The sequence below is a fragment of the Mycobacterium sp. IS-1742 genome (assembly GCF_001500125.1).
GTDB lineage: Bacteria > Actinomycetota > Actinomycetes > Mycobacteriales > Mycobacteriaceae > Mycobacterium.
Map to the genome: position 1 here is coordinate 1 of NZ_LQIV01000045.1, position 57510 is coordinate 57510.

The window sequence follows — 57510 nt, forward strand, 5'->3', positions numbered from 1 at the left end:
CTCCCCCGCCCCCGCCGCCTCCGCCGGTGTACGTCCCGCCCGCGCCGAACGTGGACGTGTGCGCCAGCGTCGGCAGGCGGATCTCCGTCAGCGGCTGTATCTGACGGCGTGATTCACTGACGCGGTGGATCGCGCATCGTTCGACAGGCTCTTCGACCTGACCGGCCGCACCGTCGTCGTGACGGGTGGCACCCGCGGCATCGGCCTGGCCCTCGCCGAGGGCTTCGTGCTCGCCGGCGCGCGGGTGGTGGTCGCGAGCCGCAAGCCCGACGCGTGCGAGCGGGCCGCCGAGCATCTACGCGGACTCGGCGGACAGGCCATCGGCGTGCCCACCCACCTCGGCGACATCGACTCGCTGCAGGCACTGGTCACGCGCACCGTCGAGGAGTTCGGCGGCATCGACGTCCTGGTCAACAACGCGGCCAACGCGTTGGCCCAACCTCTGGGGGAGATGACGCCCGAGGCGTGGACGAAGTCCTACGACGTCAACCTGCGCGGGCCGGTATTCCTGGTGCAGCACGCCCTGCCGCACCTGAAGGAGAGCCGGCACGCCGCGGTACTGAACATGGTGTCGGTCGGCGCGTTCAACTTCGCGCCGAACGTGTCGATGTACGCCGCGGGCAAGGCGGCGCTGCTGTCCTTCACGCGGTCGATGGCCGCGGCGTACGCGCCGTACGGCATCCGCGTGAACGCGCTGGCGCCCGGCCCCGTCGACACCGACATGATGCGCAACAACCCGCAGGAGGCGATCGACGCGATGGCCGGCGCCACGCTGCAGAAGCGGCTCGCGTCACCCGATGAGATGGTGGGCGCCGCCCTGCTGCTGGTGTCCGACGCCGGCAGTTACCTCACCGGTCAGGCGATCATCGTGGACGGCGGCGGAACGCCTCGCTAGCCTTGCGCATCTCACCGCTCGTCGACGCCAGGATCTGGCTGCGGTTCTCGAGGTGGATGGCCTGTTCGAGACTGCCCGCCTCGAGGTTGGCCCACAGCACCTGCTTGGTCGATTCCAGCCCGAATTTGCCGTATCCGCAGAGCGTTTCGGCTATCGCCAACGCGTCGTCGACGACGTTCGGCGAGACCCGCGACACCAGGCCGAGCCGGAGGGCCTCGTCGGCGTCGACCTGGCGGGCGGTCAGGATGAGGTCGAAGGCGTGTCCCGCGCCGACGATCCGCGGCAGGGTGTAGCTCACGCCGATGTCGCAGCCGCCGAGCCCGAGTTTGATGAACTGCGTGCAGAAGCGGGCCGTTTCGGACGCGAGCCGGATGTCGGCGGCCGCCGCGATGGCGAACCCGCCGCCGTACGCCGGGCCGTTCACCGCGGCGATCACCGGCTGGCGCAACCGGTGCAGCCGCGTCGTCAGCTCGGCGATGCGTTCCTGCCAGCGCATCCCCGAACGCGGGAACTCCGTACCCTCACCGGTCGCTTCCGGGTTCGGGTCGGTGAGGTCCAGGCCGGAGCAGAACCCGCGACCTGCACCGGTCAGCACCACCACGCGACAGTCGCCGTCGGCGGCGATGTCGCGAAGCGTCGCGTGAAAGGTCTCCACCAGTTCGTAGTTGAGCGCGTTGAGTTTCTCGGGCCGGTTCAGCGTGATGACGGCGATGTCGGGCCGCGGGTGGGTCAGCTCCAGGACGGTCATCCCGACACGCTAGCCCGCTGGAGGTGGGTCGTGACCCGACTCGACCAGGATGGTCAGGTCAACCTTCGGGTGACAGCGGATCGGCCGCGGTCGGTACCGCCGACAACATCGCCGCGGTGATGGACCGCTACGGGTCGGTGATGTCGTGGCGGGTGCAGAACGCCGTGTTCGACGGTGACCAGGTCAATGCCGAACTGGCGGTGAGCATTCCGCTGTTCGGAACGCGCACGCACCCGATCTACTGGGTGAACCGCCGTCGGCGTGCGTGATCGCGCCCCTCGCGCGTCGGAATCAAACCGGCGGACCTCCTGTTGCACAGTCAGTCCACGCGACACCGTGCGGACGGAGTTGTAGAGGCCGAGGCGAGAACGATGAAGAAGTATGGATTGGTCGCCACCGTTGCGGGGGCGTTGACCGCGGCAGTGGTGGGGTTGGCCGCACCCGCGCAGGCCGACGAACCGGGCGGCGGGCAGGGCCGCGACCGCGACCGGCACTCGGTTTACGACCGAGACCACCGAAACTACCCCTGGCTCAACCAGCTTGTGCCGAGAGTTGTTGTACCGCACGTCGATACGACGGTGCGTCACTGATCCGGCGGTTGTCCTCATCCGAACGGATGAGGACAACCCGGCCTGCGGCGGCCGATACTTCCGCCCATGACGACGTTCGCACTGGTTCACGGTGGATGGCACGGCAGGTGGTGCTGGGATCTGCTCACCCCGTTGCTGGAACGGGGCGGACACCGCGTCGTCACGATGGATCTGCCGTGTGACGATCCCCGCGCGGACCTCGAAGACTATGCCGACGTGGTCTGCGCCGCGCTGGCCGAATGCGGCGGTGACATCACCCTCGTCGGACATTCGTTGGGCGGCAACACGATCCCCATCGTCGCGGTGCGGCGTCCGGTGTCGCATCTGGTCTACCTCTGCGCAGTCCTGCCGCTGCCCGGCAGCAGCCTGATGGATCAGGTCGCCGACGACCCCGGAATGCTGAACCCCGGTTATCTGCCCGCATTGAGTGAGCCCGACGACCAGAACCGGCAGGTCTGGGTCGACCCGGCGCTCACGCGCAGACATCTCTACGCCGACTGTGATGACGCCGTCGCCGCCGCAGCCATGGCTCGGCTCCGCCCGCAGGCGCTGCACCCGATGCTGCAGCCGTATCCGCTGCGCGAACTCCCGGCCGTCGACTCCACCTATGTGGTGTGCACCGACGACCTGATGGTGCCGAGCGAGTGGTCCCGACGGGTTGCGCCCGGCCGGGTGGGCGCTGACCTCATCGAACTGCCCGGCAGCCACTCACCCTTCCTGTCGCGACCGCGCGCGCTCGCCGAGGTGCTGCTCGGTGTCGCCGGCGTCGGCGAGACGACGGTTGGTGACGCGATTTCGCCGCAAACCGCGCAACAACCGTAGTCTCGGCGCGCACCGGGGTCAGCCGGCGCTGCGCCAGCCGGCGACGCCGACGACGATCATGCGCAGCTGTTTGACCGCCACGCGTTTGATCTCGGCGAGGGCGACCGCATCGCCGGTGTCCACGGTGCTGTCCACGGCCTCGGCGATCGAGATCATCGCGTTGACGATGAGGCTGGCCAAGATGTTGAGGTCCTCGGCGCTCCAGGTGTGCAGCCCGGGGAAGCGGGCCAGGTCGATCGCGAGCTCGGAGGTCACCAGTCGGATCTCGGTGCGGATCGCGTAGCGCAGCACGGCCACCCCGCTGGAGCGCTCCCGCCCGATGAACCGCCAGTGCTCACGGCGCTGGTTGACGCCCTCGACGAGCATGTCGACCGACGATTCGATGACCCGTTTGGGGTCGAGTTTGCCCGCGCGGGCGCTGCGCAGCAGATCGCGCAGCGCGCGGAACGACTCGTCGATGAGGACCAGTCCCAGCGCCTCCATCGATTCGAAATGACGGTAGAACGCGGCGGGTGCGATACCCGCCTCCCGGGTGACCTCACGCAGGCTCAGCGCCGCGAAGCTGCGCTCGTCGAGCAGCGTCAGCGCGGCGGCGACGATGGCCCTGCGGGTGGCTTCCTTCTTCTCTTCACGCGACGACGAGGACCTGTCCCGGGAACGCGGACCGGAGCGGCTTGTGCGTGAACTGGGCGTACGACTGTTCACGACGTGAAACCTACCACAAGCTGCTCCGATTCCCTTGACCGAACGGGCTGTACTGGCGCACGGTATACACATGTTCACTCAAACGCCCACACGGAGTCTTCGGGAGCGGGTGCTGCGCTCACCGCTGCTCGACCTGCTGACCGGCCCGCACGGCGTGGACCGGTACACCGAGCTGGTGGCCCCGACGTGGACCACCGGCGAGGCCCGCGCCAAGGTCGTCGCGGTCCGTCGACAGACCCCCCGCAGCGTCACGCTGACGCTGGAACCGAATCAGGTGTTCACCGGCTTCCGGGCCGGCCAGCACCTCAACCTCACCGTCGAGATCGACGGGCGCCGCCGTACCCGCTGCTACTCGCCGGCCAACGCCGAGCATTCCGGCCCGATCGAGTTGACGGTCGGGCGCCACGACGGCGGTCTGGTGTCGACCTACCTGTGCGACCACGCCCGTCCCGGCATGGTCGTCGGCCTCGACTCGGTCGGCGGTGACTTCACCCTGCCCGCGGCCAGGCCCCGGCGCATCCTGTTCGTCGCCGGGGGCAGCGGCATCACCCCGGTGCTGTCCATGATCCGGACGCTGCGCGCCGAGGGGCACACCGGCGACCTCGCGCTCATCCATTACGCCCGCTCCGCCGCCGAGGCCTGCTACCGCACCGAGCTCGCGGCGACGCCGGGTGTGCGGGTGCTCTACGGCTACACCCGCGACACCGCCGGTACCGATCTGGTCGGCCGCTTCTGCGCCGATCATCTGGCCGCCGCACTGCCCGACGCGGACGCCGTCTTCGTCTGCGGGCCGCCGGAACTCGCCACCGCGGTTCGCGAGGTCCGCCCGGACGCACAGGCCGAGAGCTTCGTCCCGCCGACCCTCGCCGGCGCCTCCTCGGGCGGTCAGGTCAGTTTCGCCGACAGCGGCGTCTCGGTGACCGACGACGGCCGCCCCCTGCTCGAGCAGGCCGAGGCCGCCGGCCTCACCCCCGAAAGCGGATGCCGAATGGGCATCTGCCACAGCTGCACCCGCCGCAAGACCAGCGGCGTGGTCAAGAACCTGATCACCGGCGCGGTGTCGGGTGTCGACGCCGAGGATGTGCAGATCTGCGTGTCCGCACCCGTCGGCGACGTCGAGATCGCGCTCTAGGAAAGGTGTTTGAACAATGACCGTCACCACCATGCAGACCGCCCGCGGGTCCGTCGAGAAGACCGTCGCCGGGAGAACCGTGCGCCTGACCGCCGAGCAGGTCGACGCGTTCGGTCGTGAACTCGACGCGCTGCGCGACCGGGTGATCGCCGATCTCGGTGAGCGCGACGCCACCTACATCAGGCGGATCATCAAGGCGCAGCGAGGACTCGAAGTCGGTGGGCGCGCCCTGCTCTTCGGCGGGATCCTGCCGCCGTTCTGGTTGGCCGGCACAGCGATGCTGGCCCTGTCGAAGATCATCGACAACATGGAGATCGGCCACAACGTCATGCACGGCCAGTACGACTGGATGGGCGACCCGGCGATCTCCAGCCGTGGCTTCGAATGGGACAACGCCTGCCCGGGGGACCAGTGGCGGCACTCCCACAACTACATGCACCACACCTACACCAACATCGTCGGCATGGACCGCGACATCGGCTACGGCATCCTGCGGATGAGCGAGAACCAGCGCTGGCAGCCGTATTTCCTCGGCAACCCGGTCTACGCGTTCCTGCTCATGGTGCTGTTCCAGTACGGCGTCGCGCTGCACGAACTGGAGACCGAGCGGATCCGCGCCGGTGAGATCAGCATCGCCGACAAGCGCGAAATCCTGCAGGGCATCTGGCGCAAGACCAAACGCCAGACGCTCAAGGACTACGTGGCCTTCCCGCTGCTGGCCGGGCCGTTCGCGCCGTGGGTGTTCGCCGGCAACCTGACCGCCAACCTGGTGCGCAACGTGTGGTCGTACATGATCATCTTCTGCGGGCACTTCCCCGAGGACGTCCAGGAGTTCTCGATCGAGGAGACCAAGGCCGAGTCACGCGGCCAGTGGTACTTCCGGCAGATCCTCGGGTCGGCGAACCTGACGGGTGGGCGGTTGTTCCACATCCTCAGCGGCAACCTGTCGTTCCAGATCGAACACCACCTGTTCCCCGACATCCCCGCCCACCGCCACGCGGAGATCGCGCCCCAGGTGCGGGACATCTGCCGCCGCTACGGATTGCCGTACAACAGCGGTCCGCTGCCGCGCCAGTTCGCCACTGTGGTGCGCAAGATCGTGCGGCTGGCACGGCCGTGAACGCCGCGGTCACCAGCCCCTGCGGTGCGGCTGCGAGCCGACGAGCTCACCCTTGCCTGCGACGTCGCGGCTCCGGTAGACGATGTACGGCCGGAACAGGTAGCCGATCGGCGCGCTGAACACGTGCACGAGCCGGGTGAACGGCCACAGGCAGAACAGCACCAGCGCGATGATCACGTGGATGTGGAACCACAGCGGCGCCATCGCCATCAGATCGCCGCGCGGCTGCAGGATCCAGATGGACCGGAACCAGGGCGACACCGTCTGGCGGTAGTCGTGTTCGGCACCAACGGGAGTCGCGCCGATGAGCGTGCAGGCCAGCCCCGCGATGATGGCCATCACCAGCACCAGGTACATCACCTTGTCGTTGACGGTCGTCGCCAAAAACACCGGGCCGGTGGTGCGGCGCCGGAACACCAGCAACGCGATACCGGTCAGCGTGGTGACACCGGCGATCGCCCCCAGCACGAGGGCCTGAACGTGATAGGCGTGGTCGCTCAGACCGACCGCTCTGGTCCAGGATTCGGGGATCACCAGGCCGATGACGTGGCCCACGATGACGACCAGGATGCCGAAGTGGAACATCGGACTGCCGATGCGCAGCAGACGCGATTCGTAGAGTTGCGACGACCGGGTGGTCCAGCCGAATTTGTCGTAGCGGTAGCGCCACCAGATGCCCACGGCGACGATCGCGAGGGTCACGTACGGCGCCACATCCCAGAAGATCTCCCAGCCCGACATGTCAGGTGCCCCCTTCGGTGCGGCGCGGCGGTACGGTCAGCGTGAACGGCTGCAGGCCGACGGCTTCGGCGGGTGGTCCGTCGGCCATGAGCTTTCCGGCGCGGCGCACGTCGGCGTCGGTGGCGGCCGGCAGCGTCGCCAGGACGGCCGCGACGGTGTCCGCGTACGGCGAATCGGCTTCGCGCAGCGCCCGGTGCAGCACCTCGACCGGCACCCGGTGCTCACCGAGCAGCCTGGCACCGGCCTGCGGGTCGACGGTCGCGGCGAACTCCAGCACCACCGGCAGGTAGTCGGGTGCCTCGTGGGCGGGCGGTGTCATCCCCGCGGCGCGGTACACCTGCGCGAAGGCCAGCATCGCGCTGCCGCGGTTGCGGGTGTCGCCGGCCGTCCAGTAGGTCAGGTACATCGTGGCGCGACGGCGCAGGTCGAAGGTGGCGACGTAATCCTGCGCGGCCCGCAACGGGTCGGTCGAGCGAAGCGCGCCCACGGTGTTCGAAAGACGCTGCGCGGCAGGGCCGTCGAGATGTGCCAGCATCTGCTCGGCGGTCTCGAGCCGGTCGCGGTCGGGATAGCTCAGCAACAGCGACGCGCACTGCCAGACCAGCCGCTCCTCGAGCCCGTTCCGGGAGCGCCGGAAGATTCCGGCGGCCTTCATCGGGAATGCCCGTTGTCCGGGAAGATCCCCGGCGGAGTGCCGCGGCCGTCCCAGTTGAGCAGGTTCACCCGTGACGGCCGGTCCGCGTTGGCGGCCATACCGTCGCTGGTCTGCCGGTGCTGCAGCGCGTGGAACGTCTCGACGGCCACCGCCACCGGGCCACCGCTGGCCTCGCCGAACGGACCCGACTCGTACATGCCGGGCCCGCCCTCGAACGACAGCGAACACCCGGGCTCCTCGGCGCCCGGGATCCCACCGGCCGCGTAGGCCGTCGGAATCACGTAGCGTTCCTCGTATTTCGCGAGGGCGAGCAATCGGTACATGTCGTAGATCTGTTCCTCGGTCAGACCGACCGACTCCGGGATGTGTGGCTGGGTCTCGCGTCCGAGGTTGATGTCGCGCATGTAGGAGCGCATCGCCGCGAGACGGCGCAGCACGTCCTCGACGACGGCGGTGTCCCCGGCGGTGAACAGGCCGGCGAGGTACTCGATCGGGATGCGCAACGCCTCCAGCGCGCCGAACAGATTCCCCAGTTCCTCACCGTCGTGACCGTCGCGGGCGACCGCGTCGACGATCGGCGACAGCGGCGGGATGTACCAGACCATCGGCATGGTGCGGTATTCCGGGTGCAACGGCAGCGCCACCCGGTAGGTGTGGATGAGCGCGTAGATCGGGGACCGCTGCGCGGCGTCGATCCATTCGTCGGAGATCCCCTCGGCGCGCGCCCCGGCGACGACCTCCGGATCGTGCGGGTCGAGCAGCACCCCCTTCTGCGCCTCGTAGAGGTCGGTGTCGTTCTCCACCGAGGCCGCCGCCAGCACCCGGTCGACGTCGTAGAGCACCAGTCCCAGATAGCGCAACCGGCCGACGCAGGTCTCCGAACACACTGTGGGCAAACCGACTTCGATGCGCGGGTAGCACAACGTGCACTTCTCGGCCTTGCCGGTCTTGTGGTTGAAGTACATCTTCTTGTAGGGGCAGCCGGACACGCACATCCGCCATCCGCGGCACCGGTCCTGGTCGACGAGGACGATGCCGTCCTCGCTGCGTTTGTAGAGGGCGCCCGACGGGCACGACGCCATGCACGACGGGTTGAGGCAGTGTTCGCAGATGCGCGGCAGGAAGAACATGAAGGTCTGCTCGAATTCGAGCCGGACCTGTTCGCTGACCTTCGCGAGGACCGGATCGCCGGGCACGATCTCGGGGGAGCCGCCGAGGTCGTCGTCCCAGTTCGCCGACCACGAGATCTTCATCGGTTCACCGCTGATCAGGCTGCGCGGCGGCGCCACCGGCATCTGCTCGCCCAGCGGCGCGGACGTCAGGTTCTCGTAGTCGTAGGTCCAGGGTTCGTAGTAGTCCTCGATGCTGGGCATCTTCGGGTTGGCGAAGATCCGAAGCAGCTTGCTCAGCCGGCCGCCGTCACGCAGCCGCAGCCGGCCTCTGCGATCGCGGACCCAGCCGCCGCGCCACCGCTCCTGGTCCTCGTAGGTCCGCGGATAACCCTGTCCCGGTCGGGTTTCCACGTTGTTGAACCACACGTACTCGGTTCCGGGCCGGTTGGTCCAGGCCTGTTTGCAGGTGACCGAGCAGGTATGACACCCGATGCACTTGTCGAGGTTCATCACCATCGCCATCTGGGCCATGACCTTCATCAGTAGGTCACCTCCTGGGAACGGCGCCGCACCACGGTCACCTCGTCGCGTTGATTGCCGGTGGGCCCGAGATAGTTGAACGCGAACGCGTTCTGCGCGTAGCCGCCGGCCAGGTGGCTCGGTTTGATGAGCAACCGGGTCAGGGAGTTGTGGATGCCGCCGCGCCGTCCCGTCGTCTCGGTCAACGGCACGTCGATGGTGCGCTCCTGCGCGTGATAGACGAACACGACACCCTCGGGCATCCGGTGGCTGACGATCGCCCGGCACACCAGCACGCCGTTGCGGTTGACGGCCTCGACCCAGTCGTTGTCGCCGACATCGATCTTCGCCGCGTCGACGGGGCTCATCCACATCGTCGGGCCGCCCCGCGACAGCGACAGCATCAGCAGGTTGTCCTGGTACTCCGAGTGGATCGACCACTTCGAGTGTGGGGTCAGATACCGCACGGTCAATCCGAGGCCGTCCCGGCGGTCGCCGACTGCCGGTTCGCCGAAGAGGCGGGCCATGTCCAGCGGGGGACGGTAGACGGGCAGTTGCTCGCCGAGTTCCTCGAGCCAGTCGTGGTCGAGGTAGAAGTGCATCCGCCCGGTCAGCGTGTGAAACGGTTTGAGCTGTTCGACGTTGACCGTGAACGGGGCGTACCGCCTGCCGCCGGTCTCGCTGCCCGACCACTCCGGGCTGGTGATCACCGGTACCGGACGGGCCTGCGCGTCGGCGTAGGTGATGCGGCGCTCCTCGCTGCCCTCGGCCAGGTGCGCGAGGTGCCGGCCGGTCCGTCGCTCCAGTTCGCGGAAACCCTCGACGGCGAGCCGGCCGTTGGTGGTGCCCGAGAGCGCCAGGATGGTGTCGGCCATGCGCTCGGCGGTGGTGATGGCCGGCCGCCCCGCTGCCGCACCGCTCTTCAGCACGCCGAATTTCGCGGCCAGTTCCCGCGTCTCCTGTTCGGGCCGGGTGGTGATGCCTTTCGTGGTGAGTCCCAAGCGCTCCACCAGTGGGCCGAGGCTGGCCCACTTGTCGGCGATCGCGGTGTAGTCGCGCTCGACCACCGCCAGCGGTCCCATGGTCTTGCCGGGGACCGGTTTCTGCCCGGTGACGCGCCAGTCGTTCTCGGTGCCCGCGGGATAGGCCAGAGCCCCCGGGGTGTCGTGCTGCAGGGCGCCGAGCACCACGTCGGTGCGGGTCCCCAGATGCGTCCTGGCCAGCGCGCTGAAGGCCCGGGCGATCGCGCCGAACGCGTCGTAGTCCGAGCGCGTCTCCCACGGGGGATCGATGGCGGCGGTGAACGCATGGACGTAGGGGTGCATGTCGGTGGTGTTGAGGTCCGCCTTCTCGTACCAGGTCGCGGCGGGGAGGACGACATCCGACAACAGCGTGGTCGAGGTCATCCGGAAGTCGATCGACATCAGCAGGTCGAGCTTGCCTTCGGGGATGTCGGCGCTCCACTCGACGTCGTTGGGCCGCAACGCCTCCGGGGTGGGCGTGGCCTGCAGGTTCGACGCGGTGCCCAGCAGGTGCCGCAGGAAGTACTCGTTGCCCTTGCTCGAGGACCCCAGCAGGTTGGCCCGCCACACGTTGAGCACCCGCGGCCAGTTCTTCGGGTCGTCGGGATCGGTGACGGCCAGTTTCAGAGCACCGGAGGACAATTGCTCCGCCACGTAGTCAGGTATTCCGGACTTCTCGCGCCCGGCCGCCAGCGCCTCGTCGGCGACGTCGAGGCTGGACCGGTCGAACTGCGGATAGAACGGCATCCAGCCCATCGCCGCCGACGCCGCCAGCACGTCCATGGTGTGCTTGCCGGCGAACCGGCCACGGCCGGTCGGGCTGGCCAGCGCGTCGGCGCGGTATCCGTCGTAGCGCCACTGGTCGGCGTGCACGTACCAGTACGAGGTGCCCGGCATCTGCCGCGGCGGGCGCGACCAGTCGGTGCCCATCGCCATCGTCGCCCACCCGGTGACCGGCCGGCACTTCTCCTGCCCCACGTAGTGCGCCCAGCCGCCGCCGTTGCGTCCCATCGATCCGGTGAGCAGCAGCAGCGACAGCACCGCGCGGTAGGTGGCGTCGCCGTGGAACCACTGACAGATCCCGGCGCCCATGATGATCATCGAGCGGCCGCCGGATTCCTCGGCGTTGCGGGCGAATTCACGCGCTATGCGGATCACCTGGCCGGCCGACACCCCGGTGATCGCCTCCTGCCAGGCCGGGGTGTACGGATGCTCGGGGTCGTCGTATCCGGCCGGCCAGTCGCCCGGCAGCCCGGGCCGCGCCACGCCGTACTGGGCCAGCATCAGGTCGAAGACGGTGCACACCAGGTGATCGCCCACCCTGCGCACCGGCACCCCGCGCCGCAGCGTTGCGCCGTGCCCGTCGACGGTGTCGAACCGTGGCAGGGTGACCGCGGCCGTGTCGCCGCCCTCCGCGGACACCGTCAGCGCCGGCGACAGCTCACCGAGGTCGAGGTTCCACTTGCCGACACCGTCGTCGCCGTACCGGAAACCGAGTGAACCCTGCGGGACGGCCACGTCGTCGGTGCGCCCGTCGAGCAGCACCGGTTTGAACGCCGCGTTCTCCACGCGGTGGCCCAGGTCCGCCGCGGTGAGCATCTTGCCCGGGACCAGCGCGCCGTCGCGGTCCTCGAGCTTCACCAGGAACGGCAGGTCGGTGTACTGACGCACATAGTCGACGAAGAACGGAACCCGCTGCCGGACGAAGAACTCGGAGAGGACGACATGGCCCATCGCCATCGCCAGCGCGCCGTCGGTGCCTGCCGCACAGGGCATCCATTCGTCGGCGAACTTGGTGTTGTCCGCGTAATCGGGGCTCACCGTGACGACCTTGGTGCCGCGGTACCGCACCTCGGCCATCCAGTGGGCGTCGGGGGTGCGGGTGACCGGGACGTTGGATCCCCACATCACCAGATACGACGCATCCCACCAGTCACCGGATTCGGGGACATCGGTCTGGTCGCCGAACACCTGCGGCGAGGCCACCGGCAGGTCGGCGTACCAGTCGTAGAACGAGGTCATCGCGCCGCCGATCAACTCGACGAACCGCGACCCGGCCGCGTGGCTCACCATCGACATCGCCGGGATCGGTGAGAATCCGGCGACCCGGTCCGGGCCGTACGTCTTCACCGTGTGCACATGTGCGGCGGCGATCATCTCCGTCGCCTCGGCCCAGCTCACCCGGACCAAACCGCCCATGCCCCTTGCCTGTCGGTAGCGGCGGCGGCGTTCGGGGTCGGATTGGACGTCGGCCCAGGCGAGGACCGGATCGCCGAGGCGCTCCCTGGCCTCGCGGTACATCTGCACCAGCACACCGCGCGCATAGGGGTACCGAACCCGTGTCGGCGAATAGGTGTACCAGGAGAAGGCCGCGCCCCGAGGACATCCCCGCGGCTCGTATTCGGGACGGTCGGGGCCGACGGTCGGATAGTCGGTCTGCTGGGTCTCCCAGGTGATGATCCCGTCCTTGACGTAGATCTTCCACGAGCACGACCCGGTGCAGTTGACGCCGTGGGTGGAGCGGACGACCTTGTCGTGGCTCCACCGGTCGCGGTAGAAGACGTCGCCTTCTCGGCCGCCGCGGCGGGTGACGGTCCGCAGGTCGTCGGAGATCTCGCCGGGGGTGAAGAACCGGCCGCTGCGTTCGAGCAGTTCCTCGACCACACCGCCGGTGCGAGGTGCTTGGCTCACGTCGGCGTCCCCTTCGGTTGTGGTTCGCGGGCGTGCAGTCGCAGCGCGGTGTAGGTGAACGCGATCAGCGCGGTGGCCACGAGAAGCAGCAGCCCGACCGTGTAGTCGTTGTCGACCGCGTCGTAGGTTCCGCCCATCACCAGCGGTGGGAAGTAACCGCCGAGTCCGCCTGCGGCGGCGACGATCCCGGTGATGGAGCCCACCGACTGTGCGGGTGAGCGGCGCGCCACCCACGCGAACACCCCGCCGGTGCCGACGCCGAGGAACAGCGCGAGGCTGATGAACGTGGCCGCCGACCACAGGTCCGGCGGCGGCTGGAACACCGCGACGAACGCCAGCACCGCGGTGCCGGCGAACGACGCCAGCACGACGTACTTGGGTGGGATGCGGTCGGCCAGCGCACCGCCCACCGGCCTGGCCAGCACGGCGGCCAGGGCGAATCCGGCGGTGCGCGCGCCGGCGTCGACGGCGGAGAAGTCGTAGATGGTCTTGATGTAGGTGGGCAGGTAGTTGCTGAACGCGACGAACCCGCCGAAGACGACGGCGTAGAGGAACGACATCTCCCAGGTCACGCGAAGTCTGGCGGCCGCCTTGAGTTTCGGCAGGACCGCGTCGGTGTTGGGTGCGAAATGTGGTGAGTCGTGCATCGCGAGCAGGCAGATCACCGCGGTGACCGCGAGCGCGATCGCGACGATCAGGTGGGTGGTGAACAAGCCGAACCAGTTGACGAAACGCGGGGTGAAGAACGCCGACAGCGCGGTGCCGACCATGCCCATGCCGAACACCCCGGTGGCGAAGCCGCGGCGCGACGCCTCGTACCAGTGGTTGGCGAACGGGATCCCGACGGCGAATATGGTGCCGGCGATACCGAGGAAGAACCCGAACACCAGCAGCAGCGGGTACGAGCCGGCCGATCCGGCGAACCCGACGGCGAGCACCGGGACGATCGAGGCCAGCGAGATGGCGATGAACATCACCCGTCCGCCGAACCGGTCGGTGAGCGAGCCGACCACGATGCGGCCCAGCGATCCGACCAGGATGGGCGTGGCCACCAGCATCGACGCCTGGGTGCTGCTCAACGACAGGTCGCCTGCGTAGGTGGTCGACAGCGGGCCGATCATGTTCCACGCCCAGAAGTTGATCGCGGAAACCCATGTGGCGAGGGCGAGGTTCACCCCTCGGCGTGCGCCTGTGTCCGGCGTGACGGCCGTGTTCACACCACCCAGGGAACCACCCGACGATGGCGCTGACATGGAATTGCGGAAAACTTCTGCATTAAAACAATCAGTGCGCGAACGGTCAGCGCTGGCAGTGCGGGCACCAGTACGACACCCGGTCGCCGCCGCCGTCCCGCCGGATCGGGGTGCCGCAGCGACGGCACGGTTTACCGGCCCGGCCGTACACCCACACGTCACGGCCGGGCCGGGTGTCGCCGGTGGTGGTACGGTTCCAGCGGGACCTGTTCAGCCACAACATATCCCGAGCGCGCTGCACCATCCGCAACGGGTCCTTGAGTGCGCTCACCGGCGCGGTGGGCAGATGTCCGGCGACGAAGCACAGCTCGTTGGCGTACACGTTGCCCACACCGGCCATCACCCGCTGGTCCAGCAGCGCCTCGGACAGGCGGCGGTCCGGGTCTGCGCTCAGGTTCTGCGCCGCGATGCGGGGCTCCCAGTCGTCTCCGAGAAGGTCGGGCCCGAGGTGGGCGACGGCGTCCATGTCGTGTTCCCGTTCGAGGATCTCCAGCACGCCGAGATCGATGCCGGCGGCCTGCACCGCCTGCTCACCCTCGCCGGCCTCGAGGATGATGCGGATGCGGTGACCCGCCCGGCTCGGACGCGACGCCGGGACGACCTTCCAACTGCCCTCCATCTTCAGGTGCGAGTGGATGCTGGCCGGGCCGACCCGGATGAACAGGTGTTTGCCGCGGCTGAGCACCTCGTTGACGACGTGGCCGGTGAGATCGACGGTGGCGTACCGCGGGACGCGGACGTCGCAACGGGTCAGCGTCTTGCCCTCGAGGCCTTCGCGCAGCGCGGTGGCGGTGCGGTAGACGGTGTCGCCTTCAGGCATAGCCCATTGAACCAATCGGGACGAAAGACCCCGGGATGAGGGCTTTCGGACCTATCCGCGGTGGCGGAGGCACGTCAGGCTCATGCACATGCGTATCGACGAAATCACCGACGGCACCCACTCGGTCGTCCTCGTCGCCGGGTACTCCGAACCCGAGCAGGCCCATGAAGACTTCACCGAACTCAACCGCCGGATCAAGAGCAAGGGCGTCGAGATCCGGGCGGCGGTGCTGCTGACCGAAGGTGCCGACGGGGAAGCGGTGGTGACCCACGCGGTGAATCACCACGGACGCGTCGCGGCCGGATGGGGAGCGGGTCTCGGGGCCCTCATCGGGTTGTTCGCCCCACCCATCCTGGCCTCGGTCGTGGTGGGCGCCGCGGCGGCGGCGATCGTCGCCTCGTTCGCCGACCACGAGGTCGACACGGGCCTCCGTCACGAGATCGGGCATGCGCTCGCGCACGGCACCGCGGTCATCCTGGTGCTCTCCTCGCCCGACGCGCTGTTCCACGTCGAGCAGGCGGTGCACCACGCCGGGCGACTCAGCGTGGTACCGATGGACGAGGTCACCATCAACACCCTCGATCAGGCCGCGGCGGAGGTCAGCGCCGCTGTCGCCGCCACTCCGCCCGACTGACCGCATCCGCAGAAGCCCGTCAACGCAACCGCAGACCGCGCGGGGTGCGCGTGAACCCCGCGCCGGTCAACGCGTCGTGCGCGGCCGCCCGCACCCCGCCCTGCGCGGGTTCCAACACCGCCACCCCGTTGACCTTCTCGACCAGAAGCGACTGCACGCGGCCGCGGCCCACCAGATCGGCCAGCGCGCCCGCGGCCGCCCGCTGGGCGTCGGAGTCGTCGGTGAAGCTGAGCAGCGACCGGCCGCCCCGTTCCAGGAACCAGGCCAATTCTCCGTCGACCAGCGCCACGAGCGCACCCGCCTTGCGGCCCGGACGGTGCGAACCCTCCGCCTCACCGTCGGCGGTGCGGACCGGCCACGGCAGTGCGGCGCCGTAGGGGTTGGCCGGGTCGGCGGCCGCCAGCACCACCGCGTGGTATTCGCGGCGTTCCTGGTCGACCTCGTCCAGATAGGTCCGCAACCGGTCCACCGTGGAGGCCACGGCGAACTGGGCGCCGCCCAGCGACTCGACGAAGTATCCGCGCTGGCATCGGCCGGCGTCCTCGAAGGCGGTCAGCACCTTGTAGAGCATCGCGAACCCGCCCGGTACACCCTCCGCGACGGCCGCGCCCTTGGTCAGCACCCCGTGCCGGTTCAGGAGCAGCTCGGCCGAGAAGTGCGCGCGGACAGTCGAATCCGGTTCCGCGCCGGGCAGCGCCGACCAGCGTCCGGCCACCGTCGGGTCACTCGACCTGGTCTGCGCGTGCGCGATGCTGTAGCTGCTCAACCGCGGCGGGCGGGCCCGTTGCCGGTGCGCGGGGGCGCCGCGCCTGCCGGTGGACCGCCGGCTCCCGGAGAGCATGGCGCGCACGGGGGCGAAGGTGTCCCCGGTGACCCAGCCGCCCCAGATCAGTTCCCACAGTGCCGTTTTGAAGGATTCGGAGTCGCCGCCGGCGAGCTGGCGGAAGAAATAGGCGCCGCCGGCACCGAGGGTCTCCATGATCGCCCGGTGGGTGTCGGTGAAGTCGAGTTCCACCGGTGCGGTCAACGTCAACGGCGCCGAATCGGCGTGGTGGAACGCGATCCAGCCGTCCCCGCCGCCGATCGGCCCCGCACCCGACCACATGATCTCGCCGCTGGCCAGCAGTTCGTCGAGCATGGCGGGCTGGTAGTCACGCACCCGCTGGGACAGCACCAACGGCTCCACTGCCGACGCCGGTACCGGCACACCGGCGAGTTGGTCGATCGCCGAGGCCAGCCCGTCGACTCCTGCGCTGTGCGGCGACCCGACATGCTGCCAGGCCGGGAGGAACCGGGCGTACGCGGTGGTGCTGACCGGCTCCACCTGCGCCCGCAGCGCGGCCAGCGACCGGCGGCGCAGGATCTTCAGGACGTCGCCGTCACACCACTGCTCGTTGCCCGCGCGATCCCCGGCGGGCACGTCGGTGAACTCGCCGCGCACCAATCGCCCGTCGACGGTGAGCCGGCCCAGCACGTCGGCGGTGACGCGCAGGCCGAGACCGAAGCGCGCGGCCGCCTCGGCGGTGGTGAACGGGCCATGGGTGCGCGCGAAGCGGCCCCGCAGCTCGCCGAGCGGATCGGCCACCGGGTCGAGGAACGACAGCGGGACACCGACGGGCACCGCGATCCCCACGCCGTCGCGCAGCAGGCCCACGTCCTCGATCGCCACCCACCAGGTCTGCCCGGCGAACGACACGGTCAGCACGCGCTTCGCCGACAGCAGACCCTCGAGCCAACCGCCGACGTCGTCGGTGGTGGAGCGTTCGCCGATCTCCTCGGCGGTCAACGGCCCCAGCAGGCGCAGCAGGTCGGCGACGCCCTCGGCGTCCTTCGCGCGCCGGTCCTCGGCGAGGTGCTGCAACTGGCGCGCGGTGGCGGCGATGACGTCGGCGTCGAGAAGCTCCCGAAGTTCGACGCGGCCCAGCAGCTCCGCGAGCAGCGTGCTGTCCAACGACAGTGCGGCGGCGCGGCGTTCGGCCAACGGACTGTCGCCTTCGTACATGAACGCACCGACGTAGCCGAACAGCAGTGAGGCCGCGAACGGCGACGGCGTGGTGGTCTCCACCTCGACGACGCGCAGACGGCGTTGGGCGATCCGGTGCATCAGCTCGACCAGGGCGGGGACGTCGTAGACGTCCTGCAGGCACTCGCGCACGGCTTCGAGCACGATCGGGAAGTCCGGATACTTGCGGGCCACATCGAGCAGCTGCGCGGCGCGCTGGCGTTGATGCCACAGCGGGGAGCGCTTACCGGGATGACGACGCGGCAGCAGCAGCGCGCGCGCCGCGCACTCGCGGAACCGGGACGCGAACAGCGCCGACCCGCCGACCTCCGCGGTGACGATGGGTTCGATCTCCTCGGCGTCGAAGACGAACAGGTCCGCGAACGACGCCGTGCCGCCGGACTCGAAGTCGGTGTCCGGCAACCGGACGATGATGCCGTCGTCGGATGCGGTCGGTTTCTCGTCGATGCCGTAGCGCTCCCGCAGCCGGCGCCCGACCGCGAGTGCGAGCGGGCCGTGCACGCGCAGACCGTAGGGGGAGTGCAGGATGATCCGCCAGTCACCGAGTTCGTCGCGGAAGCGCTCGACGATGAACGTGGTGTCGGTGGGCACCGTGCCGGTGGCCTGACGCTGATCGTCGAGCAGTCGGTAGAGGTTGTCGGTCGCGTAGTCGTTGAACCCCATTGTGCGACAACGCTCGGCGAACGCATCGGCGCCCAGCGAGGCGAGTTCTCCGGTGAACGCGCCGACGGCGGCGCCGAGTTCGGCAGGCCGCCCCACCCCGTCGCCGCGCCAGAACGGCAGCCGCGCGGGCTGGCCGGGCGCCGGGATCACCAGCACGCGGTCGTGGGTGATCTCGGTGATCCGCCAGCTCGTGGCGCCCAGCGAGATCACGTCGCTGGGCCGTGACTCGTAGACCATCTCCTCGTCGAGTTCGCCGACCCGAGAGGGCTTGTCGGAATCGGTGGCCAGGTAGACGGTGAACATGCCGCGGTCGGGGATGGCGCCGCCGGACGTGACGGCCAGCCGCTGCGCCCCGGGCCGGGCGGTCAGCGTGCCGGCATCGCGGTCGTACACCAGGCGCGGCCGCAGTTCGGCGAACTCGGTGGACGGATACTTGCCCGACAGCAGGTCGAGCGTCGCCTCGAACGCGCTGCGCGGCAGCGTCGCGAACGGGGCGCTGCGGCGCACCGCATCGAACCAGCGGTCGGCGTCGAGTGGTTCGAGCGCCGCGGCGGCCACCGTGTGCTGGGCGAGCACGTCGAGTGGGTTGGCGGGCACCCGCATGGTCTCGATCTGGCCGGCGAGCATGCGCTGCACCGTGACCGCGCAGCCGATCAGATCGGTGCGGTGCTTGGGGAACAGCACACCCTGGGAGATCTCCCCGACCTGGTGGCCGGCCCGGCCCACCCGCTGCAGACCGCTGGCCACCGAGGGCGGCGTCTCCACCTGGACGACGAGGTCCACCGCGCCCATGTCGATACCGAGTTCGAGGCTGGACGTCGCGACGACGGCCTTGAGCCGGCCGCTCTTGAGGTCGTCCTCGACGATCGCCCGCTGCTCCTTGCTGACCGACCCGTGGTGTGCCTTCGCGAGCAGCGGTTCGGCGCCGAAGGACTGCCCGCTGCCCATCAACTGCGCGGGGGCGCCGCCGCCCACTCCGTCGTTGCGGCCGTCCAGCGCGGTGCCGGTGCGTTCGGCGTGGATCTCGTTGAGCCGCGACGTCAGGCGCTCGGCGAGCCGCCGCGAGTTCGCGAACACGATCGAGGAGCGGTGCGCCTCGACCAGGTCGACGATCTGCTCCTCGACGTCGGGCCAGATGGTGTTGTTCTCCAGGTCCGCCATGTCGGGCACCGGCACCTGCACCGACAGGTCGAACGTCTTGGCGGCCGGCGGCGCGACGATGGTCGTCGGCGCATGCCCGGACAGGAAGCGGGCCACCTCCTCGGGCGGGCGGACCGTCGCCGAGAGACCGATGCGCTGCGCCGGCCGCTCCATGAGCTGGTCGAGCCGCTCCAACGACAGCGCCAGGTGCGCGCCCCGCTTCGTGGCCGCCAGCGCGTGCACCTCGTCGACGATCACCGTCTCGACCTCGGCGAGGGTGTCGCGGGCGGCCGAGGTCAGCATCAGGAACAGCGACTCGGGCGTGGTGATGAGGATGTCCGGGGGACGGGTGACGAGTTCGCGGCGCTGGGCGGGCGTGGTGTCCCCGGAGCGGACGCCGACGCTGATCGACGGCGGTGGGTGGCCGTGGCGTTCGGCGATCCGCGCGATCCCCGTCAACGGTGTGCGCAGGTTGCGTTCGACGTCGACGGCGAGCGCCTTGAGCGGGGATACGTAGAGCACCCGGGTGCCCGCACCGACGGGCCGCGGCTCCTTCGATGTGGGAGAGGACGCGAGCCGGTCGATCGCCGACAGGAAGGCCGCGAGAGTCTTACCCGAACCGGTGGGCGCGATGACCAGGGTGTTGCCCCCGTCGGCGATGGCCGACCAGGCCTGCGCCTGCGCCGGGGTGGGTTCGACGAACGTGCCCGCGAACCACTCCCGGGTCAGGGCACTGAACCGGGAGAGGCCGTCGGTGGCCGTCGGGGGGTGCGTCACCCCTCCATGGTGACAACTGCCACCGACACGTCCCCCGAGACCGGGGCAGGCTAGTGCCGCAGCAGCGACCGCTGGTAGCGCCGCATCCCGGCGATCCACCGGTCGTGGTCGGCCACCTTGCCTGCCAGCATGTCGCGGACCTCCGGGTGGGGCAGGACGAGGAAGCGGCCGTCTCGGACCGCGGCGACGGTCTGCTCGGCCACCTCGTTCGCGCTGATCACGGTGCCGGCCTGCACCACGGAATCCGCGCCCAACCGCACCGTGGCATCGGCCGAATCGCGGATCGACGACAGCAGCGCGGTGTCGACACCCATCGGGCACACGCACGTCACCCCGATGCCGTCGTCGCCGTAGGTGACCGCGAGCCATTCGGCGAACCCCACCGCGGCGTGTTTGCTCACGGCGTAACCCGCGGCGCCGATCTGGGTGAGCAGCCCGGCCGCCGACGCGACACTGACGAAGTGGCCGCGGCCACGGGTCTGCCACTGCGGCACCAGCAGGGTGGCGGCGCGGACGTGGGCGCGCAGGTTCACCTCGAGGATGCGGTCCCAGTCCGCTTCGGCGCCCAGTCCCGGTGCGCCCATGACGCCGGCGTTGGCGACGAAGACGTCCACCGGTCGCACGGCGACCATGGCCTCGATGTCGACCGCCGAACTCGCGTCGGCGCGCAGGGCCGTGACGCTCGTCCCGGTGTCGCCGAGGCGCCGCGCGGTCTCGGCCAGGCCGGCCTCGTCGAGGTCGCCGAGCACCAGGTGGGCGCCCGCCGCGGCGAACGACTCCGCGAGTGCGCGCCCGATGCCGGAACCGGCGCCGGTGATCGCCACGACGCTGTTGTCGATGTCCATGGTCCGATCCTGCCGAACCCGCGTGGAGCAACGGTCCGCCGGGTACTCCGGTGGGCTATCGAGGAAAGGTGGAACGTCATGAACATCGTCGTAGGTGCGGCCCGTCTGGTCACCGGGACCGCCAACGCGACGACCGCGGCGGCGGGCGCGGTCGGCGGCGCGGCCGTCAGCGGGATCGTCGGCGGAGTGCAGGGTGCGGCCACCGGTGTACGCCACGGTCTGAGCAGCGGGAGCCACTCCACGCCTGCGGCACTGCTGACCCTCGGCGCAGTCGGCGCCGCCGGGCTGGTGGAGTGGCCGGTGCTGGCCGCGGTCGGGGGGACCGCGCTGCTGGCGCGCCAACTCGGGCGCGGTGCCGGGACGGACACCGCACCCGAGTCGCCGGCGGCTCACCCCCGCAAGGCCGCGCCGGCGCGTGAGACGGCACGTAAGAAAACCGTCACGACGCGAAGCTGAGAGGGCGCCGTCGCACGCGGGTACGGGTAACCGCGATGGCGACGATCCTGGCCTACACCTCACCGCCTGCGGGGCACCTTTTCCCGATGCTCGCGCTGCTGCGCGAGCTGGCCGGGCGCGGACACCTGGTGCACGTGCGCACCTACGCGGCCGGGGTCGCGGCCGCCCGCGCCGCGGGGATGACCGCCGATCGGGTCGACCCCCGGATCGAGGACATCGTCAGCGAGGACTGGCGGGCCGAGAGCGGACGTGCGGTGCTGCGCATGACGATCGAGACGTTCGGCGGACGCGGCGCGCACGAACTCGACGACCTCGACGAGGCGATCGCGCTCGTCGGACCGGACCTCGTGCTGCTCGACATCAACTGCTGGGGCGCGATGGCCGCCGCCGAAGCGGGTGACGTGCCGTGGGCCGTGTTCTCCCCGTACACCCCTTTCCTGAGGTCTGCGGGTATGTCCCCGGTCGGGGCGGGCAAGGCGCCGTGGCCCGGCCCCGTGGGCCGTCTGCGCGACCTCGGGGTGCGCGCAGTGGTCCAGCAGGTCTTCGACGCACCGATGATGGTGCACATCAACACTTTTCGGGCGCTCCGTGGATTACCCCGCCTGCGCGACGTGGACGCCGTTCTGCGTCGAGCGCCGCTGCTGCTGGTGGCCGGCGGGGAACCGTTCGAGTATCCGCACCCGGGCTGGGGTGAGGCGGTGCAGATGATCGGACCGTGTGAACACGACCCGGACGCCGGCGCGGCGCCTGCGTGGCTCGACGACGTCGACGGGCCGCTCATCCTGGTCACCACGTCGTCGGTGAAACAGGCCGACTCCGCGCTCGTCACCACCGCACTGACCGCGTTCGCCGGGGCCGATGTCCACGTCGTGGCGACCTGCCCGGCCGGCGTTCCCGCGGCGATCACGGTGCCGCCCAACGCCACCGTGACCGGGTTTCTCCCGCACGGTCCGATCCTCGATCGGGCGGTCTGTGCGATCACCCACGGCGGTATGGGCGTCACCCAGAAGGCGCTGGCCCGCGGTGTGCCCGTGTGCGCGGTGCCCTACGGCCGCGACCAGTTCGAGGTGGCCCGCCGGGTGCAGGCCGCCCGGTGCGGCACGCGACTGCCTGGGCGGCGACTGACGCCACGGCGACTGCGCGCCGAGGTCGAGCGCGCGCGGACGATGACGCCGGGCGCACGGCGGGTGGCGGAGGGATTCGCCGCCACCGGCGGGGTGGCGCGCGGAGCGGATCTGTTGGAAGACCACCTGATCCGGCGGTCGGTCACCCGAAGTGCACGCCTTGGGCCAGGGGCAACTCGGCGGAGTAGTTGACGGTGTTGGTGGCCCTGCGCATGTACGCCTTCCACGCATCCGAACCGGATTCGCGGCCACCGCCGGTCTGTTTCTCGCCGCCGAAGGCCCCGCCGATCTCGGCGCCCGAGGTGCCGATGTTGACGTTGGCGATCCCGCAGTCCGAGCCGTCGGCGGCCATGAACCGTTCGGCCTCCCGCACGTCGAGGGTGAAGATCGCCGACGAAAGACCCTGCGGCACCGCGTTGTTGAGTGCAATGGCCTCGTCGAACTCGTCGTAGGTCAGCACGTACAGGATCGGAGCGAAGGTCTCGGCGTGCACCACCGCCGTCTGCGCGGGCATCCGGACGACCGCCGGTGTGACGTAGAACGACGTGTCCCCGCTCTCGCCCTCGAACATGCGGCGCTCACCGCCGGTCACCTCACCGCCGTCGGCGCGGGCGGTCTCGAGCGCGGCCACCATGTCGCGGTACGCGGTCTCGTGGATGAGCGGGCCGACCAGTGTGCCGTCGGCGGCCGGATCACCCACCGGCAGTTGACGATATGCAGCAGCGATCCGCTCGACCAGGTCGTCGGCCACCGAACGGTGCACGATCAGCCTGCGCAGGGTGGTGCAGCGCTGGCCCGCCGTGCCCGCGGCCGAGAACACGATCGCCCGCACCGCCAGATCGAGATCGGCCGACGGTGTCACGATCGCGGCGTTGTTGCCGCCGAGTTCGAGCAGTGCCCTGCCGAACCGCTGCGCCACCCGCGGACCGACCTGCTGACCCATCCGCACCGAACCGGTCGCCGACAGCAGCGCCACCCGCGGATCGTCGACCAGCGTCTCGCCGACGTCGCGGCCCCCCAGCACGAGGTGGCCGACCGCCTGCGGCGCGCCGACGTCGGCGGCCGCCCGCTGCAGCAACGCCTGACAGGCGATGGCCGTGAGCGGGGTGAGCTCGGAGGGTTTCCACACCACGGTGTCACCGCACACCAGCGCGATCGCGGTGTTCCACGACCACACCGCGACCGGGAAGTTGAACGCGGTGATCACTCCCACAACCCCCAGCGGATGCCACGTCTCCATCAACCGGTGGCCGGGCCGCTCCGAGGCGATGGTCCGGCCGTACAGCTGGCGCGACAGGCCGACAGCGAACTGGCAGATGTCGATCATCTCCTGCACCTCGCCGAGCGCCTCGGAGGTGATCTTGCCCGCCTCCACCGTCACCAGGTCCGCCAGTGCCGCCTTGTGCTCGACGAGCAGTTCGCCGAGGCGGGCGACCAGCGCGCCGCGCACCGGCGCCGGGGTGGTGCGCCACCGGGTGAAGGCGTCCGCGGCCGCCGCGATCGCGGCCTCGGTCCGGGCCGGCGAGGACTCCTCGAGGGTGAACAGCACCTCGCCGGTGATCGGGGTGCTGGCGGGCAGGCCGCCGTCACCGGGGGCGCCCAGGTGTGCGGTCGCCCCGATCGCCGCGAAGGCGGCCCGCACCCGGTCCCTCAGCTCGTCGGCGGTCGGCAGCACCTGCGCCGCGGGTGAAGAGGCGGGGGAGGCCGAAGAGGTCGCCGAAGAGGTCGTTGCCGAAGAGGTCGTTGCCGAAGAGGTTGTGGTCATCGGTGTTCCTTCGCAGTTGGTCGGAGTGTCGAAAGCGTTTCCGGTGTCGGGTGCTCGGCTACAGTGCCGCCATGGGTGAACCCGACGAGCACCCGCATATACCTGCGTCGCTCGATGAGATCGACCGCATCCTGGCGCGTGAACTCGTCACCGACGGGCGGGCCACACTGGCGCACCTGGCGGCCAGCGCCGGGCTGTCGGTGTCGGCGGTGCAGTCACGGGTGCGCCGCTTGGAGGCGCGCGGGGTCGTCACCGGATACCAGGCGAAGATCAGCCCGGAAGCGGTCGGGCACCAACTCTCGGCGTTCGTCGCGATCACTCCTCTCGACCCGTCCCAACCCGATGATGCGCCCGCGCGACTCGAACACATAGCGGCGATCGAGTCCTGCCACTCGGTGGCAGGCGACGAGAGCTATGTGCTGCTGGTCCGCGTCGGATCGGCACGCGCGCTCGAGGATCTGCTGCAGCAGATCAGGACGGCGGCCAACGTGCGGACCCGAAGCACGATCATCCTACAGACTTTTTACGAAGGTCGACAGCACATACCGTAACTTTTACGGTCTTGATGCCTGCGGAGGTGATTTTTGCCGATTCTGGCTGACCAGGGCGTGTCCCGCGCCGATCGCCACGGCGACCGGCCACTCGACGAGTTCCACCGCGACCAGGCCGGCCAGTGCGGCGTAGAACGCCAACTGGTCGGGCCGCGGAATCGGCACCCGGCCGATCACCGGCAGCGAGATCGCGAACCGCTCGGCACCGGCCACCCGGGCCGCGACGTCACGATGTGATGGGGCGCCGGTCACCTCGGTGTCACCTTCCGTTGGTCGGTCCGATCTAGCGTCGTCGGTCATGGCGAACCTACTTGCCGCCCTCGTACGAAGCAGTGGCCAGGATGCGCTGCTCGGCGGCGCCGCCGACGTGCTCACCCCGCCCCTGTGCGAGATCTACGCCGTCCTCGTCCGCGCCGGGGTCGTCGTCATCGAGGACAACTGACGGGACGCCGGTGAGGCGCTGCAGCAGCGCCGGGGCGATCGCGGAGATCGCCGTCGCGCCCGCCGCGGCGACGAACGCCTCACCCCACCCGAACGGCCCGACAGGCGTACAGCCGAACACCTGACTGATGACCGGGGTGCTGATGATGCCGATCATCGCGGCGAAGGTGGCGACGTTCGTGGCGACCACCAGAGGGCCGTGCGAATCGAGCAGCGTCTGCAACATCTGCGTGGACACCAGGCCGATCAGTGCGGCGGTCGCGGCACGCCGTGGTGTTCCGGTGACGCTGGCCATGAGCCAGGCCGCGGTCGCCCCGGCGGTCGTCGCCGCGCCGCGGATCCCGATCGCCCGCCACATCGCCGCCTCGTCGCGGTCGGCGGCACCGTTGTCGGCCTGAGGGCTGACGGCCAGTGCCGCGGCGGGCAGCGCGTCGGTGAGCATGTTGACCAGAAGCATCTGACGCGCGTTGAGCACCGAGCGGCCGATCAGCAGGCTGCTGATCAATGCGAAGCACACCTCGCCCGCGTTGCCGCCGAGCAGGACCGAGACCGCCGACTGCACGCGGCGCCAGAGTTGATTGCCCTCGTCGATCGCATCCAGCAGGGCCTCGATGCGCCCGTCGAGCAGCATCACATCGGCCGCGGTGCGCGCCGGGTCGCTGCCCGCCGCGGCCACCCCGATGCCGACGCTGGCTGCCCGGATCGCCGCGGCGTCGTTGGCGCCGTCGCCGACCATCGCGGTGACCACACCGCTGTCCTCCAACACCTGAACCACGTCGACCTTGTGTTCCGGCGTCATCCGCGCGAACACCGCGCGTTCGGCCACCGCGGTGGCGCGCTCGTCGGCCGACATGTTCTCCCACTCGTCACCGGTGACCACGTCGTCGGGGGTGACGTCGAGGCCGAGGTCTCCGGCGACCACGGCGGCGGTGACGGGATGGTCGCCGGTGATCAGTCGTACGCCGATCCCCTTGTCGTCGAGGGCCTGCAGCAGATCCCGCGCGCTGGGCCGGAGGGTGTCGGCCAACCCGACCACGCCCACCGGTCGCAGATTGCGCGCGCACAGTTGCTCGAGCCGTTCGGGGTCCTTCACGGCCCGTCGTGCGTCCCTGTCGGTGATGTCGCACTCCGCGACCGCGAGGACCCGCAGGCCCTGTGCTGTCATCTCGTCGAGGAGCGACGACAGCGCGGCATTGTCGTCACCGTGCTCCTCGGCCAGCGCCGCGGTGATCCGCTCCGGAGCGCCCTTGATCGTCAACCGGTTGCCGGTCAACGCGGCGGCGTACGGGCGGCCGGACTGGAACGGCAGCACCGCGTCGGGCTCACGGGTTCCGGTGTCGGGGGCTTCGGCCACCAGGGCCCGCAGGATGGCATCGTCGGTGGCGTGTTCGGTGCGCCTGCCGTTGCGGACGACGATGGTGCCGGCCGCCTTGGTCAGCACGTCGAACGCACTGTGGCCCTCGACCGGCCGTAAAGCCTTGACCTGCAACCGGTTTTCGCTCAAGGTACCGGTCTTGTCGAAGCACACCACAGCCACCCGGGCCAGCGCCTCCACCGAATGCGGGTTGCGGATCAACACCGACTCGCCGGACAGCCGTCGCGCGGCCGCCAATTGGGCGAGTGTTGCGACCAGCGGCAGGCCCTCGGGGACCGCGGCCACCATGACGCCGACGGCGCTGGCGGCGGAATCGCGCAGCGGGGTGCGGCGCAGCGCGGACAGCAGCCCGACGAGCGCGCCACCGCCCAGGCTCCACGGGAGGGCCCGCCCGGTGATGCGGCGCAACTGGGCCTGCAGGCCGATCTCCCGCGACTTCGAGGGCGTCATCGCCATCGCCCGCTGCATCTCCGAAGCCGCGCCCACCGCGGTCACGATGCCCAGGCCGCTGCCCGCCACGACCGTGGATCCGGCGTAGAGCATGCAGGACCGCTCAGCGAGCGGGGCGCCGGGCGCCGGATCGGTCTCTTTGGCGACGGGCAGGGACTCACCGGTCAGCGACGACTCGTCCACCTCCAGATTGACCGCCTCGGTCAGCCTGACATCGGCCGGGACGACCTCGCCGGAACGCACGTCGATCACGTCGCCTGGACGGAGCCGGGTCGCGGGCACCTCCTCGTCGCCGTCGGCCTCGTCGTCGCCGAGGCGCCGGCGGGCAGGTGGATCCTGGACGGCCAGCAGTCGCCGCAGGATTCGTTCGGCGTGCAGCTGCTGTTCGGCTGACAGCGCCGCGTTGCCGAGAAGCACCCCGCCGACCAGAGCGGCATCGAACGGCGAGCCGAGCAGGGCGCTGGCCATCGCGCCGGTGACGAGGATCGGGGTGAGGGGGTCGGCCAGGTTCGCGCGCACCTCGCCCACGAAGTCGCGCACGTAATGCACAGCTCCCACAACGGCTTCGGGCCCGATCGTGGGGGAGTCCCGGTCGGAGGTGTCCTCCCGCCGCGGCAGCAGGTGCGCGACCTCGTCGGCGCGCAGCGCGTGCCAGTCGTGACCCGGTTCGGCGCGCGGCAGCGGGTCGCGGAACACGCGGCGACCGGACGCGGCGCCGGAGAGCAGACCTGCCATCGCGCCGGCGTGGATCGGGACGGGCCCCCGGCCGGGTACACCCGGGATGAGCATCAGGGTGCCGACGGCCGAACTCGACAGTGACAGCTCGACACCCTTGTCGCTCGCGGCCCTGGCCGCGGGAAGCGCGTGCAGGACCCGCCACGCCCCGGTCAGATCGTCGACGAGCAGGTCGGCGCTCCACGGTGGCGGCCGGCCTTCCCGGAGTACGCCGACCGTGACGTCAGCGGCGTGCGGTGTGGTCATGTCGGCCGTGGTGATCAGCAGGACCGTCGCGCCGTCTTCCTTCGCCGCGGCGACCGATGCCGCCAGCGCATCGTCGGGCGAATCGCCGACGCCGTGCAGGTGGTCGAATCCCTGTGCGAGAGAACGCCATCCGTCGTCGGCGATGGACACCACGCGTGGTCTGGTGCGACGGGCCTCCGCCACCACCGCCGCAGCGTAGGGGTCACGAACGCGACTGACGAGGACCTCGCCGTCCGTCCCGCCGTCCGGGACCTCGGACATGGGATGCCAACCGTCACTCAATGTGCCGTCGGCCAGCGCCGTGCGCGCGGCCTGCCATGCCCGGCTGCGGCCGGAGTTGGTCAGCCCGCGCACCCGACTGACCATGAGCTCGTCGGTGTGCAGCGCCCTCGGATCGATCACCACGGTGTCGATGCGGTCGAGGGTGCGCAGCGCGCGGGGGTGCAGCACCAGGCCGCCGTGTTGCGCGGTGAATCCCCGGCTCAGTGCGCAGGCGAACGCCTCCCGGGTGGTGCGCAGTGCCTTGGGCGCCGCCACGACGGCCGCTTCGCCCGCCGCCGCGAGGCTGCCCGACAGGACGCCGAGTGCCAGCCCCGCGCCGGCGCCGACCGCTGCCGCCCGGTCGGCATACCGCTCCGGAGCACCCTCGGGCGGCGAGACCCGCGTGGTGGGCGGGCGGTCGTCGGAGGCGTGCCGGGCCAGCGCAGGTTCGTGACGGCGCCACGCCGCCCGATCGTTCCACGCCTCGGCGGCGAGCATGGTGCGCTGGGCGGCTTCGGCCGCCGCCGAGACGGGCGAGACCGCCAGCGTCGCCATGGTGGCGTGGGCGAAGGCGAACAGCAGGTCCGTGCCGTCGGGGCCGAGCCTGCCCTCGAGCTGCCTGCGCAGCCGGGGCATGTGGTCGACGAGGGTCGGCACGGCGGAGACGACATCGGGCAGTCCGCGCAACCGCAGTGCGGTCGCGGTCACCGACAGGCCGAGCCCCGCCGCGGCGAACGCCGCGCCGGCGGTGCGCGCCGCGAGGACCGCATCGTCGCCGGGGAGGTTCATCGGTCGGGTCCGGCGTGCTCCGGCACCGGCGGCCCGCTCGGCGTCGTCGACGGTGCGCAGCACCTGGGGCAGGGACGGGCCGTCGTCGTCCACGGTGACGACGACGCGCGCGACGGTGGTGTTGAGAGCGACCGATCGCACACCCGGTAGATCCTCGACCGCCCGAACCACCTCGGTGGCCACCGCGTCGCCGTGCTCGCGGCCGAGGCCGCGCACCTCCACCCAGCAGCGGTCCCCGGCGGCCTGGCAGCGCCGCGCCGTGGGCCCCCCGAGCGCCTCGAGTGCGACGGCGGCGGTGGTGCGGACCACCGTCTCGGCGGCACGCAGAGGCGCGGTCAACATCCCGATGCCGATGGGTCTGGGCACCCTCAGCCGGTACCCGGCCAACACCCCCGCCACACGCACGCGCGATAGGAACATATGGCTCAACCCGCACAATCAACAGGAAAATATCCGATAGACTGCGGCTATGACCGATATGTTGACACGTTCGGACGTCGCGGTGACACCCGCCCGGGTGCACGACGTGTTGGCCCGCAGCATCCTCGCCGACGGCCTCGACCTCGTGCTCGACCTCGACCGGTCCGCGGGCTCGTATCTGGTCGACGCCCGCACCGGTGAGCGCTACCTCGACATGTTCACCTTCTTCGCGTCGTCGGCCCTCGGCATGAACCATCCCGCCCTCGCGGCCGATGACGGGTTCCGCGCCGAACTCGCGCAGGCGGCCGTGAACAAACCGAGCAACTCCGACGTCTACTCGGTGCCGATGGCGCGATTCGTCGACACCTTCGCCCGGGTGCTCGGTGACCCGGCGCTGCCCCATCTGTTCTTCGTCGACGGCGGGGCGCTCGCGGTGGAGAACGCGCTGAAGGTCGCCTTCGACTGGAAGAGCCGGCTCAACGAGTCCGGCGGACTCGACCCGGCTCTCGGCACGCGCGTGATGCACCTGCGCGGTGCGTTCCACGGACGCAGCGGCTACACCCTGTCCCTGACCAACACCGACCCCAACAAGGTGGCGCGGTTCCCGAAGTTCGACTGGCCGCGCATCGACGCGCCGTTCATCCGGCCGGGGGCCGATGTGGCGGCGCTCGAAGCGGAGTCGCTGCGCCAGGCGCGTGCCGCGTTCGAGGCGTACCCGCACGACATCGCGTGCTTCATCGCCGAACCGATCCAGGGCGAAGGCGGCGACCGGCACTTCCGGCCGGAGTTCTTCGGCGCGATGCGCGCGCTGTGCGACGAGTTCGACGCCCTGCTGATCGTCGACGAGGTGCAGACCGGCTGCGGGATCACCGGCACGCCATGGGCGTACCAGCAGTTGGGCATCACCCCCGACGTGGTGGCCTTCGGCAAGAAGACCCAGGTGTGCGGGGTGATGGCCGGGCGGCGCGTCGACGAGGTCGCCGACAACGTGTTCGCCGTGAGCTCACGGATCAACTCCACCTGGGGCGGCAATCTCGCCGACATGGTGCGGGCGCGGCGCATCCTCGAGGTGATCGAGGCGGACGGCCTGCTGGCGCGGGCCGCACACGCGGGCGGCTACCTGCGGGCCCGGCTGGACGAACTCGCCGTCGCATTCCCCGGGGTGGTTCGCGATGTGCGGGGCGCAGGGTTGATGTGCGCGTTCAGCCTGCCGACGCAGGCGCAGCGCGACGCGCTGATCCGCCGGCTGTGGGAACGGCGGGTCATCATGCTGGCGAGCGGGGTGGATTCGGTGCGGTTCCGTCCGGCGTTGACCGTGTCGAGGGAGGAACTCGACGCCGCGGTGGATGCGGTGCGGGAGGCCTTGCGCTGACATCGGTGTGCTCGGTGAGCCGACGGATCGTCGAACGGAGCCTGCGCAACTCCTGCCGGCCGACCAGCTCGCACCCGTGACGCTCGGCCAGTTTGCGCGCAGCAGGGGTGAATTCGTTGTTGGTGACGACCATGGTGCGCGTGCAGTCCTGCATCGGCGCACCGGCGACCACCTCCTGGACCGCACTGGTGCCGACGGGACGCGACTGGCGTTTGCACTGGACGGCCACCCGGTGGGGACGCCGGCCGAGGACGAGGTCGACGCCCCAGTCGCCGGTCAGCGGGGTCATGATCACCGGCACCCCGCACGAGCGGGCGATGTGTGCGATGTGGTCCTCGAACTCGGTGCCCGACATCTGGTCCTCGACCGCCGCCGACGCGGTGGCTCCCGAGAGGGCGCCGAGGAGGAAACGGGGCCCGGCGGCGACGAGGACCGGCACCGCCACGGCGGTCACCGGGACGAGCAGGACGGGCCAACCGAGCAGCGAGGCGACCAGACCTGACGCGACACCCAGCGCCGCGTAGATCTTGAGGCGACTGGTGCGGGACACGGCGGGATCGTACGGCGGCCCGCCGACGTGTCGCCGACGACACAGCGACGCGAAGGTTTACCGCTCGCTCACCTGGGGGAACATCCACGATTGTCAGTGTCGGCGAAGTCCGGTGGGTGCAGGGTGTATCAGAGTCCGCACGATGTGCGCGAGGTCGCGGGTCTACGCCACGTGGTGCGCTCCACGGTCGCCTTCGCGTGTCTGGGCGGCGCCTTCCTCGCCGTCGCCGCCGTATGGGTGAGCACCTGCGGAGGGTCGGTGGCCGACGCCCTGGCCTGTGGTGCACCGCAGCGCACGCTGCTCGCCCTTGGGGCGCCGGTCATCCTGCTGGGCGGCGCGGTGCGGTCGTTCGCACGCGCGGTGCAGCAGGACAGGCGCACCGAGAGCTGGTGGGCATGGCACGCGTCCGGGTTCGTCCTCTTGGCGTTGATGGTGCTGGTGGCGGCGACCGGTGCGCCGGTGCTCGCCGGCCCGGCGGTCCTCGGCTGAGGGCAACGCCCCGACCACGACGTTCGTTTCGCCGCAATGGTCTTCGGGTAGGTGTAGTGGTGCTGAAGGAGGATTACCCATGAAGAGTCCAGACGATCCCGTCGACCACGCACGGACGACCCGTCCGCATGCCGGTGAGACGATGAAGGACACCAAGAACATGCCTGCGCTGGTTCTTCTCGGGCTGGCGCTGGTGTCGTTCGTGGCCGCCCTGGCCGCGCACGCCACCTCCAACCACACCGTCGGCGTGGTGTTCGGTTGCATCTCGGCCGTGGTGTTCGTGGTGGCCGGCGCGTGGTTGCTGATCGAGCATCGCCGCGTCAAGGGCATCGAAGAGCGTTGGTATGCGGAGCATCCCGAAGTCCAGCGTCAACGGCCGTCGCGCTGACGCAGTCTCCGAGACACGAAAAAGGCCCAGCCGATCGGCTGGGCCTTTTTCGTAGCTCGAGTTACTGCTCGCTCTTCTGACGCTCCTCGGCGGCCTTCGCGCCGCCGCGGGCCGACTCGGCCTCGGCTTCCTTGCGGGCCGCATCCTGCTGAGCGTCGGCCTTGTCCTGCTGGGCCTTGCCCTCGCGGACCATGTCGTCGCGGCCGGTGACCGTGCCGACACCTTCCTTGGCCTTGCCCTTGACGTCCTCGACGACGCCCTTGATGCCTTCTTCGGGTCCACTGTTCTTCTCGGTCATACTCACCTTTCGCCTAGATCGAACACGTGCTCAGAGGGTGCCCGATCTCAGCGGCACTAAACGGCCTCGCAACGGTCACCCCGGCAGCGTCTCCCCGCCGATCGGGGCGAGCACCTCGCCGCTGTAGTACGACGACAGCCGACCTGCGGCGAAGAACACGTACGACGGTGCGATCTCGTCGGGCTGGGCCGCACGGCCCATCGGCGTCTGCGCTCCGAAGTTCTCGGTCTTCTCGACATCCATCGTGGCGGGGATGAGCGGGGTCCACACCGGACCGGGCGCGACGCAGTTGACGCGGATGTTGCGGTCCGCGAGCGACTGCGCCAGCGAGTAGGTCAGCGCCAGCACCGCACCCTTGGTGGCCGAGTAGTCGATCAGCGTCTTGTTCCCGCGCAGACCGTTGATCGAACTGGTGTTGATGATCGAGCCGCCGTCGGGAAGGTGTTGCAGCGCAGCCTTGGTGACCCGGAAGAAGCTGTCGATGTTGACCGCGAACGTGCGGCGCCACTGGTCGTCGCTGATGTCGGTGAACGATTCGGTCGGGTTCTGGTACGCCACGTTGTTGACGACGATGTCGAGGCCGCCGAACTCGGCGGCCGTGCGGTCGACGACGGACCGGCACTGCTCGGCGTCGGCCAGGTCGCCGGGCAGCAGCAGGCTTCGGCGCCCGCACTGCTCGACCAGCTTCGCGGTGTGCTCGGCGTCGGCGTGCTCCTCGAGGTAGGCGATCGCCACGTCGGCGCCCTCCTTGGCGAACGCGACGGCGACGGCGCGGCCGATGCCGGAGTCACCCCCGGTGATCAGGGCCCGCTTACCGGCCAGCAGGTCGCGGCCGACGTAGTCGCTCATCTCGTCGCGCGGTCGTTCGGACATCTCGGAGGTGTCGCCGGGGTAGGGGATCACCCCGTCGGGCGTCGGTGCTGATTCAGGCATGTGCGCCGGGTAGCCCACCGCGGCGCGGTCAAACGGCCAACGGCACGTTCACCGCAGGTGGGATCCACTTCGCGAACACGACGGCCGACGGGAAGCGAAATCTCTAACGTTCGACGTTTACCGACAAGGGGCCCGGGTACGACCGCCTCATGTCCTTCGGGGAGCGCTCCATCATGGCGTGGCATGTCCACGGCTCCTGGATGCAGGCGCTGGTGTCGGGTCGCCATCGCTACCTGATCCCCGTCAACGACGCGAAGGACGCCGACGGCCGTGGCTTGCTCGGCCGCGATTGGCCGCGCGCCCGGGAGGTCGCCGTCGACCGCCTGCGCGACCAGCACATCGATCTGGTGGTGCTGCAGCGCCCCGAGGAGATCGAACTGACCGAGCGGTGGACCGGGCGCCGCCCCGGGGTCGACGTGGCCGCCGTCTTCGTCGAACACAACGCCCCGCGACCGTTCGCGGTCGACAGTGTCCACCCACTGGCGGACCGCGACGACATCCCCGTCGTCCACGTCACCGACTTCAACCGGCTGATGTGGGACACCGGCAGGGCGCCGACGCTGGTCGTGAACCACGGCATCGCCGATCCGGGACTGCGCTACACCGGTGACATCGCGGCGGCGGCGACGATGATCAACGAACCGGTGCGGCGCTGGCGGACCGTCGGCACCGATCTGCTGGCGCCGCTGGGCGCGCGGGTGCCGATCGACGTGTGGGGGATCGGGACCACCGCTCTGGCCGACCGGAACTGGCCGGGCGTCCGCGCGCAGGGAGACGTCGCCGGCCCGCAGTTGTGGCAGGACGTGGCGCGCCGCCGGGTGTTCCTGCACACGGCGCGCTGGACGTCGCTCGGGCTCTCGCTGCTGGAGGCGATGTTCCTGGGAATGCCCGTCGTGGCGGTCGCCGCCACGATGGCTCCGCTGGTGGTGCCCACCGAAGCGGGTGTGGTGAGTGCCGATGTCGAGACGCTGGCATCGGCCCTGGAGAGGTTCGTGTCCGATCCGCCCGCGGCAGGCGCCGCGGGGAAGGCGGCGCGTGATTTCGCGATGGCGCACTTTTCGCTCGACCGGTTCCTGCGTGACTGGGACCGGTTGATCGACGACTGCTGCGGTTGACGTCGCGGGGAGGGAAGCCGATGAAGATCGCCATGGTTTCTGAACATGCCAGCCCGCTGGCGGCACTCGGTGGCGTGGACGCCGGCGGTCAGAACGTCCACGTGGCCGAACTGTCGGCCGCGATGGCACGCCGCGGCCACGACGTCAGCGTCTACACCCGTCGCGACGATCCGGGCCTGCCGGAACGAGTCACCACGCCACAGGGTTACACCGTCGTGCACGTGCCCGCCGGACCGGCGAGCCGACTGCCCAAGGACGAACTGCTGGTCCACATGGGCCCGTTCGCGCAGTACCTCGACGAGCAGTGGAGTGCCGACCGCCCCGATGTGGCCCATGCGCACTTCTGGATGTCGGGCATCGCCACCCAGTTGGCCGCCCGGCATCTCGATCTGCCCGCGGTGCAGACCTTCCACGCCCTCGGTGTGGTGAAACGCCGCCACCAGGGCGCACGGGACACCAGCCCCGAGGACCGGCTCAGGCTGGAGGCGATGGTGGCCCGCACCGCCACGTGGGTGGCCGCCACGTGCACCGACGAGGTGTTCGAGCTCATGCGGCTCGGCCGGTCACGCAACCGGATCTCGGTGGTGCCGTGCGGGGTCGACCTCGACCTGTTCACCCCGGACGGTCCGCGTGCCGAACGCGGCGCGCGGCACCGCATCGTCAGTGTCGGAAGGTTCGTGCCGCGCAAGGGTTTCGACGTGGTGGTGCGCGCGTTGCCGGCGATACCCGACACCGAACTCGTTCTGGTCGGCGGGCCCGACCGCAGCGAAGTGGAGGCGGATCCCGAGGCCCGCCGGCTGCGTGAACTCGCCGAGCGCCTCGGTGTCAGCGACAGAGTGGTCTTCCAGGGTGCGGTGGCGCGAGCGGACATGCCCGCCCTGCTGCGCTCGGCCGACGTGGTCGCCTGCACCCCGTGGTACGAACCGTTCGGCATCGTTCCGCTGGAGGCGATGGCGTGCGGTGTGCCCGTGGTGGCCGCCGCGGTCGGCGGGATGCTCGACACCGTCGTCCACGACGTCACCGGGCGACTGGTCACCCCGAAACGCCCGGGGGAGGTCGCCGACGCGATCAACACCCTGCTACACGACGAGTTCCTCAGGCAGAGCCTGGGCGCGGCGGGGCGCGACCGTGCCAGGGCCCGGTACTCGTGGGACCGGATCGCCGCGGACACCCTGCGCATCTACGACCGGCTGGTGCCCGCCGCCTATCCGCCCCAGGTTCCCAAGACGTCCGCGACGACCGCGTCATCGGTATGAGGGCGTCACCGGGACTCCAGCAGCTCGAGCGCCCGCTCGATCCGGTCGGGCAGGCGTCGGCGCCCGCGCAGCACGGCCGGCAGACGGAGGACGGCTTCGCCTGCGGCCCTGGCGTGTTCGGTGTCGCGCAACGCCGCGGCGAGCAGCGTGCCGGTGGCCCGCAGACAGTGGCCTGCGGGTCGACGAAGCCAGGTGGTCAGGACGTCGTTGCGCAGCACGCGGGCGGCCTGTGCGGCGGTGGTGGCCCGGACCTGCGACGGGTGGTGGACCGCCACCAGCGCCGGGCAGTAACACAGGTCCCAGCCGAGGGTCGCCATGTCGACCGCCAGGAGCATCTCCTCGCCGCGGAAGTGCAGGATGCCGGAGAAGCCCCCGGCCTGTTCGAACGCGGCTCTGCGCACGATCGCCGCACACGACATGAACCCGAGGATCGCCGGGCCCGGCAGATGCGGTGGGTGACCGAGCGGACTTCCGGCGAGCATCCGGCTGAAGTCGTCCTCCTCGTCACGCGGCAGCACGATCGTGCGGGCTGCGAGCAGCCCCACTCCCGGGTGGGCGTCGAAGGTCTGCTCGGCGATCGGCGTCGCGTCGGGATGCCACCACGAATCGTCGTCGCAGAACGCCACATACGGGGTGGCGCTCGCCGCGACGCCGACGTTGCGGGCCGCCGCGCCGCGATTGCCGTCCAGCGTGACGAGCCGTACCCGGCCCCCCGCACGGGCCGCGATCCGCGTTGTCCTGGCGACGGTATCGTCGCGGGAAGCGTTGTCCACCACGATGATCGGGCACTCGGTGGTGTCGAGCAGGCGGGTCACGACGGAGGCCAGTTCGTCGGCCCGGTCCCGGCTGGCGATGACGAACGTGGTCCGCGGCGGATTCCGTCGACCCATGGCCGCTGTCCGTACCCGCCGGGTCGCGCCGCAAACGGCGTTTTCCCGACCACTTCGGGGGTATCGCGGCGTGGTGGGTGACATGGCCCGGGCACTGGTGCTGGGTGGCTGCGGATTCGTCGGCGGCCACCTGTGCGAACGGTTGCTGGCGAGCGGCGTGGAGGTCGTCTGCGTCGACGACCTGTCGACCAGCGCGCCGAATGCGGAGAACCTGCTGCGGGATCATCCGGGATACCGGTTCGTGCACCACGACATCACCGAACCGTTCACGGGGCCGGCTCTGCAGGATCCGTTCGACGTCGTGTTCCACCTGGCCTCACCCGCCTCACCGACGGATTATCTGCGCCTGCCGGTGCACACGCTGCACACCGGCGCGATGGGCACCGCCAACGCCCTCGAGATTGCCGAACGTCACACCGCCCGGCTGGTGCTGGCGTCGACCAGCGAGGTGTACGGCGACCCGCTGGAACACCCGCAGCCCGAAACCTACTGGGGCAATGTCAATCCCGTCGGACCGCGCAGCGTCTACGACGAGGCGAAGCGGTACGCCGAGGCGCTCACGTTCGCTCACCGGCGTGAGCGTGGCGCCGACGTCGGCGTGGCGCGGATCTTCAACACCTACGGGCCGAGGATGCGGTCGCACGACGGCCGGATGGTGCCCACCTTCATCCGTCAGGCGCTCGCCGGTGAGCCGATCACCGTGACGGGGTCGGGACGGCAGACCCGGTCGTTGTGCTTCGTCGACGATACGGTCGAAGGCCTGCTCGCGCTGGCCCGTTCGGCCTACCCGGGCCCGGTCAACCTCGGCAATCCGCACGAGGTCACGGTGCAGCACGTCGCGGAACTCATCCGCGACCTCGCCGCGGCCGACTCGGCCATCGAGTTCCTGCCCGCCGTCGAGGATGACCCCCAGCGGCGCTGCCCCGACATCGCGGTGGCGCGCGAGCACCTCGGTTGGGAGCCGCGGGTGCCCTACCGGGACGGCCTGGCCCAGACGATCGAGTGGTTCCGGTCGGCGGATGCCGCGTCGGAATACGCGGTGGCGCACTCGAAGACAGCGAGTTGAGGAGCGACGGATGCGAATTCTCGGCATCAACGCGGTGTTCCACGATCCGGCCGCCGCCCTCGTGGTCGACGGTGAGATCGTGGCGGCCGCAGAGGAAGAACGGTTCTCCCGCCGCAAACACGGGAAGCAGGCCGTTCCGTTCTCCACCTGGGAGATGCCGGTGCAGTCCGCCCGCTGGTGCCTGGAACAGGCCGGGCTGACACCGGCCGACCTCGACGCCGTCGGGTACTCCTACGACCCCGCTCTGATGGACGAGTCGACCACCGGGATGGCCGGACTCGACCGGGACTGGGAGTACCTGCGCACGCTGTATGCCGAACGGGCGCCACGGTTCCTGCAGTCGGCGCTGCCCGGTCTCGACCCGAGCATCGTGCGCCACGTCCGCCATCACGTCGCGCATGCGGCGTCAAGTGCTCTGGCCTCACCGCATCCCGACTGCGCCGTCCTCGTGGTCGACGGCCGCGGCGAGCGGGCCTCGATGCTGGCAGGCACCTACCGCGACCAGAAGATCGATGTGCTCGCCACCCAGTCCCTGCCGCATTCGCTGGGACTGTTCTACGAGGAGCTCACCGAGCACCTCGGGTTCGCCCGCTCCAGCGACGAGTACAAGGTGATGGCGATGGCGTCCTACGGCACACCGCGCTTCGCCGATCGGTTGCGTGAACGCGTCCACGCCACCGGGAACGGCGGGTTCCGGACCGAGCCGGTCGACTGGGAGTCCTTCACCCCCAGGCGCCGCGCCGGGGCGGGTAAGGGCCATGCGCTGGACCGACCCGAACCCGACCACGCGGACCTGGCGTGCAGCGTGCAGCTCGTGGTCGAGGAGGTGCTGTTGGAGCTGGTCGGCTGGCTGCGGGAGCGCACCGACGCCGACGCCCTGTGCATGGCGGGCGGTGTCGCGCTCAACTGCGTCGCCAACTCGAAGATCTTCGCTAGCGGCGGATTCGACACGGTGTGGGTGCAACCGGCCGCCGGGGATTCGGGGACGGCGCTGGGTGCGGCGCTCTCCCTGGCCGGTGAGGCAGGCGAACCCATCAGGCCGATGCGGTCGGCGGCGCTCGGCCGGGGCTTCTCCGACGCGGAGATCGAGGCGACACTGCGCGAGGCCGCGGTGCCGTTCCACCGCCCGGACGACTACGCCGCCGCGGTCGGGGACGCCCTGGCCGAGGACAAGCTCGTCGGCTGGTTTCAGGGCCGGGCCGAGTTCGGACCGCGCGCGCTGGGTAACCGTTCGCTGCTCGCCGACCCGCGCCGCATCGAGAACCTCGAGCGACTCAACACCGTCAAGGGTCGCGAGCAGTTCCGGCCGGTGGCGCCCATGGTGCTCGCCGAGCGGGCCGCCGAGATCTTCACGGGCGGTCCGATCCCCAGCCGGTACATGCTGTTCGTGCACGAGGTCGCCGAGCAGTGGCGCTCCCGCATCCCCGCGGTCACCCACGTGGACCACACCGCGCGCATCCAGACCGTCGATGACAGTCAGCCGCTCTTGCACGCCACCATCAGCCGGTTCGCCGAACGCACCGGCGTGCCGGTGGTCGTCAACACCAGCTTCAACACCGCGGGCCGTCCGATGGTCGACAGCCCGCGCGATGCGCTCGAATGCTTCGGCAGCAGCCCCATCGATGTGCTGGCGATCGGGCCGTACCTGGTGCGGAGGCCCGTGTGACGCACGCGAGCACCGCATCGTTCTCGATCGTCGTCCCGACCATCGGCCGGGAGTCGCTGTACCGGCTGCTCGCTGCGCTCGACGGCGAGCCGGGGCCGTCCCCCGAGTCGGTCGTGATCGTCGACGACCGCCCGGTCCCGGCGCCCGCCCTGCAGGTGGACAGCCGGCTTCCGGTGACGGTGCTGCGCAGCGGCGGCCGCGGCCCGGCGGCGGCGCGCAACACCGGATGGCGGGCCACCACCACCCGCTGGGTGTGCTTCGTCGACGACGACGTCGTCCCGCAACCGGGTTGGCTTGCGGCACTCGCCGCCGACCTGCGCGGCGCCGACGCCGCGGGTGCGGCGGGCACGCAGGCGGTCATCGCGGTGCCGGTCACCGAGGGGCGGCCCGCGACCGACGACGAGAAGCGCACGCTGCGGCTCGCCGGCGCGCGGTGGATCACCGCCGACATGGCCTACCGCCGCGACATCCTGGTCGAGGTCGGCGGATTCGACGAGCGGTTCCCGCGCGCCTACCGGGAGGACTCCGACATCGCATTACGAATCACGCTGCGGCACAACACGATCGTGCGGGGCGCCAGGCGGTCCACCCACCCCGTCGCCCGGGCGACACTGATGAGCAGTGTGCGGGCGCAGATCGGTAACCGCGACAACGCGTTGATGCGGCGCAAACACGGCGGGCGCTGGCGGGATGCGGTCGGCGAAGGACGGGGTCGGATGCCCGCGCACGTCGCCACGACGGCCGCGGCCGCCGCCGCCACGGTTGCCGCGCTGACCGGCCGACGCCGGGCGGCGGGGTACGGCGCCGTCGCGTGGACGGCGCTGACCCTCGAGTTCACCGCCCGACGCCTCCTCTCGGGGCCCCGCACGCTGCCGGAGGCCGGCCGCCTGCTCCTGACGAGCACGCTGATCCCACCGGCGGCCGTCGGTCACCGGCTGCGCGGCGAGTGGATGTTCCGTGGTGCGCGGCGCGACCCGCCGCTGGCGGTGCTGCTCGACCGTGACGACACCATCATCGAAGACGGTCCCTACCTCAACGATCCGGCGGGCGTGAAACCGATGCCCGGGGCCGCCGAGGCACTGGCCAGGCTCCGCGACCGCGGCCTGCTGCTCGCCGTGGTGACCAACCAGTCCGGCGTCGCCAAGGGCTTGATCACCGACGACCAACTGGCGGCGGTCAACGCGCGTGTCGACGCCGAACTCGGGCCCTTCGACTCGTGGCAGATCTGCGTCCACGACAACGACGACGGCTGCGCGTGCCGCAAACCGGCGCCCGGCATGGTGCGGGCGGCGGCCGAGGCGCTCGGTGTCGACCCGGCGCGGTGCGTGATGATCGGCGACACCGGCGGCGATGTCGGCGCGGCACTGTCCGCGTCCGCCGATGCGGTGCTGGTGCCCACCGAACGCACCCTGCCGCACGAGGTCTCGGAGGCCCGGCGCCGTGCGCGGGTGGCCGCGACGCTGACCGATGCGGTCGAGATGGTGCTGAGGGACGCCCGATGAGCAAGGCTCTGGTCGCCCGACTCGACAGCGCCGGTGACGTGTTGATCACCGGGCCCGCCGTGCGCGCGGTCGCCGACCACCACGATGCGGTCACGTTCCTGGCCGGCCCCCGCGGCCGGGCGGCCGCAGAACTCCTGCCCGGTGTCGACGAGGTCGTCGAATGGCAGGCGCCGTGGGTCGATTTCGACTCACCCGAGCTGACCGCCGGCCACGTCGAATCGCTGATCAAACAGCTGCGCGACATCCGGCCCGACCGCGCATTCGTCTTCACGTCGTTCCACCAGTCACCGCTGCCGCTGGCGCTGATCCTGCGGATGGCCGCCGTGCCGTGGGTCGGGGCGATCAGCGAGGACTATCCGGGCACCCTGCTCGACCTGCGTCACCATGTCGAACCCGGCGTCCCCGAGCCCGAGCGGGCGCTGTCGCTGGCCGAGGCGGGCCGCGGCGGTCTGCCCGGCGGCGACGACGGCGCGCTGCGGGTCCGACCACCCGCACCGCTGAGCGGCGAGCTCGCCGAGATCGCCGCGGGCGGGCCGTATGTGGTCTTCCATCCCGGGGCGGCGGTGCCCGCCCGCCGCCCGAGCGCGCACCGCAGCGCCGCGATGGTCGCCGCGCTCACCGCCGCCGGCCACCGGGTCGTCGTCACCGGCGACGCGGCGGAGAGGGACCTCACCGCGTCCGTCGCCGCGGATCTGGCCGTCGACCTCGGCGGCCGCACCACGCTGTCCACGCTGGCCGCGCTGTACGCGGCGGCCCGGGCGGTGGTGGTGCCCAACACCGGGCCCGCGCACCTGGCCGCCGCCGTCGGCGCGCCGGTGGTGTCGCTGTTCGCGCCGGTCGTCCCCGCGTCGCAGTGGGCGCCGTACGGACGCAGGGTGATTCGGTTGGGCGACCAGGAGGCACCGTGTCGGCTCACTCGGGCCCGCACCTGTCCGGTGCCCGGCCATCCCTGCCTCGACGGCATCACCGACTCCGAATTGCTCGCCGCGGTCGATCGTTTGGGAGGAGAACCATGATCGAGACCCACATCTCCGCACTCGCGCAGGCGGTGGACCGGATCGGCGCCGAGGCGCCCCGGCTGACCAGGTGGGGCCGCCACCTCGCCGCGGTGCTCCCGGCCGGTGGCCGGTTGCTGGCCTGCGGCAACGGCGGCAGTGCCGCCGAGGCGCAGCACCTGACCGCCGAACTCGTCGGACGGTTCCGCGACGAACGAATGCCGATGTCGGCCATCGCGTTGCACGCGGACACCTCCGCGCTGACGGCGATCGGCAACGACTACGGCATCGAGGAGATGTTCGCCCGCGGGGTGCGCGCACACGGCCGCCCCGGCGACGTCCTGGTCGCCCTGTCGACCAGCGGCACCAGCCCCAATGTCCTGGCGGCCGTCAAGGCCGGTCACGAACTGGGTCTGACGTCGTGGGCGTTGACCGGTCCGGCGCCGAACCCGTTGGCCGCCATGTGTGACGACGCGGTCTGTGTCGAGGCGGGCACCACGGCGACCGTGCAGGAGATCCACCTGCTCCTGGTCCACGCGCTGTGCATCGCCCTCGACGACGTCCTGTTGGAGGCTCCTCATGGCTGAACCTCTTGTCATCATCGGCGACTCGATGCTCGACGTCGACATCGAAGGCAGCGCCACCCGACTGAGCCCCGAGGCGCCGGTCCCCGTCGTCGACGCCGAACGGGTCTGGCATCGCCCCGGCGGCGCCGGCCTGGCCGCCGTGCTCGCCGCCCGTGTGGACCGCGATGTCGTCCTGGTCACCGCCCTCGCCGACGACGCCGACGGACAGGCGTTGGTGGCGTTGCTCGAGGAGGCCGGGGTGCGGGTGGTGGCGCTGCCGCTCATCGGCAGCACGGTGTGCAAGACCAGGATTCGTGCCGAAGGACAGTCGATGCTGCGGCTCGACCACGGTGACGGCACCGCCGCGGGCGGTGACCTGCCCGGCGAGGTGGCCGAGGTGGTGCAGCGGGCGCGGGCGGTGTGCGTGGCCGACTACGGCCGCGGCGTCAGCGCGCATCCCGGTGTGCGGGAACTGCTGACCGCGGTGGCCGAGCGGGTGCCGGTGGTGTGGGATCCGCATCCACGCGGGGCCGCGCCGATTGCGGGCTGCTGGCTGGTGACGCCGAATCAGTCCGAGGCCGAACGGTTCTCCGAACGCGGCGACAGCGATGCGCACTCGGCGGAGCGGCTGCGGCAGCGGTGGCGCGCGCACGCGGTGTGCGTCACGCTCGGAGCCGGGGGAGCGGTGCTGGCCAGTGAGGCAGGCAGTGTGCACATCCCGGTGCCCGCGGCGGCGGGGGTGTCCACCGGCCGCCGAGACACCTGCGGTGCCGGGGACCGGTTCGCGGTGGCCGCGACCCAGGCGTTCGGCGCGGGCGACGACGCCTCGGCCGCGGTGGGCGCCGCGGTCGAGGCGGCGAGCCGCTTTGTGGCCACCGGCGGTGCGGTCGGCGTCTCACGCGCCGTCGCAGTGGGTGGAAACCGCAGGGGTGCAGGCCAATCGAGCGCTCTGACCGGTGACATCACCGAGGTCCGTGACCGGTTGCGCAGGCGTGGCGGCACCTTGGTCGCCACCGGCGGATGCTTCGACCTGCTGCACACCGGACACGTGCGGCTGCTGCACCAGGCCCGCCAGCTCGGCGACGCCCTGGTGGTCCTGCTGAACTCCGACGACTCCGTGCGGGCGCTCAAGGGCCCCAGCCGTCCCGTGATGGCGGCCGAGGACCGGGCCCGGGTGCTGGCCGCACTCGCGTGCGTCGACGCCGTCGTGATCTTCGGCGAGTCGTCACCCGAGGCGGCCCTGGAACGGCTCCGGCCCGACATCTGGGTCAAGGGCGGCGACTACACCGAGAACGACCTTCCCGAAGCCGGTGTCGTGCGCAGGCACGGCGGTGAGGTGGTGCTGCTGCCCACCGTCGCCGGCTACTCCTCGTCGAATCTGATCGCCGCGGCGCGGTCGTGACCCGAAAGGACCACGCATGACTTCTCGAGAGCTCGGCAACATCCTCATCACCGGCGGCGCCTCCGGCCTCGGCGCCGCCACCGTGAAAGCCGTACGGCGACACGGCGGCACACCGCTGGTGATCGACGTGAACCCGTTACCCGGCGAGTTCGGCGAGGACATCGCGTTCGCGCAGTGCGACCTGGCCGACACCGGCGCGGTCGACGCCGCGGTGCGCGACCTCGCCGAGCGGGTCGACGGCCGACTGCACGGGGTGTTCACCGCTGCCGGTACCGACGCGTGCGGCAAGCTCGGCGACGTCCCGGTCAAGGACTGGGAACGGGTCATCCACGTCAACCTGCTGGGCACCGCCGCGGTCGTGCGTTCGGCGCTGCCGTACCTCAAGACCACCCACGGCCGCATCGTGACGGTGGCGTCCACCCTCGGCATCAAAGCGGTCAGCGACGCGACCGCCTATTGCGCGTCGAAGTTCGGCGTCATCGGCTTCACCAGGGCGCTGGCCGCCGAGCTGGCCGGTGAGGTCGGCGTCACGACTCTGATCCCCGGCGGTATGCACACCGCGTTCTTTGACAACCGCGACGAGCAGTACAAGCCGCCGCCGGACGCCAAGCTCAACCAGCCCGAGAACGTCGCGGAGACCGTCGTGTTCGCGCTCACCCAGCCCGTCGGCTGCGAGGTGCGGGAGTTGGTGGTGTGTGCCCCGACGGAGTCGTCGTGGCCCTGAACCACCCCGCCGGCGACACGATCCTGGTGCTGCGGGCACTCGGCCTGGGCGATCTGCTGACCGGGGTGCCCGCGCTGCGTGGCCTGCGCCGGGCGTACCCGCACGCGCACATCGTGCTGGCCACCCCCGAGCGCTTCCGCGCTCTGGCCGAACTCACCGGGGCGGTCGACGCGGTCGAACCCACCCCGGGGCTCGGCCGGCTGCGCCCGGTGCGTCCCCCACCCGCCCTGGCGGTCAACCTGCACGGCAGTGGTCCGGAAAGCATCCGCGATCTGCTCGCCGTCGACCCGCATTACCTGCTCACCCACCGCCACGACGCGTTCCCGGGACTGCCGGGACCCGCATGGCAGGCGGAACTGCACGAGGTCGACCGCTGGTGCGGGCTCCTCGAGTGGGCCGGAATACCCTGCGATCGAGCCGATCTGACGATCCCGCGGCCCCCCGGCCATCCAGACCGCACCGGCGTGGTCGTCATCCACCCCGGCGCGGCGTTCCCCGCCCGCCGCTGGCCGCCCGAGCGGTTCTCCGCCGTCGCGGCCGCCCTGCACGCCGCGGGGCACGAGGTGGTGATCACCGGCGACACCGGCGAACTCGAGCTGGCCCGCGCGGTCGCCGCGGGCGCCGGTCTACCTGCCGGCGCGGTGCTCGCGGGCACGCTCGGGCTGCTCGGCATGGTCGCACTGATCAGCGACTGCGGGCTGCTGATCTGCGGGGACACCGGCGTCGGCCACATCGCGACCGCAACCGGAACACCTTCGGTGTTGCTGTTCGGACCGACACCGCCGAGCCGTTGGGGCCCACCGGGTCCCGGCCCCCACGTGTCGCTGTGGGCCGGCCGCGAAGGGAACCCACACGGCGGGCAACCGGATCCGGGCCTGCTCGCGCTCACCGAGATCGACGTCCTCGAGGCCGTCGACACGCTTCTCAGGGAGCGGGTGTGACCCCGCTTCGGGTCGGGGTGATCGGCGCCGGATACGTCGGGCTCACCAGCGCGGTGTGCCTGGCCGAGCGGGGCCACCACACCGTCTGTGTCGACGTCGACGACGCGCGGGTGCGCCACCTCGCCGCCGGCGTTCCGCTGATCGACGAACCGGACCTGCCCGAACTGCTCGAGCGGGGACTGCGGACCGGCACCCTGCACTTCACCACCAGCTACGCCGATCTCACCGACCGCGACGTCGTGTTCGTCTGTGTCTCCACTCCGAGCCGGTCCGACGGTTCGGCCGATCTGCGCGCGGTCGAATCCGCCGTGCGCGGGCTCGTCGGCGTTCTGCGGCCCGGCGCGATCGTCGCGCTCAAGTCCACCGTCCCGGTGGGCACGACCAGGCGGATGGATGAGCGATTGCGCGACAACGGTAACCGCGTCGTCGCGATCCCGGAGTTCCTGCGCGAGAGCCACGCCATCGGTGACTTCCGCCATCCCGACCGCATCGTGATCGGCTCCGACGACACCGGCCCCGCCGACACGGTGGCGTCGCTCTACCCGCCTGGCCGGGTGCTGCGGACCAGCCCGGAGAGCGCCGAACTCGCCAAGTACGCGAGCAACGCGTTCCTCGCCGTCAAGATCTCGTACGCGAACTCCCTGGCCCGGCTGTGCGCACAGGTCGGCGCGGACATCGCCGACGTCACCCGCTGCATGGGCGCCGATGTGCGCATCGGCCCGCACTTCCTGCAACCCGGCCCCGGCTGGGGCGGCTCGTGCCTGCCGAAGGACACCGCCGCGCTGCTGCACACCGGATGCGAGTACGGCGTCACGCTGCCCGAAGTGGAATCCGCCCGCGCCACCAACGCCGCGCAGTCGGTGCGGATCGCCGACACGGTGAGCCGCGCCGTCGACCCGCCGATCACCGAGGCGCGGGTGACGGCGCTGGGGCTGACGTTCAAGGCGAACACCAGCGATGTGCGCGACTCACCCGCGCTGACCGTGTGCGCCGAACTGGTCGCCCGCGGCGCGCAGGTCACCGCGTACGACCCGCGGCTGGCCGGGATCGACGCCGAGATGCTGCGCCGCGCGACCGTCGTCGGTGTCGACGATCCGTACCTGGCGACCAAGGGCGCCGACGCGATCGTGGTGCTCACCGAGTGGCCACAGTTCCGCGACCTGGACTGGGTGCGCATCGCCGAACAGGCGCCCGGCGCAGTGGTGGTCGACACCCGCAACCTGCTCGACGCCGCGGCGCTCACCGAGGCGGGGCTGACGTGCCTCGGCAACGGCACCCGCAGCGGCTACTGACTCTTGGCGACCCGGCGGATCAGCCGTGCGGTCGCCCGTTCGAGGACCGCCTGACGCTCGTCGGGGCGGGTGGCACGCTCGGCCCGGCGCGCGGCCGCGGCGATGGTCAAGCCCGATTCGTACCCGTTGACCACCCGGGGATCCACATATGAGGCGCGTGCCACCGCGGGGGTGTTGCCGAGCGCCTCGGACACCTCCTTCATCACCGCCGACTCCACGCGTTTGATCACGGTCTTGTTGACCGGCGGGTCGGCGTCGACGAACGCGGCGGCCGCCAGCACGGTGCCGTGCCAGGTGCGCAGGTCCTTCACCGAGTAGTCCGCGCCCACCAACTCCTTGAACCGGGTGTTGAGGTCGTCGGAGTGGATCTCGGCCCACCCGTCGCCGTTGCGGCACGCCAGCAGACGCTCGGGCCGGTCGGGGTGACGCAGCAGCGCCCGCACGGCCTTCACCACCTCCGGATCGTCGATCATCAGGGTGCGACGCACCCCGCTCTTGGCGGGGTAGTCGAACTCCACGGCCTGCCGTTGCAGCGTGACGTGTTCGCACAGCAGGGTCGCGATGCCGAACGAGTTGTTCTCCTCGGCGTACTGGTCACCGCCCGCGCGAAAGTACCCGAGGTCGAGCAGGTGCAGCGCGAGCCCGAGAACCCGGTTGCGTCGCCAACCCCGCCCGTTCAGGTCCGCGGCGATCTGCCGTCGCATCTCGGGCAGGGCGGACGACATCTGCAGCACCCGGTCGAACTTCTCCTCGTTGCGTTCCTCCTGCCACCGCTGGTGGTAGAGATACTGACGCCGGCCCGCCGCGTCGGTGCCGACGGCCTGGATGTGTCCGTTGGGATAGGGGCAGATCCACACCTTCTTCCACGCGGGCGGGATCACCAGGGCGTTGATCCGGTCGACCGTCTCCTGATCGGTCACGGTCTCACCGTTGGCATCCTGGTAGGAGAAGCCCTTGCCGCGGCGCACCCGGCGCAGTCCGGGGCCGTTGACTACGCTGCGCCGGAGTCGCATCGACACCTCCCTGTGATCGGCGTTACGGGTTTGGCACCGGTGGTCGCCGGGGTATTGGAGGCACACCATGGTGAGCACGAGGCTGGCGCGCGCGAGGATGCAGTCCCCGCGGAATTCACAACTGCACCCGTCACGGCATCGTCGGTGCGAGCATCAGGGACGCCGTCGTCACGACGGCGCTGTCATTCGGCTTCACGACCGGGTATTACCCGGTGAAATACGGAGCCACACGTACGTACCTGCGACGTCCCCCAGCGCCGATGGCTAGCCGGCGAAACGGCTGGGGTAGTCTCGCTTCGATATTGCCGGGAGGTCAGATGGCCGAGGTCGAGAACCAGCGCAACGGGCAGGCCAATGCCGACCGTTCGGTGGAGCTGCGTGTTGCGGCGACGCTGGAGAATCTTGCGGTGCTGCGCACCCTTGTCGCCGCCGTGGGCACGTTCGAAGACCTCGACTTCGACGCGGTCAGCGATCTACGGCTCGCCGTCGACGAAGCCTGCACCCGGCTGATCCGATCGGCGGTGCCGAAGTCCACTCTCGTCGTCGTGGTGCACCCCAACGATTCCGAGGTCGTCGTCGACGCGTCGACGACCTGTCAGAACACCGACATCCTGGCGCCGGGCAGCTTCAGCTGGCATGTGCTGAGTTCGCTGACCGATGAGGTGCGGACCTTCTCCGACGGCCACGCCCTCGGTGACGGACAGGTATTCGGCATCTCGATGACGACGAGACGAGCGAGTTCGCTGCGGTGACGCCATCGTCGGCACAGGGTTCGTCGCCACGACAGAACTCTGAGTACTCGGACGTGGCCGCCATGTTCCGAGAGCTTCAGGGGATCACCCCGGACACACCGCAGTTCCAGCGTCAGCGCGACCGGATCGTCGAACGCTGCCTGCCGCTGGCGGATCACATCGCCCGACGCTTCGACGGCCGCGGTGAACCGCGCGACGACCTCGTCCAGGTGGCCCGGGTCGGGCTGGTCAACGCGGTGATCCGCTTCGACGTCGACGCCGGGTCGGATTTCGTGTCGTTCGCGGTGCCCACGATCATGGGTGAGGTCCGGCGGCACTTCCGGGACAACAGCTGGTCGGTCAAGGTGCCTCGCCGGCTGAAGGAACTGCACCTGCGGTTGGGGTCGGCCACCGCCGAGCTGTCCCAGCGGCTGGGTCGCGCGCCGACGGCCAGTGAGCTCGCCGAGGAACTCGGGATGGACCGCGACGAGGTGGTCGAGGGCCTGGTCGCCGGCAGCTCCTACAACACCCTGTCGATCGACAGCGGCGGCAACAGCGGGAACGAGGATGCGCCCGCGATCGCCGACACCCTCGGCGATGTGGACCTCGGTCTCGACCAGATCGAGAACCGCGAGGCGTTGCGACCCCTGCTGGCGGCGCTACCCGAGCGCGAGCGCATGGTGCTGCTGCTGCGGTTCTTCGAGAACCTCACCCAGACCCAGATCGCCGAACGGGTCGGCATCTCGCAGATGCACGTGTCCCGGCTGCTGGCCAAGTCGCTAACTCGGCTGCGCGACCAGTTGCAGTAGCGGACGCGCCTGATCCTGGAGGGCGATCCGCGCCGCCTCGACGGTCTCGGAACACGGCAGCGTGGCGTCCGGATCGCAGATCCGCAGCAGCCGGCTCACCGCGGCGCTGGGCACCAGGATCCAGGCGATGTCTGCTTCCGCGCAGCGGACGTTGAGCGTGTGCAGCGCGGAAAAGCCTGCGGTGCCGAAGAATTCGACACCCGAGAGGTCGAGCATCAACGCGCCGGCGGCATGCTGCAGCGCGAAGTCGGCGAAGTGCTGGGCGTTGGCCGCATCGAGTTCGCCGCGGGCGGTCACGGCCGTGGTGGACGGTGGCAGGACTGCGGCCTCGAACTCGGCGGTGTGGCGGACCTCGCGCTCGGGAGGAGATGCCGGCTGGGTGATCGAAGATGACATTGTGACTCCATCAGTCAAGATTTGTACTGTGGCTCACGTCAGGGAAATCGGCCCTGCTGTCTCAAAACCTTGGATGCTGGGTCGAGTCCGGCCCCGCTCCTACGTCGATGACGTTTTCAGCCGGCTGTGAACTCAACCTGTCTGGAACAGTACGCCGGTAGTCGCGCCGTAGACATAATGTCGGGCATTTCTTAATGAACGCTTCATCGTCGTGGGGAGACTCTTCGTATGTCGCAGTTGTGGTCGGCCACCGGCGTGCTGCTCGCGGCAGGGGCCGGCACCCGGTACGGGAAGCCGAAAGTCCTTGCAGAAGAGGGGGAGTGGTTGCGTCGGGCGGTCGACGCGCTGGCCCGGGGAGGCTGCTCCGACGTGGTCGTGGTGCTGGGCGCGGCGGTCGTGGAGGTGCCGCCGCCGGCGCGGACGGTCGTCGCCCCCGACTGGGGGGAGGGACTGAGCGCCTCGGTCCGGGCCGGCATCGCCGCGGTCGGCGCCGCAGCCGACGCCGTCGTCCTGCACACCGTGGACACCCCCGACGTGGGGGCCGACGTGGTGCGCCGCGTGGTGGATGCGGCACGCACCGCGTCCGGTGGCGTCGCGAGGGCGGTCTACCACGGCAGCCCCGGTCACCCGGTGGTGGTGGGGCGGCGGCACTGGCCGGCGCTGCTCGCGTCCCTCACCGGCGACGACGGCGCCCGGTGGTTTCTCCGGCAACGTGAAGATGTGGTCGCGGTCGAGTGCGGCGACCTCGCCACCGGTGCCGACATCGACGAGGCCTGACGCCCAGCGCTGTTTGCTGAGCGGCGGTTGGGTGCGGGTCTAGCTGCAGCTGGAGTTCGGTCGCCGGACGCCGACCACGATGCTGGTCTTCGCCCCGATCGACCCACCGGCGCGCGGCGACTGTGAGCACACGATCCAGTTTGTGAGGTTGATCTGCTTCTGGGGCGCGCCCGTGAGGTTGATCGAGTTGACCGTCAGATCCTTTTCGTCGGTAACGCCTTTGATCGTGTCGGTCGCCTGCTGAAGGTTCATACCCCGGACGTCGGGCATCGCCCACGGCGGCGCGGCCGCGGACGGGGCAGCCAGGGTGATCGCAGCGGCGGCGGCCATCGACACAACACCGGCGACAGCGCCGATCTGACGTTTCATACGTGAATTCTCCCTCGGTCGGGGTTCACGATAACCGAGCTGATGGTTGCTCGGGCGTCGCCACCCGAAAGCTATCAAACCGTTATGAACTGCGGTCCCCATGGCGAACCGAGTCGGCCAGCAAACAATGGTGGAGACCGGTTCGGGCCGAGTGAGGGCCGTCAACCGCCGAGATCGAGTGCGCTGGCGAACCTGCGGACGGCCTCTGCCGCCGCGCCGGCGGCTGCTTCGTGCCCGGTGCGGGCACGGGTGGAGACCTCCCCGGTGGCCGGGCGGAGCGCGACCTCGGCCAGCAGCTCACCGGTCGTCGGCTCGCACACCGCCCACCGGTAGCGGGTGTCCGCCGACCACTCGGCGGCGGCGACGCGAACGTGATCGGGATCGGTCTCACCGAGGCCGGCCAGTGCCGGGCGGTCGTCCATCAACGCATCGGCGCGCAACGCCCTCAGATACCAGGCACCCGCGTTGATCTCGACCGGTTCCACGTCCTCGCCTTCCGGGCCGTCCCCGTGTGGACTCTAGCGAGCGGGCAAGGCCGTCGGGAACTAAGTTCCCCACCGGTGGCGTTGCCGCCGATGCCACGGCGGCCCGCCGTCCCGGAGAACGAGGAGAAGTGCCATGCCCACCATCACCACCGACGACGGCGTCGAGATCTTCTACAAAGACTGGGGTTCCGGCCGGCCGATCGTGTTCAGCCACGGCTGGCCGCTGTCCGCCGACGACTGGGACACCCAGATGTTGTTCTTCCTCGGCCAGGGCTACCGCGTGGTCGCCCACGACCGCAGGGGCCACGGGCGCTCGACGCAGACGGCCGACGGCCACGACATGGACCACTACGCCGACGATCTCGCGGCCGTCGTCGAACACCTCGACCTGCATGACGCCGTCCACGTCGGCCACTCCACCGGCGGGGGAGAGGTCGCCCACTACCTCGCGCGCCACGGCGAGGGCCGCGCGGCCAAGGCCGCGCTCATCAGTGCTGTCCCGCCGCTGATGGTGCAGACCGAGAGCAATCCGGGCGGCCTACCCAAGTCCGTGTTCGACGACCTGCAGGCGCAGTTGGCTGCCAACCGCTCGGAGTTCTACCGGGCGCTGCCGTCGGGGCCGTTCTACGGGTTCAACCGACCGGGCGTGGAGCCCTCTGAGGCGCTCATCCAGAATTGGTGGCGTCAGGGGATGATGGGCGGCGCCAAGGCCCATTACGACGGGATCGTGGCGTTCTCCCAGACCGATTTCACCGACGACCTCACCGCGATCGACATTCCGGTCCTGGTGATGCACGGCGATGACGACCAGATCGTCCCCTACGAGGACTCCGGACCGCTGTCGGCGAACCTGCTGCGCAACGGCACGCTCAAGACCTACCCCGGTTTCCCGCACGGGATGCCCACCACGCATGCGGAGACGATCAACGCCGATCTCCTGGAGTTCATCCGGTCCTGAGCCGCTGTGCCGGGCGGCGCCCCGCTTCCCCGGCTCTCGCCGAAGAAGCGGGACCGCTCCCCCTCGGATGGTGAGGCGATGTGTCCCTTACCCGCCTCGTCACCTGGTACCTGACGACGGAGTACCGCCGTCAATGACCATGTCCCTGCCTGGCCCCAGGCATGTAGCAAACTGTACCTGAGCGCAACCTTAGAGGCAATTGGGAAGATCTGTTGTTAACTTACGGAGCCTGAATGACGCTGAGGCAAATATTCGCACACCCTGTCGTTATTCGCTGAAGCAACGTTTCCGGGCGGATAATGGGATGAGTCGGCAAAAAATCGGGCGACCTGTGCGCCGATTCGGAACCGCGTGCTTCGCCCGCCGCGGACTCGGTGAGGCGTTCGCCGCGACCGTGGTCCCGCGACCAAAAGACGCCCTCTACGTGCTTCTCTACCCATAATTGACGTTGCCGCAGCCGTTCCGGGATGCTTCGCGTTCGGCCCGGCGACCCCTTCTCACCGCGCATATCGGGAACCCTGGCAACGATTTCCGGTACCCGAGGGCCACGCCGGATTTGTAGTCCGACTTACCTTTGCCGGTGTAAAGAGCACATTGCGTAATCGAGGCTCAGCAATTTGGTGAAGAGGGCACTCGCGAGCCGGATCCCACCCCGAGATCGCCGCGACCACAGCAAAATCCAGTAAGCCAAGTGGTATCCGGTCCTGCCGTCACGGGTGTCTCGGTCCAGGATCAGCGCGCCCCCCACAGGGGTTCACAGGCAGCGTAAAAGACCCGGCGCAGTCGTTCGGCCTGGGCCGAAGGACTGCGCCGGGGAAAGGCAGGAAGGGTTACTCGCCGTCGCTCTTGATCTCGGCCAGCACGGTGCCCTGGGTGACCGCGGCACCGGCCTCGACCGCGAGTCCGGTGATGGTGCCGTCCTTGTGGGCGGTGACGGGGTTCTCCATCTTCATCGCCTCGAGGACGACGACCAGGTCGCCGGCGGACACCTGCTGACCCTCCTCGACGGCGACCTTGACGACGGTGCCCTGCATCGGTGCGGTCACCGAGTCGCCGGACGTGGCGGCGCCGCCGTGGGCGCCACGCTTGCGCGGCTTCGGCTTCTTGCGGATCACACCGGCGGGGGCGGCACCCCCACCGTTGCCGAGGACCAGATCGCCCGGCAGCGACACCTCGAGGCGCCGGCCGCCGACCTCCACGACCACGGTCTGCCGCGGTGCAGTGTCCTCGTCGATCGGGTCACCACCGGTGAACGGTTCGATGGTGTTGTCCCACTCGGTTTCGATCCACCGGGTGTGCACGGTGAAGCCGTTCTCGTCACCGATGAACGCGGGGTCGCTGACGACCGCCCGGTGGAACGGGATGACCGTGGCCAGTCCTTCGACGTTGAACTCGGCCAACGCGCGCCGCGAGCGCTCCAGGGCCTCCTCGCGGGTGGCGCCGGTGACGATCAGCTTGGCCAGCATCGAGTCGAACTGACCGCCGATCACCGATCCGGACTCCACACCGGAGTCCAGCCGGACACCGGGGCCGGTGGGCGGCTCGAACTTGGTCACCGGGCCGGGGGCGGGCAGGAAGCCGCGCCCGGCGTCCTCGCCGTTGATGCGGAACTCGATCGAGTGTCCGCGCGGGGTCGGGTCCTCGGTGATGTCGAGGGGCTCGCCGTTGGCGATCCGGAACTGCTGACGCACCAGGTCGATGCCGGAGGTCTCCTCGGTGACCGGGTGCTCGACCTGCAGGCGGGTGTTCACCTCGAGGAACGAGATCAGGCCGTCCTGGCCGACCAGGTACTCGACGGTGCCCGCCCCGTAGTAGCCGGCCTCCTTGCAGATGCGCTTGGCGGACTCGTGGATCTCCTTGCGCTGCGCGTCGGTCAGGAAGGGTGCGGGCGCCTCCTCGACGAGCTTCTGGAAGCGACGCTGCAGTGAGCAGTCGCGGGTGCCCGCGACGACGACGTTGCCATGCTGGTCCGCGATCACCTGCGCCTCGACGTGGCGCGGCTTGTCGAGATAGCGCTCGACGAAGCACTCACCGCGTCCGAACGCGGCGACGGCCTCACGGGTGGCCGAATCGAACAGCTCGGGGATCTCCTGGATGGAACGGGCCACCTTCATACCGCGACCGCCGCCGCCGAAGGCGGCCTTGATCGCGACCGGGACGCCGTACTCCTCGGCGAACGCCACGACCTCGTCGGCGTCCTTGACCGGATCCGGCGTGCCGGGCACCAGGGGCGCCTGCGCGCGCGCGGCGATGTGGCGGGCGGTGACCTTGTCCCCGAGATCGCGGATCGACTGCGGGCTCGGCCCGATCCAGATGAGCCCGGCGTCGATGACGGCCTGCGCGAAGTCGGCGTTCTCGCTCAGGAAGCCGTAACCCGGGTGGATCGCGTTCGCGCCCGACTTCTCCGCTGCGTCGAGCAGCTTCTCGAACACGAGGTACGACTCGGCCGAGGTCTGGCCGCCCAGCGCGAAGGCCTCGTCCGCGAGCCGGACGTGCGGTGCGTCGGCATCGGGTTCGGCGTAGACGGCCACGCTCTGCAGCCCGGCGTCCTTCGCCGCCCGGATGACCCGGACGGCAATCTCTCCTCGGTTGGCGACAAGCACCTTGGAGATCTTCGAGCTGGCGTGACTGGCCACTTCGCCTCCTGCTGATATGCCTTTCGGGCACTCACTTAAGAACGTCTTGAGAAACTCATGGGGGAGTTTAAGCGTCAGCCCTGAGGCGGTCGGTAACCGGTATCGGTTACTCGCAAGTAAGTTGCGCGTCGCCGCCGCTCGGGATGCTCAGCCGTCCCGCAGCCGGCGTTTGATCCGGGTCAGCATCGCCGACATCCCTCGCAACCGCAGCGGGCTGATCAGCGCGGCCAACCCGAGTTCGGTGTAGAAGTCGTCGGGCACACCGAGGATGTCGTCGGCCGGCTGCTCGTCCAGCCCGGTGGCCAGAATGGCCGCGAAACCCCGCGTGGTCGGCGCCTCCGCCGGCGCGCTGAAGTACAGCCGGACGCGGTCGCGGTCGGCGGCGTCGACGTGCAGGAACAGCGGTGACTGGCATTCGGGTACCGGCTCCATCGCCGCCTCTTCGAGTTCGGAGGGCAGCGTGGGCAGGTCGTCGGCGAACTCCAGCAGCAGCCGGAGCTTGTCCTGCCCCTGCACCTCCTGGAACTCGGAGACGACCTCGGCGAGGGGAGCGGGAAGCGAGGGGGACATCGTCATGACGACGCGGGAGCCTCACCCGGATCGGGGCCGACCGCGACGGGCACGCGCACCGCGTTGCCCCATTCGGTCCACGAGCCGTCGTAATTGCGCACCCCGGGCAGGCCGAGGAGGTGGGTGAGCACGAACCAGGTGTGGCTCGAGCGTTCCCCGATGCGGCAGTAGACGACGGTCTCGTCGTCGGGTGTCAGGAAGCCGTAGAGCTCCTCGAGTTCGGCGCGCGGGCGGAACTGGCCGTTGTCGCGGGCGGCCTTGCTCCACGGGATCGACCGGGCGGTCGGGATGTGCCCGCCGCGCAGCGCACCCTCCTCCGGGTAGTCGGGCATGTGGGTGCGTTCGCCGGTGTACTCGGCGGGCGAGCGGACGTCGATCAACGGCTCCTTGCCGAGGATCGCCAGCACGTCGTCGCGGTAGGCCCGGATCGGGGCGTCGTCACGATCGACGACCGGGTAGCCGCTCGTCTGCTTGGACGGCACGTCGAGCGTCGTGTCGCGGCCGTCGGAGATCCACAGATCGCGGCCGCCGTCGAGCAGCCGGACGTCGGGATGCCCGAACAGCGTGAACACCCACAGCGCGTACGCCGCCCACCAGTTGCTCTTGTCGCCGTAGATGACCACGGTGTCGTCGCGGCCGATGCCCTTGCGGTCCATCAGCGCGGCGAACTGCTCGCCGTCGATGTAGTCGCGGACGTTCGGATCGTTGAGATCGACGTGCCAGTCGACCTTCACCGCACCGGGGATGTGACCGGTGTCGTAGAGCAGGACGTCCTCGTCGGACTCCACGATGGCCAGGCCCGGGCGGCCGAGGTTGCTGGCCAGCCAGTCGGCGGTGACCAGGCGTTCCGGGTGGGCGTAGTCGGCGAGTTTCGGGCTGGGATCAGGTGGCAGCGGCACGGAATCGAGCCTACCGCCGCCCGGGTCGTGCTGCGGCCGTGGTCAGCGCGTCCACAGCTGCGGGACCGACAGGTCGATGCGCTCCAGCATGCGGCGTACGAGCGGGAGGCTCAGTCCGATCACGTTCGACGGGTCGCCGTCGACGCCCTCGAGGAACCAGCCGCCGAGCCCGTCGAGCGTGAAAGCACCTGCGACGCCGAGCGGTTCACCGCTGTCGAGATACGCGGACAGATCGGCGGGCGACGGGGTGCCGAAGCGGACCGTGGTGGCGGCCGCCTCGTGTTCGCGGCGTTCCACGACCCCGTCGCGGACCCGTACGACGCAGTGCCCGGTGTACAGCTCGCCGCTGCGCCCGGCCATCAGCTGCCACTGTGCCCGCGCCGCGGCCGCGGTACCGGGTTTGCCCGTCAGGCGGCCGTCCAGCAGCAGCATCGAATCGCAGCCGAGGACCACGCAGTCCTGCGCGACATCGGCGGGCAGCGCGTCCACGACGCTGGCGGCCTTGGCCGCGGCCAGCGCGCACACCACCTGGTCGGCCGGGGCCGCCGCGCCCAGGGCCGCGACGATCGCGTCCTCGTCGACCCCGGAGACCACGACGAGCGGTTCGATACCGGCCTGGCGCAGCACCTTCAGCCGGCCCGTCGAGGCCGATCCGAGGACGACCCGGGTCACCTTCGCATGTGTGTGCGCTCCAGCAGCGTCACCCGCTGCCAGCTCGACACGTCGTAGCGCAGCTTGTCCACCGGGTGACCCCACGGGTTGAACTCCTGCGGGCCCGGTTCGGCGTGTCCGCCACCGGCGCCGGCGAGTACGGCGGCCAACGCGGCGATCTCCTCGTCGGACGGCTGCCCCTTGAGGATGTGGATGTGGGGATCGGGGGCGGGGGGTAGGTCGATGGTCAG

Annotated in this window: 52 protein-coding genes and 3 pseudogenes (1 of these 55 only partly in view); 29 read left to right on the plus strand and 26 right to left on the minus strand. The window is 70.3% G+C overall.

The window, feature by feature from the left end:
- Together AU196_RS26235 and AU196_RS24020 are read left to right on the plus strand one after the other, a co-directional pair.
- A pseudogene (locus AU196_RS26235) lies at nt 1-104 on the plus strand (RNA-binding protein); the annotation flags it as partial.
- A 20-nt stretch (nt 105-124) separates the two neighbouring features.
- Nucleotides 125-895 (plus strand): SDR family NAD(P)-dependent oxidoreductase, encoded by a 771-nt coding sequence (locus AU196_RS24020; RefSeq protein WP_059097602.1) that lies wholly within the window; start codon nt 125-127, stop codon nt 893-895.
- Here AU196_RS24020 and AU196_RS24025 read toward each other — a convergent pair.
- Nucleotides 864-1643 (minus strand): enoyl-CoA hydratase/isomerase family protein, encoded by a 780-nt coding sequence (locus tag AU196_RS24025; protein ID WP_059097603.1) that lies wholly within the window; start codon nt 1641-1643, stop codon nt 864-866. The genes AU196_RS24020 and AU196_RS24025 overlap by 32 nt on opposite strands.
- A gap of 23 nt (nt 1644-1666) precedes the next feature.
- Here AU196_RS24025 and AU196_RS25720 point away from each other — a divergent pair, with 23 nt between their 5' ends.
- The 3 genes from AU196_RS25720 to AU196_RS24030 all read left to right on the plus strand — a co-directional run bounded on the left by AU196_RS25720 (nt 1667) and on the right by AU196_RS24030 (nt 3055).
- Nucleotides 1667-1912 carry a hypothetical protein gene (locus tag AU196_RS25720; RefSeq protein WP_157546639.1) on the plus strand — a complete coding sequence of 82 codons (246 nt, stop codon included), beginning with the start codon at nt 1667-1669 and terminating at the stop codon, nt 1910-1912.
- Nucleotides 1913-2014: 102 nt separating this feature from the next.
- Entirely contained in the window at nt 2015-2233 is a 219-nt protein-coding gene (locus AU196_RS25375) for a hypothetical protein (RefSeq protein WP_082695853.1), read from the plus strand.
- A 66-nt stretch (nt 2234-2299) separates the two neighbouring features.
- Nucleotides 2300-3055, plus strand: a complete 756-nt coding sequence (locus AU196_RS24030) for an alpha/beta fold hydrolase (RefSeq protein WP_059097604.1) — start codon at nt 2300-2302, stop codon at nt 3053-3055.
- A gap of 18 nt (nt 3056-3073) precedes the next feature.
- On the opposite strand, the gene AU196_RS24035 is transcribed toward AU196_RS24030, so the two are convergent.
- Nucleotides 3074-3760: a TetR family transcriptional regulator gene (locus tag AU196_RS24035; RefSeq protein WP_059097605.1), complete on the minus strand. Its 687-nt coding sequence runs from the start codon at nt 3758-3760 to the stop codon at nt 3074-3076.
- 70 nt (nt 3761-3830) lie between these two features.
- On the opposite strand from AU196_RS24035, the gene AU196_RS24040 reads away from it, so the two are divergent.
- Nucleotides 3831-4892 (plus strand): ferredoxin reductase, encoded by a 1062-nt coding sequence (locus AU196_RS24040; protein WP_059097606.1) that lies wholly within the window; start codon nt 3831-3833, stop codon nt 4890-4892.
- A 16-nt stretch (nt 4893-4908) separates the two neighbouring features.
- Nucleotides 4909-6012 carry a fatty acid desaturase family protein gene (locus AU196_RS24045; RefSeq protein WP_059097607.1) on the plus strand — a complete coding sequence of 368 codons (1104 nt, stop codon included), beginning with the start codon at nt 4909-4911 and terminating at the stop codon, nt 6010-6012.
- A 9-nt stretch (nt 6013-6021) separates the two neighbouring features.
- Here the strand turns inward: AU196_RS24045 and narI are convergent.
- The 6 genes and pseudogenes from narI to nei2 form a co-directional block, all read right to left on the minus strand.
- Nucleotides 6022-6760, minus strand: a pseudogene (gene narI, locus AU196_RS24050) (respiratory nitrate reductase subunit gamma); the annotation flags it as partial.
- Nucleotides 6761-7408 (minus strand): annotated as a pseudogene (narJ, locus tag AU196_RS24055) (nitrate reductase molybdenum cofactor assembly chaperone); the annotation flags it as partial. It lies immediately after the preceding pseudogene.
- Nucleotides 7405-9060, minus strand: coding sequence for a nitrate reductase subunit beta (gene narH / locus AU196_RS24060; RefSeq protein ID WP_059097610.1), 1656 nt, complete (start codon nt 9058-9060; stop codon nt 7405-7407). The pseudogene narJ and the gene narH, both read right to left, overlap by 4 nt.
- A complete protein-coding gene (locus tag AU196_RS24065) occupies nt 9060-12752 on the minus strand; it encodes a nitrate reductase subunit alpha (protein ID WP_059097611.1) in 3693 nt (1230 codons plus the stop codon). Before AU196_RS24065 ends, narH begins: the two co-directional genes overlap by 1 nt.
- Nucleotides 12749-13969, minus strand: coding sequence for a nitrate/nitrite transporter (locus AU196_RS24070; protein WP_059097612.1), 1221 nt, complete (start codon nt 13967-13969; stop codon nt 12749-12751). The genes AU196_RS24065 and AU196_RS24070 overlap by 4 nt, the downstream gene beginning before the upstream one ends.
- An 82-nt stretch (nt 13970-14051) precedes the next feature.
- A complete protein-coding gene (gene nei2, locus AU196_RS24075) occupies nt 14052-14825 on the minus strand; it encodes an endonuclease VIII Nei2 (RefSeq protein WP_059097613.1) in 774 nt (257 codons plus the stop codon).
- A gap of 88 nt (nt 14826-14913) precedes the next feature.
- On the opposite strand from nei2, the gene AU196_RS24080 reads away from it, so the two are divergent.
- Entirely contained in the window at nt 14914-15459 is a 546-nt protein-coding gene (locus AU196_RS24080; protein ID WP_231737700.1) for a DUF1269 domain-containing protein, read from the plus strand.
- Between the two features lie 19 nt (nt 15460-15478).
- On the opposite strand, the gene AU196_RS24085 is transcribed toward AU196_RS24080, so the two are convergent.
- Entirely contained in the window at nt 15479-20062 is a 4584-nt protein-coding gene (locus AU196_RS24085; RefSeq protein WP_059097615.1) for an ATP-dependent helicase, read from the minus strand.
- Between the two features lie 50 nt (nt 20063-20112).
- A complete protein-coding gene (locus tag AU196_RS24090) occupies nt 20113-20907 on the minus strand; it encodes an SDR family oxidoreductase (protein ID WP_059097616.1) in 795 nt (264 codons plus the stop codon).
- A 78-nt stretch (nt 20908-20985) separates the two neighbouring features.
- Here AU196_RS24090 and AU196_RS24095 point away from each other — a divergent pair, with 78 nt between their 5' ends.
- Nucleotides 20986-21363 carry a hypothetical protein gene (locus AU196_RS24095; protein ID WP_059097617.1) on the plus strand — a complete coding sequence of 126 codons (378 nt, stop codon included), beginning with the start codon at nt 20986-20988 and terminating at the stop codon, nt 21361-21363.
- 35 nt (nt 21364-21398) lie between these two features.
- A complete protein-coding gene (locus AU196_RS24100; protein ID WP_059097618.1) occupies nt 21399-22679 on the plus strand; it encodes a nucleotide disphospho-sugar-binding domain-containing protein in 1281 nt (426 codons plus the stop codon).
- On the opposite strand, the gene amaB is transcribed toward AU196_RS24100, so the two are convergent.
- Nucleotides 22630-24252 carry an L-piperidine-6-carboxylate dehydrogenase gene (gene amaB, locus AU196_RS24105; RefSeq protein WP_231737701.1) on the minus strand — a complete coding sequence of 541 codons (1623 nt, stop codon included), beginning with the start codon at nt 24250-24252 and terminating at the stop codon, nt 22630-22632. The two genes, AU196_RS24100 and amaB, sit on opposite strands and share 50 nt — an antisense overlap.
- Nucleotides 24253-24323: 71 nt before the next feature.
- Between amaB and AU196_RS24110 the strand changes: the two genes are divergently transcribed.
- Nucleotides 24324-24803 carry an Lrp/AsnC family transcriptional regulator gene (locus AU196_RS24110; protein ID WP_059097747.1) on the plus strand — a complete coding sequence of 160 codons (480 nt, stop codon included), beginning with the start codon at nt 24324-24326 and terminating at the stop codon, nt 24801-24803.
- Nucleotides 24804-24806: 3 nt separating this feature from the next.
- On the opposite strand, the gene AU196_RS24115 is transcribed toward AU196_RS24110, so the two are convergent.
- Nucleotides 24807-25055 carry a hypothetical protein gene (locus AU196_RS24115; protein ID WP_059097620.1) on the minus strand — a complete coding sequence of 83 codons (249 nt, stop codon included), beginning with the start codon at nt 25053-25055 and terminating at the stop codon, nt 24807-24809.
- 55 nt (nt 25056-25110) lie between these two features.
- Nucleotides 25111-29466 carry a cation-translocating P-type ATPase gene (locus AU196_RS24120; protein WP_353647258.1) on the minus strand — a complete coding sequence of 1452 codons (4356 nt, stop codon included), beginning with the start codon at nt 29464-29466 and terminating at the stop codon, nt 25111-25113.
- Nucleotides 29467-29569: 103 nt separating this feature from the next.
- On the opposite strand from AU196_RS24120, the gene lat reads away from it, so the two are divergent.
- Nucleotides 29570-30892, plus strand: coding sequence for an L-lysine 6-transaminase (lat, locus tag AU196_RS24125; RefSeq protein WP_059097621.1), 1323 nt, complete (start codon nt 29570-29572; stop codon nt 30890-30892).
- On the opposite strand, the gene AU196_RS25380 is transcribed toward lat, so the two are convergent.
- Entirely contained in the window at nt 30786-31442 is a 657-nt protein-coding gene (locus AU196_RS25380) for a restriction endonuclease (RefSeq protein ID WP_353647259.1), read from the minus strand. The genes lat and AU196_RS25380 overlap by 107 nt on opposite strands.
- A 123-nt stretch (nt 31443-31565) precedes the next feature.
- On the opposite strand from AU196_RS25380, the gene AU196_RS24135 reads away from it, so the two are divergent.
- A complete protein-coding gene (locus AU196_RS24135) occupies nt 31566-31931 on the plus strand; it encodes a hypothetical protein (RefSeq protein WP_059097623.1) in 366 nt (121 codons plus the stop codon).
- A 79-nt stretch (nt 31932-32010) separates the two neighbouring features.
- Nucleotides 32011-32319, plus strand: a complete 309-nt coding sequence (gene usfY / locus AU196_RS26240) for a protein UsfY (RefSeq protein ID WP_059097624.1) — start codon at nt 32011-32013, stop codon at nt 32317-32319.
- Nucleotides 32320-32380: 61 nt separating this feature from the next.
- Here usfY and mbp1 read toward each other — a convergent pair whose 3' ends face one another.
- Both mbp1 and AU196_RS24150 read right to left on the minus strand, forming a co-directional pair.
- Entirely contained in the window at nt 32381-32617 is a 237-nt protein-coding gene (mbp1, locus tag AU196_RS24145; RefSeq protein ID WP_011854970.1) for a microaggregate-binding protein 1, read from the minus strand.
- 75 nt (nt 32618-32692) lie between these two features.
- Nucleotides 32693-33550 carry an SDR family oxidoreductase gene (locus tag AU196_RS24150; protein WP_059097748.1) on the minus strand — a complete coding sequence of 286 codons (858 nt, stop codon included), beginning with the start codon at nt 33548-33550 and terminating at the stop codon, nt 32693-32695.
- Nucleotides 33551-33699: 149 nt separating this feature from the next.
- Here AU196_RS24150 and AU196_RS24155 point away from each other — a divergent pair, with 149 nt between their 5' ends.
- On the plus strand, nt 33700-34665 hold the full coding sequence (locus tag AU196_RS24155) for a glycosyltransferase (RefSeq protein WP_059097625.1): 966 nt from the start codon (nt 33700-33702) through the stop codon (nt 34663-34665).
- Nucleotides 34666-34685: 20 nt separating this feature from the next.
- Complete coding sequence (locus AU196_RS24160) at nt 34686-35921, plus strand: glycosyltransferase (protein ID WP_059097626.1); 1236 nt, start codon at nt 34686-34688, stop codon at nt 35919-35921.
- Nucleotides 35922-35926: 5 nt separating this feature from the next.
- Here AU196_RS24160 and AU196_RS24165 read toward each other — a convergent pair whose 3' ends face one another.
- A complete protein-coding gene (locus AU196_RS24165) occupies nt 35927-36811 on the minus strand; it encodes a glycosyltransferase family 2 protein (protein WP_059097749.1) in 885 nt (294 codons plus the stop codon).
- Between AU196_RS24165 and AU196_RS24170 the strand changes: the two genes are divergently transcribed.
- From AU196_RS24170 to AU196_RS24210, 9 genes are read left to right on the plus strand one after another with little or no spacing between them, the layout of a single operon-like run.
- Complete coding sequence (locus tag AU196_RS24170; protein WP_082695864.1) at nt 36810-37877, plus strand: UDP-glucuronic acid decarboxylase family protein; 1068 nt, start codon at nt 36810-36812, stop codon at nt 37875-37877. The genes AU196_RS24165 and AU196_RS24170 overlap by 2 nt on opposite strands.
- A gap of 10 nt (nt 37878-37887) precedes the next feature.
- Nucleotides 37888-39543: a carbamoyltransferase family protein gene (locus AU196_RS24175; RefSeq protein ID WP_059097628.1), complete on the plus strand. Its 1656-nt coding sequence runs from the start codon at nt 37888-37890 to the stop codon at nt 39541-39543.
- Nucleotides 39540-41045, plus strand: a complete 1506-nt coding sequence (locus AU196_RS24180) for an HAD-IIIA family hydrolase (RefSeq protein ID WP_059097629.1) — start codon at nt 39540-39542, stop codon at nt 41043-41045. Before AU196_RS24175 ends, AU196_RS24180 begins: the two co-directional genes overlap by 4 nt.
- Complete coding sequence (locus AU196_RS25940) at nt 41042-42061, plus strand: glycosyltransferase family 9 protein (RefSeq protein ID WP_059097630.1); 1020 nt, start codon at nt 41042-41044, stop codon at nt 42059-42061. Before AU196_RS24180 ends, AU196_RS25940 begins: the two co-directional genes overlap by 4 nt.
- Complete coding sequence (locus AU196_RS25945; protein WP_059097631.1) at nt 42058-42627, plus strand: D-sedoheptulose-7-phosphate isomerase; 570 nt, start codon at nt 42058-42060, stop codon at nt 42625-42627. Before AU196_RS25940 ends, AU196_RS25945 begins: the two co-directional genes overlap by 4 nt.
- Nucleotides 42620-44008, plus strand: coding sequence for a PfkB family carbohydrate kinase (locus tag AU196_RS25950; protein ID WP_059097632.1), 1389 nt, complete (start codon nt 42620-42622; stop codon nt 44006-44008). Before AU196_RS25945 ends, AU196_RS25950 begins: the two co-directional genes overlap by 8 nt.
- Nucleotides 44009-44024: 16 nt before the next feature.
- Nucleotides 44025-44732 carry an SDR family oxidoreductase gene (locus AU196_RS24200; protein ID WP_059097633.1) on the plus strand — a complete coding sequence of 236 codons (708 nt, stop codon included), beginning with the start codon at nt 44025-44027 and terminating at the stop codon, nt 44730-44732.
- Nucleotides 44723-45673: a glycosyltransferase family 9 protein gene (locus AU196_RS26245; protein WP_231737703.1), complete on the plus strand. Its 951-nt coding sequence runs from the start codon at nt 44723-44725 to the stop codon at nt 45671-45673. The genes AU196_RS24200 and AU196_RS26245 overlap by 10 nt, the downstream gene beginning before the upstream one ends.
- Nucleotides 45670-46965 (plus strand): UDP-glucose dehydrogenase family protein, encoded by a 1296-nt coding sequence (locus tag AU196_RS24210; RefSeq protein ID WP_059097634.1) that lies wholly within the window; start codon nt 45670-45672, stop codon nt 46963-46965. The genes AU196_RS26245 and AU196_RS24210 overlap by 4 nt, the downstream gene beginning before the upstream one ends.
- Here AU196_RS24210 and AU196_RS24215 read toward each other — a convergent pair.
- Complete coding sequence (locus AU196_RS24215) at nt 46959-47978, minus strand: DNA topoisomerase IB (protein WP_059097751.1); 1020 nt, start codon at nt 47976-47978, stop codon at nt 46959-46961. The two genes, AU196_RS24210 and AU196_RS24215, sit on opposite strands and share 7 nt — an antisense overlap.
- Nucleotides 47979-48295: 317 nt before the next feature.
- On the opposite strand from AU196_RS24215, the gene AU196_RS24220 reads away from it, so the two are divergent.
- Complete coding sequence (locus AU196_RS24220) at nt 48296-48730, plus strand: ATP-binding protein (RefSeq protein ID WP_059097635.1); 435 nt, start codon at nt 48296-48298, stop codon at nt 48728-48730.
- Entirely contained in the window at nt 48727-49518 is a 792-nt protein-coding gene (locus AU196_RS24225) for an RNA polymerase sigma factor SigF (RefSeq protein WP_059097636.1), read from the plus strand. The genes AU196_RS24220 and AU196_RS24225 overlap by 4 nt, the downstream gene beginning before the upstream one ends.
- On the opposite strand, the gene AU196_RS24230 is transcribed toward AU196_RS24225, so the two are convergent.
- Complete coding sequence (locus tag AU196_RS24230) at nt 49489-49914, minus strand: STAS domain-containing protein (protein ID WP_059097637.1); 426 nt, start codon at nt 49912-49914, stop codon at nt 49489-49491. The genes AU196_RS24225 and AU196_RS24230 overlap by 30 nt on opposite strands.
- A 228-nt stretch (nt 49915-50142) precedes the next feature.
- On the opposite strand from AU196_RS24230, the gene AU196_RS24235 reads away from it, so the two are divergent.
- Nucleotides 50143-50691, plus strand: a complete 549-nt coding sequence (locus tag AU196_RS24235) for a nucleotidyltransferase family protein (protein ID WP_059097638.1) — start codon at nt 50143-50145, stop codon at nt 50689-50691.
- Nucleotides 50692-50730: 39 nt separating this feature from the next.
- On the opposite strand, the gene AU196_RS24240 is transcribed toward AU196_RS24235, so the two are convergent.
- Both AU196_RS24240 and AU196_RS24245 read right to left on the minus strand, forming a co-directional pair.
- Nucleotides 50731-51021 (minus strand): PASTA domain-containing protein, encoded by a 291-nt coding sequence (locus AU196_RS24240; protein WP_231737704.1) that lies wholly within the window; start codon nt 51019-51021, stop codon nt 50731-50733.
- A 200-nt stretch (nt 51022-51221) separates the two neighbouring features.
- Nucleotides 51222-51545, minus strand: a complete 324-nt coding sequence (locus tag AU196_RS24245; protein ID WP_059097640.1) for a hypothetical protein — start codon at nt 51543-51545, stop codon at nt 51222-51224.
- Between the two features lie 133 nt (nt 51546-51678).
- Here AU196_RS24245 and AU196_RS24250 point away from each other — a divergent pair, with 133 nt between their 5' ends.
- On the plus strand, nt 51679-52503 hold the full coding sequence (locus tag AU196_RS24250) for an alpha/beta fold hydrolase (RefSeq protein WP_059097641.1): 825 nt from the start codon (nt 51679-51681) through the stop codon (nt 52501-52503).
- Nucleotides 52504-53333: 830 nt separating this feature from the next.
- On the opposite strand, the gene AU196_RS24260 is transcribed toward AU196_RS24250, so the two are convergent.
- The 5 genes from AU196_RS24260 to AU196_RS24280 all read right to left on the minus strand — a co-directional run.
- A complete protein-coding gene (locus AU196_RS24260; protein ID WP_059097643.1) occupies nt 53334-55139 on the minus strand; it encodes an acetyl/propionyl/methylcrotonyl-CoA carboxylase subunit alpha in 1806 nt (601 codons plus the stop codon).
- A gap of 147 nt (nt 55140-55286) precedes the next feature.
- Nucleotides 55287-55715 carry a SufE family protein gene (locus AU196_RS24265; protein WP_059097644.1) on the minus strand — a complete coding sequence of 143 codons (429 nt, stop codon included), beginning with the start codon at nt 55713-55715 and terminating at the stop codon, nt 55287-55289.
- On the minus strand, nt 55712-56608 hold the full coding sequence (locus AU196_RS24270) for a sulfurtransferase (protein ID WP_059097645.1): 897 nt from the start codon (nt 56606-56608) through the stop codon (nt 55712-55714). The genes AU196_RS24265 and AU196_RS24270 overlap by 4 nt, the downstream gene beginning before the upstream one ends.
- A gap of 42 nt (nt 56609-56650) precedes the next feature.
- Nucleotides 56651-57280, minus strand: a complete 630-nt coding sequence (locus AU196_RS24275; RefSeq protein WP_059097646.1) for a Maf family protein — start codon at nt 57278-57280, stop codon at nt 56651-56653.
- On the minus strand, nt 57277-57510 hold the 3' portion of the coding sequence (locus tag AU196_RS24280; protein ID WP_059097647.1) for an acyl-CoA carboxylase epsilon subunit. It continues 45 nt past the right edge of the window; the window shows 234 of its 279 coding nt (coding positions 46-279); the start codon falls outside the window, past its right edge; the stop codon is at nt 57277-57279. Before AU196_RS24280 ends, AU196_RS24275 begins: the two co-directional genes overlap by 4 nt.

Coding starts and splice junctions, on each gene's coding strand:
- AU196_RS24200 (WP_059097633.1), top strand. CDS start 44,025: ATGACTTCTCGAGAGCTCGGCAACATCCTCATCACCGGCGGCGCCTCC.
- AU196_RS24220 (WP_059097635.1), top strand. CDS start 48,296: ATGGCCGAGGTCGAGAACCAGCGCAACGGGCAGGCCAATGCCGACCGT.
- AU196_RS24165 (WP_059097749.1), bottom strand. CDS start 36,811: ATGGGTCGACGGAATCCGCCGCGGACCACGTTCGTCATCGCCAGCCGG.
- AU196_RS24025 (WP_059097603.1), bottom strand. CDS start 1,643: ATGACCGTCCTGGAGCTGACCCACCCGCGGCCCGACATCGCCGTCATC.
- AU196_RS24040 (WP_059097606.1), top strand. CDS start 3,831: ATGTTCACTCAAACGCCCACACGGAGTCTTCGGGAGCGGGTGCTGCGC.
- AU196_RS25945 (WP_059097631.1), top strand. CDS start 42,058: ATGATCGAGACCCACATCTCCGCACTCGCGCAGGCGGTGGACCGGATC.
- AU196_RS24175 (WP_059097628.1), top strand. CDS start 37,888: ATGCGAATTCTCGGCATCAACGCGGTGTTCCACGATCCGGCCGCCGCC.
- AU196_RS25950 (WP_059097632.1), top strand. CDS start 42,620: ATGGCTGAACCTCTTGTCATCATCGGCGACTCGATGCTCGACGTCGAC.
- AU196_RS24160 (WP_059097626.1), top strand. CDS start 34,686: ATGAAGATCGCCATGGTTTCTGAACATGCCAGCCCGCTGGCGGCACTC.
- AU196_RS24090 (WP_059097616.1), bottom strand. CDS start 20,907: ATGGACATCGACAACAGCGTCGTGGCGATCACCGGCGCCGGTTCCGGC.
- AU196_RS24265 (WP_059097644.1), bottom strand. CDS start 55,715: ATGACGATGTCCCCCTCGCTTCCCGCTCCCCTCGCCGAGGTCGTCTCC.
- narH (WP_059097610.1), bottom strand. CDS start 9,060: ATGAAGGTCATGGCCCAGATGGCGATGGTGATGAACCTCGACAAGTGC.
- AU196_RS24080 (WP_231737700.1), top strand. CDS start 14,914: ATGCGTATCGACGAAATCACCGACGGCACCCACTCGGTCGTCCTCGTC.
- AU196_RS24100 (WP_059097618.1), top strand. CDS start 21,399: ATGGCGACGATCCTGGCCTACACCTCACCGCCTGCGGGGCACCTTTTC.
- AU196_RS25375 (WP_082695853.1), top strand. CDS start 2,015: ATGAAGAAGTATGGATTGGTCGCCACCGTTGCGGGGGCGTTGACCGCG.
- AU196_RS24095 (WP_059097617.1), top strand. CDS start 20,986: ATGAACATCGTCGTAGGTGCGGCCCGTCTGGTCACCGGGACCGCCAAC.
- usfY (WP_059097624.1), top strand. CDS start 32,011: ATGAAGAGTCCAGACGATCCCGTCGACCACGCACGGACGACCCGTCCG.
- AU196_RS25940 (WP_059097630.1), top strand. CDS start 41,042: ATGAGCAAGGCTCTGGTCGCCCGACTCGACAGCGCCGGTGACGTGTTG.
- AU196_RS24250 (WP_059097641.1), top strand. CDS start 51,679: ATGCCCACCATCACCACCGACGACGGCGTCGAGATCTTCTACAAAGAC.
- mbp1 (WP_011854970.1), bottom strand. CDS start 32,617: ATGACCGAGAAGAACAGTGGACCCGAAGAAGGCATCAAGGGCGTCGTC.
- amaB (WP_231737701.1), bottom strand. CDS start 24,252: ATGACCACAACCTCTTCGGCAACGACCTCTTCGGCAACGACCTCTTCG.
- AU196_RS24045 (WP_059097607.1), top strand. CDS start 4,909: ATGACCGTCACCACCATGCAGACCGCCCGCGGGTCCGTCGAGAAGACC.
- AU196_RS24030 (WP_059097604.1), top strand. CDS start 2,300: ATGACGACGTTCGCACTGGTTCACGGTGGATGGCACGGCAGGTGGTGC.
- AU196_RS24155 (WP_059097625.1), top strand. CDS start 33,700: ATGTCCTTCGGGGAGCGCTCCATCATGGCGTGGCATGTCCACGGCTCC.
- AU196_RS24110 (WP_059097747.1), top strand. CDS start 24,324: ATGGGTGAACCCGACGAGCACCCGCATATACCTGCGTCGCTCGATGAG.
- AU196_RS24230 (WP_059097637.1), bottom strand. CDS start 49,914: ATGTCATCTTCGATCACCCAGCCGGCATCTCCTCCCGAGCGCGAGGTC.
- lat (WP_059097621.1), top strand. CDS start 29,570: ATGACCGATATGTTGACACGTTCGGACGTCGCGGTGACACCCGCCCGG.
- AU196_RS24170 (WP_082695864.1), top strand. CDS start 36,810: ATGGCCGCTGTCCGTACCCGCCGGGTCGCGCCGCAAACGGCGTTTTCC.
- nei2 (WP_059097613.1), bottom strand. CDS start 14,825: ATGCCTGAAGGCGACACCGTCTACCGCACCGCCACCGCGCTGCGCGAA.
- AU196_RS24240 (WP_231737704.1), bottom strand. CDS start 51,021: ATGGCCGCCGCCGCTGCGATCACCCTGGCTGCCCCGTCCGCGGCCGCG.
- AU196_RS24235 (WP_059097638.1), top strand. CDS start 50,143: ATGTCGCAGTTGTGGTCGGCCACCGGCGTGCTGCTCGCGGCAGGGGCC.
- AU196_RS24150 (WP_059097748.1), bottom strand. CDS start 33,550: ATGCCTGAATCAGCACCGACGCCCGACGGGGTGATCCCCTACCCCGGC.
- AU196_RS24215 (WP_059097751.1), bottom strand. CDS start 47,978: ATGCGACTCCGGCGCAGCGTAGTCAACGGCCCCGGACTGCGCCGGGTG.